Source organism: Streptomyces yerevanensis (genome assembly GCF_000716805.1).
GTDB classification, from domain to species: Bacteria; Actinomycetota; Actinomycetes; order Streptomycetales; family Streptomycetaceae; genus Streptomyces; species Streptomyces flaveus.
Genome location: NZ_JNWJ01000022.1, coordinates 57672 through 115342, shown reverse-complemented (window position 1 = coordinate 115342; position 57671 = coordinate 57672). Strand labels below are relative to the sequence as shown.

Annotated in this window: 43 protein-coding genes (2 of these 43 cut by a window edge); 22 read left to right on the top strand and 21 right to left on the bottom strand. The window is 72.0% G+C overall.

Going from position 1 to position 57671, the window contains the following annotated elements; translation table 11 throughout:
* On the top strand, positions 1-70 hold the final stretch of the coding sequence (locus OP79_RS23760) for a S8 family peptidase (RefSeq protein ID WP_033322622.1). The gene continues 1139 nt to the left of window position 1, outside the view; the window shows 70 of its 1209 coding nt (coding positions 1140-1209); the start codon falls outside the window, past its left edge; it ends in the stop codon at positions 68-70.
* Positions 71-157: 87 nt separating this feature from the next.
* The gene (locus OP79_RS23755) at positions 158-703 is read left to right on the top strand and encodes a DUF1697 domain-containing protein (protein WP_033322621.1); all 546 of its coding nucleotides are present in this window, start codon (positions 158-160) and stop codon (positions 701-703) included.
* Here the strand turns inward: OP79_RS23755 and mgt are convergent.
* Positions 675-1910, bottom strand: coding sequence for a macrolide-inactivating glycosyltransferase (gene mgt / locus OP79_RS23750; protein WP_033322620.1), 1236 nt, complete (start codon positions 1908-1910; stop codon positions 675-677). The two genes, OP79_RS23755 and mgt, sit on opposite strands and share 29 nt — an antisense overlap.
* Positions 1911-2110: 200 nt before the next feature.
* Between mgt and OP79_RS23745 the strand changes: the two genes are divergently transcribed.
* Positions 2111-2965, top strand: coding sequence for a phosphotransferase enzyme family protein (locus tag OP79_RS23745; RefSeq protein WP_033322618.1), 855 nt, complete (start codon positions 2111-2113; stop codon positions 2963-2965).
* A gap of 14 nt (positions 2966-2979) precedes the next feature.
* Here OP79_RS23745 and OP79_RS23740 read toward each other — a convergent pair whose 3' ends face one another.
* The gene (locus OP79_RS23740; protein WP_033322617.1) at positions 2980-3885 is read right to left on the bottom strand and encodes a LysR family transcriptional regulator; all 906 of its coding nucleotides are present in this window, start codon (positions 3883-3885) and stop codon (positions 2980-2982) included.
* 80 nt (positions 3886-3965) lie between these two features.
* On the opposite strand from OP79_RS23740, the gene OP79_RS23735 reads away from it, so the two are divergent.
* Both OP79_RS23735 and OP79_RS23730 read left to right on the top strand, forming a co-directional pair.
* Positions 3966-4994 (top strand): DMT family transporter, encoded by a 1029-nt coding sequence (locus tag OP79_RS23735; protein ID WP_051744867.1) that lies wholly within the window; start codon positions 3966-3968, stop codon positions 4992-4994.
* 88 nt (positions 4995-5082) lie between these two features.
* Positions 5083-6897: a serine/threonine-protein kinase gene (locus OP79_RS23730; protein WP_033322616.1), complete on the top strand. Its 1815-nt coding sequence runs from the start codon at positions 5083-5085 to the stop codon at positions 6895-6897.
* A gap of 141 nt (positions 6898-7038) precedes the next feature.
* On the opposite strand, the gene OP79_RS23725 is transcribed toward OP79_RS23730, so the two are convergent.
* The 4 genes from OP79_RS23725 to OP79_RS23710 form a co-directional block, all read right to left on the bottom strand.
* Positions 7039-7770 (bottom strand): 3'-5' exonuclease, encoded by a 732-nt coding sequence (locus OP79_RS23725; protein ID WP_033322614.1) that lies wholly within the window; start codon positions 7768-7770, stop codon positions 7039-7041.
* A 122-nt stretch (positions 7771-7892) separates the two neighbouring features.
* Positions 7893-9125 carry an SAV2148 family HEPN domain-containing protein gene (locus tag OP79_RS23720; protein ID WP_033322612.1) on the bottom strand — a complete coding sequence of 411 codons (1233 nt, stop codon included), beginning with the start codon at positions 9123-9125 and terminating at the stop codon, positions 7893-7895.
* Between the two features lie 102 nt (positions 9126-9227).
* On the bottom strand, positions 9228-10547 hold the full coding sequence (locus OP79_RS23715) for a copper amine oxidase (RefSeq protein ID WP_033322611.1): 1320 nt from the start codon (positions 10545-10547) through the stop codon (positions 9228-9230).
* Between the two features lie 56 nt (positions 10548-10603).
* Positions 10604-11428 (bottom strand): hypothetical protein, encoded by an 825-nt coding sequence (locus OP79_RS23710; protein WP_033322610.1) that lies wholly within the window; start codon positions 11426-11428, stop codon positions 10604-10606.
* A gap of 182 nt (positions 11429-11610) precedes the next feature.
* On the opposite strand from OP79_RS23710, the gene glgX reads away from it, so the two are divergent.
* From glgX to OP79_RS23695, 3 genes are all read left to right on the top strand, one after another.
* A complete protein-coding gene (gene glgX / locus OP79_RS23705; protein WP_033322609.1) occupies positions 11611-13728 on the top strand; it encodes a glycogen debranching protein GlgX in 2118 nt (705 codons plus the stop codon).
* A 163-nt stretch (positions 13729-13891) separates the two neighbouring features.
* Positions 13892-16282: a malto-oligosyltrehalose synthase gene (treY, locus tag OP79_RS23700; RefSeq protein ID WP_033322608.1), complete on the top strand. Its 2391-nt coding sequence runs from the start codon at positions 13892-13894 to the stop codon at positions 16280-16282.
* A 94-nt stretch (positions 16283-16376) separates the two neighbouring features.
* Positions 16377-17627 carry a M14 family zinc carboxypeptidase gene (locus OP79_RS23695; RefSeq protein ID WP_033322606.1) on the top strand — a complete coding sequence of 417 codons (1251 nt, stop codon included), beginning with the start codon at positions 16377-16379 and terminating at the stop codon, positions 17625-17627.
* Between the two features lie 25 nt (positions 17628-17652).
* On the opposite strand, the gene OP79_RS23690 is transcribed toward OP79_RS23695, so the two are convergent.
* Both OP79_RS23690 and OP79_RS23685 read right to left on the bottom strand, forming a co-directional pair.
* Complete coding sequence (locus tag OP79_RS23690; protein ID WP_051744866.1) at positions 17653-18981, bottom strand: M14 family zinc carboxypeptidase; 1329 nt, start codon at positions 18979-18981, stop codon at positions 17653-17655.
* Positions 18982-19175: 194 nt separating this feature from the next.
* On the bottom strand, positions 19176-19730 hold the full coding sequence (locus tag OP79_RS23685) for an FHA domain-containing protein (RefSeq protein WP_033322604.1): 555 nt from the start codon (positions 19728-19730) through the stop codon (positions 19176-19178).
* A 208-nt stretch (positions 19731-19938) separates the two neighbouring features.
* On the opposite strand from OP79_RS23685, the gene treZ reads away from it, so the two are divergent.
* Positions 19939-21684, top strand: coding sequence for a malto-oligosyltrehalose trehalohydrolase (gene treZ, locus OP79_RS23680; RefSeq protein WP_033322603.1), 1746 nt, complete (start codon positions 19939-19941; stop codon positions 21682-21684).
* Positions 21685-21790: 106 nt separating this feature from the next.
* On the opposite strand, the gene OP79_RS23675 is transcribed toward treZ, so the two are convergent.
* Together OP79_RS23675 and OP79_RS23670 are read right to left on the bottom strand one after the other, a co-directional pair.
* Entirely contained in the window at positions 21791-22708 is a 918-nt protein-coding gene (locus OP79_RS23675) for an aminoglycoside phosphotransferase family protein (protein ID WP_033322602.1), read from the bottom strand.
* A 140-nt stretch (positions 22709-22848) separates the two neighbouring features.
* The gene (locus OP79_RS23670) at positions 22849-23472 is read right to left on the bottom strand and encodes a LysE family translocator (protein WP_033322599.1); all 624 of its coding nucleotides are present in this window, start codon (positions 23470-23472) and stop codon (positions 22849-22851) included.
* A 200-nt stretch (positions 23473-23672) separates the two neighbouring features.
* Between OP79_RS23670 and OP79_RS23665 the strand changes: the two genes are divergently transcribed.
* The 11 genes from OP79_RS23665 to OP79_RS23615 all read left to right on the top strand — a co-directional run bounded on the left by OP79_RS23665 (position 23673) and on the right by OP79_RS23615 (position 42931).
* Positions 23673-24944, top strand: coding sequence for an endonuclease/exonuclease/phosphatase family protein (locus tag OP79_RS23665; protein WP_051744865.1), 1272 nt, complete (start codon positions 23673-23675; stop codon positions 24942-24944).
* Positions 24945-25082: 138 nt separating this feature from the next.
* Positions 25083-25556, top strand: a complete 474-nt coding sequence (locus OP79_RS23660) for a hypothetical protein (protein WP_033322598.1) — start codon at positions 25083-25085, stop codon at positions 25554-25556.
* Between the two features lie 53 nt (positions 25557-25609).
* Entirely contained in the window at positions 25610-28132 is a 2523-nt protein-coding gene (locus OP79_RS23655; protein ID WP_157857363.1) for a hypothetical protein, read from the top strand.
* Positions 28129-34131 (top strand): CHAT domain-containing protein, encoded by a 6003-nt coding sequence (locus tag OP79_RS23650; protein WP_033322595.1) that lies wholly within the window; start codon positions 28129-28131, stop codon positions 34129-34131. Before OP79_RS23655 ends, OP79_RS23650 begins: the two co-directional genes overlap by 4 nt.
* The gene (locus OP79_RS56060; protein WP_033322594.1) at positions 34128-34487 is read left to right on the top strand and encodes a hypothetical protein; all 360 of its coding nucleotides are present in this window, start codon (positions 34128-34130) and stop codon (positions 34485-34487) included. The genes OP79_RS23650 and OP79_RS56060 overlap by 4 nt, the downstream gene beginning before the upstream one ends.
* A 14-nt stretch (positions 34488-34501) precedes the next feature.
* On the top strand, positions 34502-34948 hold the full coding sequence (locus OP79_RS54065; protein WP_051744864.1) for a nucleotide exchange factor GrpE: 447 nt from the start codon (positions 34502-34504) through the stop codon (positions 34946-34948).
* Positions 34945-37086 carry an Hsp70 family protein gene (locus OP79_RS23635; protein ID WP_033322592.1) on the top strand — a complete coding sequence of 714 codons (2142 nt, stop codon included), beginning with the start codon at positions 34945-34947 and terminating at the stop codon, positions 37084-37086. Before OP79_RS54065 ends, OP79_RS23635 begins: the two co-directional genes overlap by 4 nt.
* Entirely contained in the window at positions 37083-38903 is a 1821-nt protein-coding gene (locus tag OP79_RS23630; RefSeq protein WP_033322590.1) for an Hsp70 family protein, read from the top strand. Before OP79_RS23635 ends, OP79_RS23630 begins: the two co-directional genes overlap by 4 nt.
* A 61-nt stretch (positions 38904-38964) precedes the next feature.
* On the top strand, positions 38965-40218 hold the full coding sequence (locus OP79_RS23625; protein WP_051744863.1) for a hypothetical protein: 1254 nt from the start codon (positions 38965-38967) through the stop codon (positions 40216-40218).
* Entirely contained in the window at positions 40215-40712 is a 498-nt protein-coding gene (locus tag OP79_RS23620; RefSeq protein ID WP_033322588.1) for a hypothetical protein, read from the top strand. The genes OP79_RS23625 and OP79_RS23620 overlap by 4 nt, the downstream gene beginning before the upstream one ends.
* A gap of 50 nt (positions 40713-40762) precedes the next feature.
* A complete protein-coding gene (locus OP79_RS23615; RefSeq protein ID WP_033322586.1) occupies positions 40763-42931 on the top strand; it encodes a hypothetical protein in 2169 nt (722 codons plus the stop codon).
* A gap of 24 nt (positions 42932-42955) precedes the next feature.
* Here the strand turns inward: OP79_RS23615 and OP79_RS23610 are convergent, their stop codons facing one another.
* The 9 genes from OP79_RS23610 to OP79_RS23570 all read right to left on the bottom strand — a co-directional run bounded on the left by OP79_RS23610 (position 42956) and on the right by OP79_RS23570 (position 53712).
* On the bottom strand, positions 42956-44308 hold the full coding sequence (locus tag OP79_RS23610; RefSeq protein ID WP_211270851.1) for a protein kinase domain-containing protein: 1353 nt from the start codon (positions 44306-44308) through the stop codon (positions 42956-42958).
* Between the two features lie 19 nt (positions 44309-44327).
* Positions 44328-45236, bottom strand: a complete 909-nt coding sequence (locus OP79_RS23605; protein WP_051744862.1) for a protein phosphatase 2C domain-containing protein — start codon at positions 45234-45236, stop codon at positions 44328-44330.
* Positions 45233-45898, bottom strand: a complete 666-nt coding sequence (locus OP79_RS23600; RefSeq protein ID WP_033322673.1) for a vWA domain-containing protein — start codon at positions 45896-45898, stop codon at positions 45233-45235. The genes OP79_RS23605 and OP79_RS23600 overlap by 4 nt, the downstream gene beginning before the upstream one ends.
* A 174-nt stretch (positions 45899-46072) precedes the next feature.
* Positions 46073-48511, bottom strand: coding sequence for a GTPase-associated protein 1-related protein (locus OP79_RS23595; RefSeq protein WP_157857361.1), 2439 nt, complete (start codon positions 48509-48511; stop codon positions 46073-46075).
* A gap of 189 nt (positions 48512-48700) precedes the next feature.
* Positions 48701-49447 carry an ABC transporter ATP-binding protein gene (locus OP79_RS23590; protein ID WP_033322583.1) on the bottom strand — a complete coding sequence of 249 codons (747 nt, stop codon included), beginning with the start codon at positions 49445-49447 and terminating at the stop codon, positions 48701-48703.
* Between the two features lie 9 nt (positions 49448-49456).
* Entirely contained in the window at positions 49457-51121 is a 1665-nt protein-coding gene (gene mdlC, locus OP79_RS23585) for a benzoylformate decarboxylase (protein ID WP_078491969.1), read from the bottom strand.
* Positions 51118-51930, bottom strand: a complete 813-nt coding sequence (locus tag OP79_RS23580) for an ABC transporter permease (protein ID WP_051744861.1) — start codon at positions 51928-51930, stop codon at positions 51118-51120. The genes mdlC and OP79_RS23580 overlap by 4 nt, the downstream gene beginning before the upstream one ends.
* Entirely contained in the window at positions 51900-52676 is a 777-nt protein-coding gene (locus OP79_RS23575) for an ABC transporter permease (protein ID WP_051744860.1), read from the bottom strand. Before OP79_RS23575 ends, OP79_RS23580 begins: the two co-directional genes overlap by 31 nt.
* Before the next feature lie 37 nt (positions 52677-52713).
* Positions 52714-53712, bottom strand: coding sequence for an ABC transporter substrate-binding protein (locus OP79_RS23570; protein WP_245685429.1), 999 nt, complete (start codon positions 53710-53712; stop codon positions 52714-52716).
* Positions 53713-53941: 229 nt separating this feature from the next.
* Here OP79_RS23570 and OP79_RS23565 point away from each other — a divergent pair, with 229 nt between their 5' ends.
* Both OP79_RS23565 and OP79_RS23560 read left to right on the top strand, forming a co-directional pair.
* On the top strand, positions 53942-54499 hold the full coding sequence (locus OP79_RS23565; RefSeq protein WP_033322580.1) for a hypothetical protein: 558 nt from the start codon (positions 53942-53944) through the stop codon (positions 54497-54499).
* Positions 54496-56049, top strand: coding sequence for a hypothetical protein (locus OP79_RS23560; protein ID WP_157857360.1), 1554 nt, complete (start codon positions 54496-54498; stop codon positions 56047-56049). Before OP79_RS23565 ends, OP79_RS23560 begins: the two co-directional genes overlap by 4 nt.
* Positions 56050-56163: 114 nt before the next feature.
* On the opposite strand, the gene OP79_RS23555 is transcribed toward OP79_RS23560, so the two are convergent.
* Together OP79_RS23555 and OP79_RS23550 are read right to left on the bottom strand one after the other, a co-directional pair.
* The gene (locus OP79_RS23555) at positions 56164-56841 is read right to left on the bottom strand and encodes an AIM24 family protein (RefSeq protein ID WP_033322579.1); all 678 of its coding nucleotides are present in this window, start codon (positions 56839-56841) and stop codon (positions 56164-56166) included.
* A 206-nt stretch (positions 56842-57047) separates the two neighbouring features.
* Positions 57048-57671: the 3' end of a S8 family peptidase gene (locus tag OP79_RS23550; RefSeq protein WP_033322578.1), read on the bottom strand. It continues 1179 nt past the right edge of the window; only the last 624 of its 1803 coding nucleotides appear in the window; its start codon lies off the right edge, out of view; it ends in the stop codon at positions 57048-57050.

Genomic DNA, 57671 nt, shown 5'->3' with positions numbered 1-57671 from the left:
CGCGACCGCGGACACGATCTCCAACGCGTCCCCGGGCACGCCGAACAAGCTCCTGAAGATCGTCGAATAAGCGAGTAACGTCACCGACCGCGGCCGTCGTGCTCGCCCCCACGGGGCACGGCGGCCGCTTTGTCGTGTGCGGACCTATTGTGAGCGGATGACGACGTATGCGGCGCTGTTGCGCGGGATCAACGTGGGCGGCAGCAAGAAGGTCCCGATGGCCGAACTGCGCACGCTGCTCGAGGGACTCGGTCTCGGCGGGGTGAGCACCTACCTCCAGAGCGGCAACGCGATCTTCACCGCGGACGGCGGCGACGAGGGCACTCTCGCTGCCGACATCACCGCGGCCATCGAGAAGCACTTCGGCTTCACCGTCGACGTCCTGGTCCGCGACCACGCGTACCTCCAGGCGGTGCTGGGGGCCTGCCCGTTCCCGGCCGCCGAACTCCAGCCCAAGCAGCTGCATATCACGTACTTCTCCGTGCCGGTCGCCCCGGAACGGTTCGCGCCCATCGACCAACAGGCCTTCCTCCCCGAGGAGTTCCGCCTCGGCGACCGCTGCCTCTACCTGTACGCGCCCGATGGCCTCGGCCGCTCCAAGCTGGCCGAGGCCCTGTCGAAGCCGCGGCTGGTGAAGGGCGTGATCGCCACCAGCCGCAACTGGAACACCGTGGTCAAGCTCGCGGAGCTGACCCGGACTTAGGGGTCCCCTGAACTGCCGCGAGCTCCGCCTCGATCAGGTCCGCCGCCCGCTGCGTACCGCCCTCGGCCGCCATCTGCTCCTGGATTTCTTTGAGCCGTCGCGCCACCTCCGGGTCCCCGGCCACGGCAAGTACGGCCTCGCGCAGGGTCTCAGCGGTCGCCTCCTCCGTCGGTACGTGGCGGGCGACGCCGAGTGCCTGGAGCATGTCTGCGTTCCCGAACTGGTCGACGGCCTGGGGTACGCAGACCATCGGCGTCCCGGTGGCCAGACCCTCCTGGCTGCCGCCCGCGCCCGCGTGCGTGATGAAGGCGTCGGCCTGCTTCAGGATCGCCAACTGCGGGACCCAGTCCCGTACTTCCACGTTGGCGGGGATCGTGCCGAGCTCGGCCGCATCGACGTGCTTGCCGATCTGGAGCACCATGTGCCAGCCCGGCAGGTCGCCGAAGGCCTTGACGCACTCGCGGTAGAAGGCGGGCTGCTTGGTGAAAGTCGATCCCAGGGATACGAGCAGTACGCGCTCGGCGTCGGCCGGGCGCTGCCAGTCGCCCTGCCCCGAGCGGTCGCCCTGGCAGGCTCCGACGAAGGTGTAGCGACTCCGGTCGACCCGGTCGGCGTTGGGCTGGAGTGCCTCGGGGATGAGGACCAGGCAGCGGTCGGGGCGGCCCATGAAGTCCTCGACGCTGAGCTCCATACCGCTGTCGGCGATCCATCGCGCGAAGGTCTCGTAGAAGGCCTTGCCGCGCGGTGTCTGCTTGAGCGGCTCGAACATCGGCTTGCCGACCTCCTCCTCGTACCCCTCCCAGGCCACGAGGTTCGGTGAGAACTGCACGATCGGTACGCCCCAGCGGTGGGCCAGGGTACGGGCCGGGTAGGCCGTGATGTCGTACAGCACCAGGTCCGGCTCGTCCCCCTCGTACGCGGCTGCGAGCTGCGGCTCCGCCTGGAGGGCGTCGCTGAGGAACGGCTCGACGTGGTCGATCAGCTTGGTCCCCCACGCGTCCGGGTCGTCGTCGGTGGGCAGCGTCGAGTTCCACAGCTTCGGCTCGGCGCCGGCCTCGGCGACCTTCTCGGCCAAGGCGGGCGGGATCGCGTACGTCACGCGGTGCCCGCGGGCCACGAGCTCCCGGATCACCTCGAGGCTCGGATTCACGTGCCCGTGAGCGGCGATGGAGAACATGGCGATGTGGGCGGGGCGGGGTGTGGTCATGACGGAGACGCTACGAGAGACGATACGTCTCGTGCAATCCGTTTTCGGACTCCCCTCCTGTCCGGTGGCGGGATCCGGGTGAGGGCTCCCACCTGGCCGAATGCGACACTGGGCGGCGTATGGCGCGATCTCGACGTCGTACGCGAGCACACGCCGCGTACGTGTCTGATGCCGGACTGGGCAGCCATGGGAGGCGAGTGATGGACGAGGCACGGGCGCGGGACGTGCTCGCCGAGGCGGGGCTCGGGCGGGGCGGTGCGGAGCTGCTCGCGCTGGGCGAGAACGCCGTGTTCGCCGCCGGTGACCTGGTCGTCAAGGTGGGGCGCGACGCCGAACTCCTCGACCGGGCGCGGCGGGAGCTGGCCGTCGCACTCTGGCTCGCGTCGGCGGGCGTCCCCGCGGTGCGGGCCGCCGAGCCCGAGGCGCGGCTCGTGGCCGGCCACCCGGTGACGGTGTGGCACCGGCTGCCCGACCCCGTACGCCCCGCCGAGCCCCGCGATCTGGCCGAACTGCTGCAAAGGGTGCACGCCCTGCCCACCCCCGCCTTCGACCTGCCGCGCCGCGAGCTGCTGGGCGGCGTCGAGCGCTGGCTGCGGCTCGCGGGCGACGCGATCGACCCGGCGGACGCCGCGTATCTGCGCGAGCGCCGCGACGGCTTCACGACGGCCGCCGCCGCGCTCACCCCGCAGCTGCCGCCGGGCCCGATCCACGGCGACGCGCTGCCGCGCAACGTCCACGTCGGCCCGGACGGCCCCGTCCTGGTCGACCTGGAGACCTTCTCCGCCGACCTGCGCGAGCACGACCTGGTGGTCATGGCCCTGTCCCGCGACCGCTACGGGCTGCCGGCCGAGGCGTACGACTCCTTCACGGCCGCCTACGGCTGGGACGTGCGCGAGTGGGACGGCTGCGACGTACTGCGCGGGGCACGTGAGACGGCCAGCTGTGCCTGGGTGGCCCAGCACGCGCCGAGCAACCCGAAGGCACGGGAGGAGTTCGAGCGGCGGGTGGCTTCGCTGCGGGAGGGGGACACGACCGTGCGGTGGTATCCGTTCTGAGGGCCGGCTGAGGTTCAGCGGTCCTGCCGTCGGATCGTGTCGGCGGCACGGTGCAGCTCGGTCAGGACCGTGCGGACGGCTTTCCGTGCCGTGCGTTCGGGGCGGTAGAGGGCGTCGATGTGGCGCCGGGCCCGTACGCCGCTGAGTGGCTTGAGGACCAGCTCGGGATGCGGGCGCGTGGTCCAGCGGGGCATCAGGGCGAGACCTCCGCCTGCGGCGACTGCCTCGGCGACGACGGCGAACTCGTTGATGCGGTGGGCGAGATGGAGCCTTTGGCCCGCGGCGGTGGCGATGGCCTCGATGGTGGCCATGAGCGGGAAGCCGTCGTGCACGGTGATCCACGGCTGGTCCGCCACATCGCGCGGCACGAGCCGCCGCTTCACGGCCAGCGGGTGATCGGCGGGCATGGCCACGTCGAGCGGTTCGCGCAGCAGCGTGGTCGCGGTCACCGTACGCGGCCACGAGGGCGCGTGCTCGAGGCGGTGGGCGAGTACGAGGTCGTACTGCCTGGTCAGCGGCGGGAAGTCGGTCTGCGGGACGTCCTCGTCGGCGAGGGCCAGTTGGGGCCTGCCGGGTACGGTGAGGCCACGCAGCAGCAGGGGGAAGAACGCCGAGCCCGCGCTGTGGAAGGCCGCCACCGACACCTCGCCGTCCGGCCGGTCGACGAACTCGGCGACGGTGTGCCGCGCCCGCTCCAGTGCCGTCTCCACCTCGATCGCCGCGTCGGCCAGGGCCTGCCCGGCGTCGGTGAGGACCAGCCGTCGCCCCTGCCGCTCGGTGAGCGGGACGGGCATCGCGCGTTGCAGCAGCCGCAGTTGCTGCGAGATCGCCGAGGGCGTCACCAGCAGCGCCTCGGCGACGGCGGTGACGCTGCCCAGTTCCCCGAGCTCCCGCAGGATCCTCAGCTGCCGTTCGTCCATTGCCTCAGTGTAGGGATGCTAAAGGGTTGCTTAAGAAGGTGGCCCTGGGCTTCATGGAGCGGGAAAGGCAAGGTGGGCGCGTGCCTGATGCCCGCCGTACCGATGCGGTACTTCTCCTTGTCGCGCTCGTCTGGGGCTCGAGTTATCTCTCCGCCCAGACAGCAGCTGCCGCGCTCCCGGTCCTGGTGGTGCTGTTCGCGCGGTACGCGCTGTCCGCGCTCGCCTGCCTCGGCCTGGTCGCCGCCGCCCGTCGAGGACCCCATGGGCGGACCCGTGGGTGGACCCGTGAGGAGATCCGGGCCGGTGTGCCGCTGGGAGTCACACAGGCGGCCGTCCTGCTGATCGAGACATACGGCGTCGCCCACACGAGCGCCGCCAACGCGGGGTTGATCATCAGCCTGACCATCGTGCTCACCCCTCTCCTGGACCGCTCGGGTCACCGTGGCGGTCTGCCTCCGGTCTTCTTCGTCGCCGCCGGGTTGTGCGTGCTGGCCGTCGGGCTCCTCATGGCCGGCAACGGGTTTCACGCACTCCGCCTCGGTGACCTGCTGATGCTCGGCGCCGCGGTGGTGCGGGCGGCGCACGTGGTCCTCGTCGGACGGCTCACCGCGGGCCGGACGATACGTCCGCTGCAGCTGACGGCGGTTCAGACCCTGGTCGGCTCGGCCCTGTTCCTGGCGCCCGCCGCCCGCGACCTTCCGGACCTGGCGCACGTCGGCCTCGCGGCCTGGGCGCAGCTGCTCTATCTCGCCCTGTTCTGCAGCGTGTTCGCGTTCCTCGCGCAGACCTGGGCCGTGCAGCGCACCTCGGCCAGCCGGGCCAGCCTCCTGCTCGGCACCGAACCGATCTGGGCCGCCGCGGTCGGCATCGGCCTCGCGGGCGAGCACTTCACCGTGCTCACCGCGCTGGGAGCGGCCCTGATGGTCACCGGCACGTACTGGGGGCAGGCCGTGGAACGCGCCCATCGCGGCACCGCGCCACGCGCAAAAGACCCGAAGATCCCGCACCACATCGAAGAGGACCCCCCCGCATGTCCGCCTGGCCCGGCACACCGAAGCCGAGCATCAGAACAAGCCATCCCTGGTGGCCCGCGTGACAGAAGTGGTTGAAAAGGCTGACCGCAGGTCCGGGCGGAGGTTAGCCTCGTCATCCCAATGGGGCGAACTGACGTACGCATGAAAGCACTTCGGGGGGTACGTGTCACAACAGCGGCCGGCGCCACCGGACTCACCGACGAACGAGGCTGCCGCACTGCGGGAAACCGGTGCCGCACCCCTGCGACCCGGCGACCCGGGCCGTGTCGGCCCCTATGTGCCGCTGGGGACGCTCGGCAGCGGTGGCATGGGGCGGGTCTATCTGGCTCGTCCCGCGGACGACGGCCCGGGCCTGGTCGCGGTGAAGGTGATCAGGCCGGAGTACGCGGAGGACGCGCAGTTCCGGCGCCGGTTCAAGCATGAGGCGTCGGTGCACGCCCGGGTCCGTACGCCGCGCACGCCGCGGTTATGCGGTACGGGCTTCCAGGACGAACTGCTGTGGATAGCCACCGAGTACGTCCCGGGACTCGATCTGGCCGATGCCATACGCGAGGACGGCGCCCTGGAGACGGCCACGGTCTGGCGTCTGGTGAAGGAACTGGGGCAGGCGCTTTCCGACCTCGCCGCCACGGGGATCGTGCACCGGGACCTGAAGCCGTCCAACGTTCTGCTGTCCGTCCAGGGCGCACATGTGATCGACTTCGGCCTTTCGAAGGCCGCGGACGCGAGCGCGATCACCGGCACGGGCAACCGGGTGGGAACTCCGGCCTACATGTCGCCGGAGCACCTGCGGACGGGCCTGTGCGACACCGCGTCGGATGTCTTTTCGCTGGCCGGAACGCTGATCTACGCGACGACGGGGCGTGGTCCGTTCGGTGACGGCACGGGTGTGGATGTGATGCACCGGGTGGCGTTCGAGGAGCCGAATTCGGAGCTGATGGCCAAGGTCTCGGCGGCGGACGCGGCGCTCGGTTCGCTGCTGTCCGACTGTCTGGCGAAGGAACCTGCGATGCGGCCCGCCCCGCAGGACCTGATCGACGCGGCGGCCGGGGCGCACTCCGGGACGTCGACCTGGCCCGAGCCGCTGCGCGGCAAAGTGCTGGCCCGGCAGCGGGCGTACGAGGCGCTGCACCGCCTCCCCGTCGAACAGACGACTCGTCTGCGGTCCTCGGGCGACCGGCCGGTGGCGGGGCCGCAGATCCCTTCCGAGCCGGTGCCCCAGCCCCAGCCCGCTCCGCCCGGTTCCGGACCATCGGTACAGGCGGCAGCTCCTTCCGACGTCACACCGCCGGGGCAGTCCACGGGGCAGTCACGCCCGGTGAGGGCTCGTCCTTGGGTACGGAGAAAGCCGGTGCTGGCCGTCGCCGCGGGCATCACCCTCTGCGCGGTGGCCGCCGGGGTCTTCATGCTCACTCGTCCGGACACCGACACAAGTGCTTCGGCTCCGGAAGCCGGTGCGCCGACCGCCGTCGGCACCGTGCCCGGCGATGCCGGCGTCTCGCCGGTGCCGGAGGTCTCGGAGGGGACGTCTGCCCCGGATGCGCCCGGCAACGGCGCGTCCGGCAACGGTGCCAACGGCGTCGGCGGCGTCGACGCCTCGCGTCCTGAGGTCTCCGGCACCGCCGACGACGTCCGGCGAAACGATCCGCCTGCTCCCGGCACCGAGACCAGCGCCCCCACTGACGCCACTCCGTCCCCGAGCAGCCCGCCTCCCGAGCCCGCAACTCCACCCTGGATCTCCGACTGCACGCACTACTCCGGCAACGGCCGCACACGCCCGGGGGACAGCGGCAAACGCGTGCGGCAGGTGCAGTGCATGCTGACGAAGCGCGGATACAGCGTGGGGAACACCGGCGTGGACGGCGACTTCGGCCCCGGCACGGAGTCCGCGGTGCGAAGCTTCCAGAGCGGCAAGGAACTGGCCGCCGACGGCGTCGTGGGCCGCGAGACCTGGGTCGCGCTGCGCAGCACGGAGTGACGTCCCCGATCCCGTGACCCGTCGCGCCGCCGCAGCGGCGGCGACAGCCGAGACAGCCGACGCCGGGCATGACGGCCACGCCGGGGCTGCGGTGTCACCGCGTCCCGTGCGTGGCCTTGCGATCGACCGGTCGGCGCGCCCTCAGACCCGTTCGTCCGTCACGTCCGCCAGATCCCGCAGCGGCCATATCCCGTCGACCACCGCCGTCGCGTCCCCCTTGCGGCGCAGGAAGCTCTGGAAGTCGGCCGCCCACTCGGCGTACCACTCGATCTGGCGACGGTGCAGCTCCGCCGGGCCGAGGGCCGCGACCTTGGGGTGGCGGCCGGCTATGGCGCGGGCGAGGCGGGCCGCGGCCAGGGCGTCCGCCGAGGCGTCGTGGGCGGAGTCCAGTGCGACTCCGTACTCCGCACAGACCGCTTCGAGGTTGCGCTTGCCGCGGCGGTAGCGGTCCACGGAGCGGTCGATGGTGTAGGGGTCGATGACCGGCGCCGGGGCCCGGCCGTCGAGCCGCTCGCGCAGTGACGGCAGGTCGTGGCGGCGCAGTTCGGCGGAGAGCAGGGTCAGGTCGAAGGCCGCGTTGTACGCCACGACCGGTACGCCCGTCTTCCAGTACGAGACGAGTACCGAGGCGATGGCGTCGGCCACTTCGTCGGCCGGGCGGCCCTCCGCGGCCGCCCGTTCGTTGCTGATGCCGTGTACCGCCACCGCGTCCGCCGGGATCTCGACTCCCGGATCGGCCAGCCACTCGCGGTGCCCTATCGGCTCTCCGCCCCTGACCTCGATCACCGCTCCCGTGACGATGCGCGCCTCGCGCGGATCCGTCCCGGTCGTCTCCAGGTCGAAGCCGATCAGCAGCTCGCCGTGCCAGCCCATGCCGGGCCCCCTTCTTCGTGGTGCGTTCCCCCAGTGAGCTCCACGATCCCATGCGCCACTGACAATCAGAGGACCGCGTTCCGCTTACCGCTGCCCGTTCTGCCTGCCGGTAACGGGAGCTGTCAGGACACAGGCCGCGAATCCACCCAAGCCAGCTCGAACTCCTCCCGATACGTACCGAAGAGCCCCTCTTCGCCGGTGTCCTCCGCTTTGACCACGCGTCCGCCACCGCGCAGTACGAGCACCGGCGCCTCCATCCCCCGCGTCCGGCGCAGATACGACTGGACGACCGCTATGCCGTCCGAGCCGTCCCCGTCGACGAGGTACGCGGTGAAGCGGGGCGTCTCGTCGTAGACCTGGATCTGGAAGGCGCCGGGATCGCGCAGCCGGGCCCTCACGCGCCGCATATGGAGGATGTTCATCTCGACGGAGCGGCTCAACTCGCCGCGCTTGATGCCGAGTTCGCGCTCGCGTCGCTTCACGGCGCTGGAGGCGGGGTTCAGGAACAGCAGCCGCACCCTGCAGCCGGACTCGGCAAGGCGTACCAGCCGTCGTCCGGAGAAGTTCTGCACCAGGAGGTTCAGGCCGATGCCGATGGCGTCGAGGCGGCGGGCGCTGCCGAAGAGGTCCTCGGCGGGGAACTGCCGCATCAGCCGCACCCGGTCGGGGTGTACGGCCACCACGTCCGCGTAGCGGTCGCCGACGAGGTTCTCTACGGCGTCGACGGGCAGCCGCCGCGCGGACGGCACATCGCTGCCCGCCCCGAGTATCTCCAGGAGTTTCGCCGAGGCGCGCTCGGCCTGGGCCAGGACCGCCTCGGACAGGGCGCGGTTGCGGGAGACGACGTTCCGGGTGACTTCCAGTTCGTCCAGGGCGAGTTCGACGTCCCGGCGCTCGTCGAAGTACGGCTCGAAGCACGGCCAGTGCTGCACCATCAGCTCGCGCAACTGCGGCAGTGTGAGGAAGCTGAGGACGTTGTCGTCGGCGGGGTCGAGCAGATAGCCCTTGCGCCGGCTGACCTCGCGTACCGCGACCGCGCGGTTCACCCATTCCTGGCCCGCGGGTCCGGCGGCGGCGACCACCCAGTCGTCCTCGCCGTGCACGGGTTCGTAGATGGGGCGCAGAACAGCGGCCACGACCGCGCGCAGCCGCTGTTCCACCAGGTTCAGCCAGATGTAGGCGCGCCCGGCCCGCTGGGCGCGCGTACGCACCTCGCCCCAGGCGTCGGCGCCCCAGTCCAGCTCCGCACCGATCTCCATCGGTCGCGCCAGAGACACCGCCCCGGGTGGGACGTCCGTGGAGTTCCCCTCGTGACCGTTGTCACCAGAAGGCAACTCCCGCCCTCCCGAGCCCACCCGCGCACCGCCTTCCGCTCCCCCGAGTACTCCCCCAGCCAACGATCAAGGAAGGGTACTCCGTACGCGGTCAACGGTGCAGCCGGATGGACAGGTCGATTCTCAACGGCCGTTGTCCGGCTGCCCGTTCTGATCGGCGAGGGCGGGCGGAGTGAGCGGATTCATAGCGGTGACGTCGCGCGGGGCGATCGAGAAGCCCTGCCAGTGGACCGGCATGGGCTGCTGGTCCTCGTCCCGGGCGACGTGGTGGAAGCCGACGTTCATCCAGACGATCGGCTGCGTGAGGGTCTGTTCGTTGACCCACTTGTCGACGGACTTACCGGCTCCGGTACCGCAGTTGCGCGGGTTGTGGCTGGCGAACTGCTCGCACTTCTTGTACTCGGTGAAGTAGATGTCGTGCTTGGTGTAGCTGCGACCGGGGTACCTGGAGGTCGCTCCCGGGACGATCTCGTACGAGCGTGCGTGGTCGTCCTTGTTCTTGCCGGTGTTGCTGACGACCCGCCACCAGCGCATGTTCTTGGCGTCACCGGCGAGCTCCTTGGTGACCTTGGTACGCGTCGTCTTGGTGCGCGGCGCCTCGCCGCCCTGGGCGGGCGCGCTGACCACCGAGTCGTACTGCTCGACCTTGTTCTTGGTGGAGCCGTCCAGGCCGAAGTTGAGCCGCCAGAAGACGTTGTGGTTGTGGCTGGTGGCGTACGCCTTGGCGCCCTTGCCTATCGGCCAGCCGCGGCCGTCACCCGCGTCGTAGTCGCCGGGCGAGAGGCTGCCGGTGGCGCCGACGTTCATGTTGATCGTGCCGTCGTCCTGGAAGCGCCACTCGGTCATGTACTCGTACCAGCCGACCTGGTTGACGGTGTAGACGAGCAGGTCCTTGCCCTGGGCCTGGTAGACCTGGTTCCCCGTGTCGGCCTGCATGCGGTAGGCGTGGCCACGGGAACGGGTCGTGGTGCACAGGCCCTTGACGTTCGGGTTCTCCGGGTCCCAGGCGTCCGGGACCTTCACGGTCTTGATGGTGCCGCCGGGGCACTCGGCCGGCGCCAGGTTCATCAGGCCCTGGGCGAAACCGAAGCCCGTCAGGTCGTCGTACTCGACCGAGCCGTCGTCGTAGGGGACGTGGATCTGGGCGAGCTTGGCGCTGGTGAGGACCCTGATCGGCTGGGCCTCGCCCTTGGGCTGGTACGAGATCTTCTCCAGGACGAGCCCGGCGTTGGTGTCGTAGCGCCAGCACATCCGCCAGGTGGTGCCGGTGGAGAGCTTCTGCTCGATCCTGTACGCCGCACTGCAGTCGGCGGCCGCTGCCGGGGCCGCCTTGGGCTGGGCGGCAGCGGGTCCCGCGGCCGACGTCACGCCGACGGCGAGTGCGGCCACGGAGAGGCCCACCGCCGCCCGGTTGCCGGCACGGCTGATTCTGTTCACACGCATGAAGAAGTGACTCCTTGCGGAAAGCACGAAAGTTTGGAAAGTGAACGGACGACGGCTCAGCCGAGCTTGCCGACCTTGCGGGTACTCAGGTCGATCACCACGTCACGGGCGTCGATCCAGGGCCCGTTCTTGACCTTCGGGAACAGCCGTACGCAGCGTTCGTCCCCGCAGGCGGCGAGCGCGGCGGACTGGGCGCCCGAGGTCCCGCGGTAGACCATGCCGTTGAGCATCAGCTGGTCGGGCGAGGTGAGTTCCTTGCCGGTGGCGTCCTTGTAGTCGGCCTTCAGGCCGGAGCCGAGCGGGTCGGCGATCAGGAGCTCAGCGGCCTCGATCATCTCGGCGCGGCTGATGGACGGCTGGACACCTCGCTGGGTGTCCGTACGCTCGACCTTCCCGGTGTCGAGGTTGACGGTCTTGGTGACGAGCGTGTCGTCCTCGTAGTCGTAGAACGTCACGTCGGCGCGGCGGGGCGCGTTCGCGTCGTCCAGCTCGTCCGCCTCGGGCTCGGCGAGGTCGACGCTGAGCCGCTGCGGGCCACGCTCGCCCTCGACGTTCTCGCTGGAGCGCTGCAGCTGCCGGTCCAGGGCGAGCTGCTCGACCCGCTCGGTCTCGTCCTCGGTCAGCGGATCGCGCCCCTCACCCGTGTCACCCTCCGCCGCCGGGGCTTCCTCGACGACACCCGGCTGCACGGCGGCCTGGCCCTGCTCCTGGCTTCCCTGGCCCGCCTGCTGGGCGCTCTGGCCGGCCCCCGACCCGCTGTCGGAGTCGTCGGCTCCCGCCGAGCCCGGCAGTGTGACGGCGACCATCACGGCGGTCGTGGCGACCGCGATGCCCGCCCCCGCGACCACCTTGCCCAGATGGCGGTGCACTATGTTGCGCACATTTCCCCCTGCTCCCCTGCTATCCCTAGGAGTCCCATGAGCCCCACTGATCGGCATACGTATCGCGTATGCACTGGTCGACAGGTAAGAGGGACGTAAGTCATAGGTGGTTCCATCACTTTCGGGGAGACTCAGGCCGGAGTCGCCCCACGCGACGTCGCACAACTGGAAGAGTCGTATCCATGCAGGTCTGGCCTGGACAGGCGTACCCACTCGGTGCCACGTATGACGGCGCCGGCACCAACTTCGCGGTCTTCTCGGAGGCCGCCGACCGAATCGAGCTGTGTCTGCTCCATGACGACGGCTCGGAGACAGCGATAGAGCTGCGGGAGTCGGACGCGTTTGTGCGGCACGCGTACCTGCCCGGCATCATGCCGGGACAGCGGTACGGCTTCCGTGCGCACGGTCCGCACGCGCCCGAGCGCGGACAGCGCTGCAATTCCGCGAAGCTGCTGCTCGATCCGTACGCGCGTGCCATCAGCGGCAGCATCGACTGGGGCGAGGAGGTGTACGGCTACCACTTCGGCTCGCCGAACAAGCGCAATGATCTCGACTCGGCTCCCCACACGATGTCCTCGGTGGTGGTCAACCCGTACTTCGACTGGGGCGACGACCGGCTCCCGCGCACCGAATACCACGAAACGGTGCTCTACGAGGCCCATGTGAAGGGCCTGACCATGCGCCATCCGGCACTGCCGGACGAGCTGCGCGGCACGTACGCGGCGCTGGCGCATCCCGCGATCATCGAGCACCTCACGGAGCTGGGGGTCACGGCCCTTGAGCTGATGCCGGTCCACCAGTTCGTGAACGACCACCGTCTGGTCGACATGGGCCTGAACAACTACTGGGGCTACAACACGATCGGTTTCTTCGCCCCCCACAACGCGTACGCCTCCTGGGGCGACCGCGGGCAGCAGGTCCTGGAGTTCAAGTCCGCCGTACGCGCACTGCACGAAGCGGGCATCGAGGTCATTCTGGACGTCGTCTACAACCACACGGCGGAGGGCAACCACCTGGGGCCGACGCTGTCCTTCAGGGGCCTCGACAACGCCTCGTACTACCGGCTGACGGACGATCCCCGCTACTACATGGACACCACGGGCACAGGCAACTCCCTGCTGATGCGCTCCCCGCACGTGCTCCAGCTGATCATGGACTCGCTGCGCTACTGGGTCACCGAGATGCACGTCGACGGTTTCCGCTTCGACCTCGCGGCGACGCTCGCCCGGCAGTTCCACGAGGTGGACCGGCTGTCGTCGTTCTTCGACCTGGTGCAGCAGGACCCGGTGGTCTCCCAGGTGAAGCTGATCGCCGAGCCCTGGGACGTCGGCGAGGGCGGCTACCAGGTGGGCAATTTCCCGCCGCTGTGGACCGAGTGGAACGGCAAGTACCGCGACACCGTACGGGACCTGTGGCGGGGCGAGCCTCGCACGCTCGCGGAGTTCGCGTCCCGGCTGACGGGGTCCTCCGACCTCTACCAGGACGACGGGCGGCGCCCGCTCGCCTCGATCAACTTCGTGACCTGCCACGACGGCTTCACCCTGCACGACATGGTGTCGTACAACGACAAGCACAACGCGGCCAACGGCGAGGACAACCGCGACGGCGAGAGCCACAACCGGTCCTGGAACTGCGGGGTCGAGGGCGAGACCGACGACCCGGCGATCCTGGAACTGCGGGCGCGGCAGATGCGGAACTTCATCGCGACGCTGATGCTCTCCCAGGGCGTGCCGATGCTCAGCCACGGCGACGAGTTCGCGCGCACGCAGCGCGGCAACAACAACGCGTACTGCCAGGACAACGAGCTGGCCTGGGTGCCATGGCCGGAGGACCCGGAGGACGGCGGCGAGCTGCTCGCGTTCACCCGCGCGATGGTGTGGCTGCGTCGTGAGCACCCCGTCTTCCGGCGGCGCCGGTTCTTCCACGGGCGGCCCGTGCAAGGCACCCACGACGAGCTGTCGGACATCGTCTGGTTCACCCCGTCCGGCGAGGAGATGACCCAGCACGACTGGAACTCCACGCAGGCACGGGCGCTGTCCGTCTTCCTCAACGGCAACGCGATCTCCGAGCCGGGGCCGCGCGGGGAGCGGATCGCCGACGACTCGTTCCTGCTGATGTTCAACGCCTCGCCGAAGACCATGGAGTTCGTGGTGCCGATCGACCACGGGAAGCAGTGGCAGGTCGTCGTCGACACGGCGCGGGCTGAGGCGGTGCCTCCGGGAACGGGGGCGAAGGTGCAGGCGGGGGATCGCCTGACGCTCGTCGACCGGAGCGTGATGGTGCTGCAGCGGCCGGCATGATGTCGCAGCCCCGCGCCCCTGAAGGAGGCCGCAGGCCCTCCTTCAGGGGCGCGGGGAACTGCGCGCCCAGCCACAACGGACCCGCAGCGTCAAAACTGCCCACCCAGCGGAGCGCAAGCGTGTCGATGACACGAAAGGCTGTCTTGCGGGTACGTAGGTTGCCATGACACCTGAGCGCCAAGAACCGGCCCCGACCGCCACGTACCGGCTTCAGCTGCAACCGGAGTTCCCGTTCGGGGCCGCCGCGGCGGCCGTGCCGTATCTGGCCTCGCTCGGCGTCTCGCATCTGCATCTGTCGCCGGTGCTGGAGGCCGTGCCGGGGTCGCCCCACGGCTATGACGTGGTGGACCACGCGCGCGTGCGGGACGAACTGGGCGGCGAGGAGGGCCTGCGCTCCCTGTCGCGCACCGCCCGGGAGCACGGCCTGGGACTCGTGGTGGACATCGTGCCGAACCACATGGCGATGGTTCCGCGGCACAACCGCGCCCTGTGGGAGGTGCTGCGGGAGGGCCCGGGCTCGCCCTACGCGCGCTGGTTCGACATCGACTGGGAGGCGCAGGACGGCCGGGTGCTGCTGCCGGTGCTCGGTGGGCGGCTCGGCACAGAGCTCGGCCATCTGGAGGTCGACGGCGAGGTGCTGCGCTATCACGAACACGCGTTCCCCCTGCGTGCCGGCACCGAGGACCTGCCGCTGCCTCAGCTTCTGGAGGCGCAGTGGTACCGCCTTGCGTGGTGGCGGCTGGCCCGTACGGAGCTCAACTACCGCCGTTTCTTCAGCATTTCGGAGCTCATCGGGGTACGGGTCGAGGACCCGGAGGTGTTCGGGGCCACCCACGCGAAGATCCTCCAGCTGCTGGACGACGGCGTGGTCGACGGACTGCGGATCGACCACCCCGACGGCCTCGCGGACCCGGACGCGTACCTCCAGCGGCTCCACGAGGCGACCGGCGGGCGCTGGACGGTGGTCGAGAAGATCCTCGCGGAGGGCGAACCGCTGCCCGCCGCCTGGCCGGTCGCGGGCACCACCGGCTACGACGCGCTGCGGCACATCGACGGCCTCTTCACGGACCCGGCGGGCGCGGGCGAGCTCCTCGGCCAGTACCGGCGGTTCGCGGCGCCCCAGGCCGACCGTGGCGGCGTCTGGGAGGCGACGGTGCGGCGGGCCGCGTACAAGGTGGTCCATCACGAGCTCGCCACCGAGATCGACCGCCTGACCCGCGAGGCCGACCGCCTGTGCCGTACGTCCCCGGATCCCGCGCTGCGCGACCACGCCCCCTGGGCCCTGCGCACCGCACTGCGCGAGCTCCTCGTACGCCTCCAGGTCTACCGGCCGTACGCCTCCGGGGACGCCGCGGCGGTCGTCACCGAGGAGGCCGCACACGAGGCGCGGGGGGCCTTCACGGTGCCCGAAGAGGCCCATGCGGTGGACGTCGTACGGGACCTGGTGCTCGGCCGGACCGGGGAGGGGCCCGAGCGCGAGGGGTTCCGGGCGCGGTTCGCGCAGACCGCGTCGGCGCTGCGGGCCAAGTCCATGGAGGACACGGCGTTCTACCGATACGTACCCGTCCTCTCGGCGAACGAGGTGGGCGGCGAGCCGGAGTTCCCTGCCGTGACCCCGGAGGACTTCCACACGTACTGCGCGCGCGTGCAGCGCGACTGGCCCGCCACCGGCACCGTGCTGTCCACCCACGACACCAAGCGCAGCGCCGACGTGCGGGCGGCGATCTCCGTGCTCACCCAGTGCCCCCTGCGCTGGGCCGACCTGCTGGCCGAGGTGACCGGGCAGACGGCCGTCGACGGGGTGGGCGCGCCGGATCCCCAGGTGGCGTGGGCCGCCTGGCAGACCGCGGTCGGCCTCGGGCCCGCGGCCGAGGAACGGCTTCAGGGCGCCTTGTTGAAGCACGTCCGGGAGGCCGGCCTGTTCACCTCGTGGACGGAGCAGGATCCCGCGTACGAGGCCTCCGTCGCCGCGTTCCTGAAGGCGGGGCCCTGCGGGGCGCCCGGGCGGCGTGCCGCCGAGTTCAGGGCATCCCTCGAGCCCCATGTGCGGGCGAACGTCCTCGGGGCCGCCCTCGTCCAGCTGACGATGCCGGGTGTGCCGGACGTCTACCAGGGCACGGAGGTCGAGTACCGGGCACTCGTGGACCCGGACAACCGGCGCTCGGCCCACTTCCCGCCGAAGGACTCGGGTGACCTGTCCGTCGAGAAGGCCGCCCTCACCGCGACCGCGCTGCGACTACGCAGACAGCGCCCCACCGTCTTCGGCGAGTCGGCGACGTACACCCCGCTCGAAGCGGAGGGCCCGGCCGCTGCGCACTGCGTGGCCTTCGTACGCTCCTCAGAGGTGATCACCGCGGCCACACGGCTGTCGCTGCGCCTGGAGGAGGCGGACGGCTGGCGCGACACGGTGCTGCCACTGCCCGCGGGCCGGTGGGCCGATCTGCTCACTCCAGGACGGGAGTTCACGGGGCACGCGCGCGTGGAGGTGCTTTTCGAGCGGTTGCCGGTGGTGCTCCTGGAGCGGGTGGGCGATCCCGAGGGCTCGCGTGCCTGACTTCAGCGCCGTTCACGCACCCATACGCCTCCTTGACAGTTCATCCAGTCCGTGGAGTACTGCGGATTGCGGCGCAGGGCGGACCTAGACGGGGGTGAGTCTCCTGCCGGAGAGGCACTACCCCAGTGTGACCGAAATCGTCACGTCCGCCCGGGCGTTGGCGGCTCAGCAGCCATGGCTGTGCTCGCTCGAGCAGGTCGGGGTCTCGCGGGCGGGGCGACCGCTGCATCTGCTGTCCCTTGGGCATGCCGAGCGGGCCGTGCTGGTGGTCGCGGGGGCTCACGCCAATGAGCCCACCGGGGGTTCCACTCTCCTCGCGCTGGCTGAACGGGTGTTGCACGAGCGGCAGTTGAGGGCCGATACGTCATGGCACTTTCTGCTGTGTGCGGACCCGGACGGGGCGAGTCTTCATATGACTCCCGCGCCACGGACCCTGTTCGACTATCACCGCGGGTTCTTCCGCCCCGCCGGACCCGAGCAGCCGGAGTGGTCGCCCTCCGTGCTGCCGCCCGACCGGCTGCCGCCCGAGACGCGTGCCCTCACCAGGGTCATCGACGAGCTGCGTCCCTACCTCCAGGCGACGCTCCACGGGACCGATCTGGGCGGCAGCTGGGTGCAGTTGACGAAGGATGTGCCGGGATTGGCGGAGCCGTTCGCCAAGTCCGCGGCGGAGCTGCACATTCCGGTGGAGACGGGGGCCTCGGACGCGGCGGGCTGGCCTGCCTCCGGGCCCGGGGTGCATGTGATGCCCGAGCCGGGCTCGGACGCGCCGTATCCGAGCATGCCGGACGATGCCCGGCACAGCACCTGGTACCACGCCCACCGGTACGGCGGTCTGACCGCGGTCGTGGAAGTGCCGATGTGGGCCAGCGACCTGGTCGACGACCCGGCGCCGCATCCCGCGCCGGCGGCGGCGATGCGGCGACTGGCGCGTCGGCTGCTGCGGCACTCGCTCGAGGTGGAGGGCATCCTCACCGAGGCGCTGCCCCGCCTTCCGGGCCCCGACGGACCGCTGCTGCGTGCCACGAAGTGGGCCCTGGAGCTGGTACCGGGGCTGGCCGGCGACTGGGCCCACCATCCTCCGGCGGACACGACGATGGCGTACGTCGGCAGCGTGGACGCGTTCGGCCGCCGGCTCCCGCTGCGGGCCGCCGCGATGCTGCTGCGGGTCCTCCAGGAAACCGACGACCGCGCGGCACCGCACCTGGAGCACCTCGTCGCCTCCTGGAGCGAGTCCTTCGCCGAACGTTTCCGCGCACGCTGGGTGCCGCTGGAGCACCAGGTCGAGCATCAGAGCCGTACGGTGGTCGCGGCGGCGCGCCACGCACGGGACTACGCGGAGTAGGCCCTTGATCCGAGCCCCCTCAGGCTTACTCGAACGGCACTTCGGCCTTGGTCGGGGGCCTGCCGACCGCACTGGCGCCGGGGCGCGACACGGGCGCCCGGCGGCCCGCCAGTTCGAAGGCGTGGAGCACCACCCGCGCCTGGTACTCGACCTGCCGCGCGACCGGGATCCAGCGCGCCTGGTGCCCGTCGTGGTAGTCCGCGCACCACGCGTCGATCAGCCGGTCGAGGTCCGGCAGCGCGCCGGACGGGTCGCATCCGGCGCGTGTCACGAGCTGGTGCAGCAGCCCCGCCGTACGCAGCGCTATCCGCCGCGCGGAGATGCGCAGCGCGGTCAGCCGGGCGGTGTCCAGCGGCGGCAGGGGATGCGTGCCGTCGCCGACTTCCGTGTCGGGGTCCCAGGAGTCGGCGAGGCCGGGGCCGACCAGTAAATAGTCGTCGACCGGTGCGAGAAGGGAGGCCGTGTCCGCTGCCGTGCCGAGGCCGGGGCGGATCCGTGTCAGCAGCGCCTCCAGAATCCGTGTGTCGCGGCGCAGCGTACGGCTCACGGCCCTCAGTGCCTCGTCGGCGTCGGCGGGCGGCGAGGCGTCCCCCACGGCCCGTACGCCCCACATGGGGGCCTCGACGACCGCGGTCACCGTGCCGTACCGGTGCGGGTGGAACCATGTGGACTCGACCGCCGCCTCCGTGATGGCGGCGGCCAGGTCCGCGCGCCGTGGGGGCGGGATGCGGTAGACGGCGGGCCCCAGGGTGGGCCAGTACAGCGTGTCGTACGGCCCGAGTTCGAGAGGGATGCCCAGGCGGGCCGCGGTGTGGGCCAGGCGCGGGGCGAGGCCGGGCAGTTCGCGGGTCAGCTCGACGAAGCCGCCGCCCACGTCGACGCCGTGCAGGGAGCACTGGAAGAAGGGCCGCAGTTCGTCCTGGAGGTCGAGCAGGGCACGGGTCTCCGGCAGGGCGGCGCAGTCCGCGCCGTCGGGCAGCCACTCGGGCTGCTCACGGAAGCCGGGCCTGAAGAAGTGCCGGAAGTAGTGGCCGAGAGTGTAAGGCCCGGACAGCCAGCCCTCGTTGCGGCGCGCGCCGTCCGGGTCGAGGCACAGCAGCAGGTTCCAGGTCGCGTCGGCGCCCTCGCACAGCCGGGGGTCGGCCAGCGCCCGTTCGGCGAGGCGCAGGGCGGTGGCGCCGCCCACGGGCTCGTTGGCGTGCGGTCCCGCGACGACGAGGGCCTGACGGCTGCCGTGTCCGACGGACAGCAGCCACAGCGGGAGCCCGGCGCGTGAGGTGCCCACCCGGCGCAGCCGGGCGTCCTTCGGGTGACGCTGGACGAGCGCCGCCGCCCGGACGCGCAGCTCGTCCACGGACGGGTAGCGGAGGAGTTGCGGCAGGGTCTTACCTCCGCTGCGAGTAGCTGTTCGGTTCACTTGCTGTGGGTGGTGTAAGCACAGTGAGTCACGATCACGCGGGTACGTCAACACCGCCGTGTGTGCGGGATGTTCGGCCTTCGCGGGCCGTTTACGCGGAGGCGGCAGTTCCGCTCACCGGGCAGGAAGCGTCAGTCCGTGGCGAGCCGGAACGACATCCGCCCGAAGCTGACCTGATCGCCGGCCTGGACCACGGCTGCGCCGATCACCCGCCGCCCGTTCACGGAGGTGCCGTTGGTCGAGCCGAGGTCGCGCAGCACCCACAGGCCGCCCTGGCGGGTGAGTTCGGCGTGCACGCGGGAGACCGTCTCGTGGCTGAGCCTGAGTCCACTGGCCGGGTCGCGGCCTATACGCAGCGGGTACGGGCTCTCGGGGCGGGGCAGCAGCAACTTGGGGAGCTTCTCGGCCTGCCAGGCCCTGCTCAGCCGTACGGTGAAGCCGGAGACCGCCTCCACGGTGCCGAACAGCAGCCGCGAGAAACGGCTCTCCTTGCGCAGATCGGCGGTGAGCGCGGCGAGTTCGTCGGAGGTGCGGGCGGCGAGCGCGAGTTCCATCCGGTGGATGAACGTGTTGTGCGAGATCCTGCCCACGGCGGCGCCTTCTCGGAGCACACTCAACGCCCTGTCCCGCTCGGCGTCCGACAGCCGAGGGGCGGGATAGGTGTGGAACTCGAAAGACGACGTCACGCTGGTGATTGTCGGTCAGCGGCGCCGAGGTGTCCAGAAAACGAGGAACTAGCGAGGAACTTGGTACACCTCTGGTTCGGCTCTGGTTCGATACTGCGACCGACGCGGGTTCAATCCTTCGTTCGAGCGGTTTCAGCCACGCATTGATCTCGTGTGGCGCACCATGGGACCGGCGAGATCACGGTGAGCAGACGAGGGAGAACCGTCCGTGCAGTTCGAGGTGTGGGCACCACAGGCCGGCCGTATGACGCTCCACTGCGCGGGCGGCACACAGGCGATGGAGCGCGATCCGGACCGCGCGGGGTGGTGGACGGGCGAGGCGGAGGCCGAGGACGGCACGCGGTACGGCTTCGCGGTGGACGACGGTCCCGTACTGCCCGATCCGCGCTCGCGGCGACAGCCCGACGGGCCCGACGGGCTGAGCGCGGTGGTCGACCACGAGCGGTACGCGTGGCGCGCCGAGTGGGCCGGACGCGGGCTGCCGGGCGCGGTGCTGTACGAACTGCACGTGGGCACGTACACGCGCGAGGGCACCCTGGACGCGGCTGCCGAGCGGCTCGGGCATCTCGCGGAACTGGGCGTCACACACGTCGAGTTGATGCCGCTGTGCCCGTTCCCGGGGCGGCACGGCTGGGGGTACGAGGGGGTCTCGCTGTGGGCGGTGCACGAGCCGTACGGCGGTCCCGAGGCGCTGAAACGGTTCGCCGACCGGGCGCACGAACTCGGTCTCGGTGTCGTCCTGGACGTCGTGCACAACCACTTCGGCCCGTCCGGCAACCATCTGCCCGCGTTCGGCCCGTACTTGACGGACGCGCATCACACACCCTGGGGCGCGGCCGTCAACCTGGACGCGCCCGGCTCGGACGAGGTGCGCGCGTATCTGCTGGGCAGCGCCCTGGCCTGGCTGCGCGACTACCGGCTCGACGGGCTGCGCCTCGACGCCGTGCACGCGCTGCGTGACACCCGCGCGTACCACTTCCTCGAGGAACTGTCGGCCTCCGTGGACGCGCTCTCCGCCGACCTGGACCGGCCGCTGTTCCTCGTCGCCGAGTCCGATCTGGCCGATCCGCGGCTGATCACGGCCCGCAAGGAGAACGGGCTCGGCCTGCACGCGCAGTGGAACGACGACTTCCACCACGCCCTGCACACCACGCTGACCGGTGAATCGCAGGGCTACTACGAGGACTTCGCCCGGGCCCCGCTCGCGGCCGTCGCGAAAACGCTCACAGGTGGCTTCTTCCACGACGGCACGTACTCCAGCTTCCGCGGCCGACGTCACGGCCGCCCTCTGGACCGTACGCGCGTCTCCTCACACCGCCTGCTCGGCTACTCACAGACCCATGACCAGGTCGGCAACCGCGCCCAGGGCGACCGGCTCTCGGCCACCCTCTCCCCCGGCCTGCTGGCCTGCGCGGCGGCGCTGACGCTCACCGGGCCGTTCACGCCGATGCTGTTCATGGGCGAGGAGTGGGCGGCGGGCACGCCCTGGCAGTTCTTCACCGACCACACCGATCCCGAGCTGGCCGAGGCCGTACGCCGGGGCAGGCGCCGGGAGTTCGCGGCGCACGGCTGGGCCGAGGAGGACGTCCCGGACCCGCAGGATCCGGCGACCCGGGACCGCTCCTGCCTGAACTGGTCCGAGCCGGAGAACGAGCCCCACGCGCGCGTGCTCGCCTGGTACCGCGAACTCATCGCCCTCCGGCACGACCAGGCGGACCTCACGGACCCCGACCTCTCGGACGTCAAGGTCGCCTACGACGAGGAGGGCCGCTGGCTGGCGTTCCGCCGCGGTGACGTCCGGGTGGCCGTGAACCTCGGCAAGGAGACCGCGTCGATCCCGCTCGGCACTGCTCGCGTGCGCGTGCTCGCGGCGTGGGAGCCGGTCGAAGTGCCGGGCGCGAACGGGTTGTTGAGCCTGCCGGGGGAGTCTTGCGTGGTGCTGACTCAGGAGTGAACAGTGGCGCTGACGCGGAGTAGATGCTGACGCGGGAATGGCCAGTGGCGCTGGCGCGGGACTGACCAGTGAGCTGACACGGGAGTTGGTGCTGACGCGGGAGCGATCAGTCGTCGTCCCGCAGCTCCGTGACCCGTTCCAGGAGGATCGCCTCCCACGCGCGCTCCAGCTGGGAGCGCAGTGGGGGCAGCGGGTCGTTGCCGTGCCCCCGGAGGCGGTCGGCGAGGTGGATCAGGGCGTCGCAGCGAGCCAGCCACAAGCCGCGCAGGCACGGGCGGGCACCGTATCCGGCGAGGGTCGCCGCGCGGACGGCCGCGGGGGCACCGACCGCGCGGGCGAGACCGGCGATGTCCTCGGCGGGATCGCCGACCAGGGCGTCGGTCCAGCCGAGGACGCCGCGTACACGCCCGTCGGCGCTCAACACGAGGTGCTCGCCCGTGAGGCCGTGGTGGACGAGAACGGCGGCCCCGGGCTGCGCCCCGAGCTGGACGGCAGCAGGCGCGCCGAGCTGGTGGAGCCGCGCGGCGTCGAACTCGTCGGCCGCACCGAGCCGTTCGGCGGCACGCGCGGCGGCGACCCGCAGCGCCTCCAGGGACCGTGGCGCGGCTCGTGGCACACCGAGCGCCTCGGCCTGGCGTACGGGCACTTCGCGCAGCCCGGTGAGCAGCCCCGCCAGATCGGCCTCCCCCACGGCCGAGACATCGTGCCGCTCGCCGGAGCCGCCGGGAATCAGGGTGTCGAGCGTGTACGTCAGGCCGCTCGCCCACTCGCCGTGCGCGATGCCCACCGGGACGGCGACCGGAAGGTACGGGCGCACCACGTCCCGCAGGCGCAGCTCGCGCCGCTGACGTACGGAGGCCTCGCGGTCCGGGGCGAGGCGCAGCACATGACGCGTGCCGACGTACCAGGTGAAGGGCTCCGCACCCGTGCCGACGGGCCGGATGTCGGATCTGCCGCCGTCCGGGAGCAGGGAGCGGACGAGGCGTCGCACGGTGTCCGCGGTGGGTGTCATTGCCTGGGTCATGGTCGCGCCGTCGCCGTTCGGTGTCCCGGTCTCCGTAGGTCAAAAGGGCTACGGTCAGCATCCTGCCCGGACAGCGGGGGCGGCGCGAGCCCGTGAACAGCACTTTCCGGGGCTCTGCGAGCGGGCGCCCGGCGGCGGAATCAGCTCTCGAGCGCCAGGCGTGCGCCCAGGAGCAGCAGTACGCCCCCGGACACCTGCTCCAGCCGACGCCGCACCCCGGCCCGGGACAGCACCGCCTTCATCCGGCCCACGAACCACACGTACAGGCCGTAGTAGCCAACCTCGAAGACCGCCCAGAGTGTGGCAAGCCCCACCATGGCGGGCAGATGCGGCGCTCCCTCGGGCACAAACTGTGGCAAGAAGGACATGGCGAAGATCGCCGCTTTCGGGTTGGCGAGATTGAGCAGCAGCCCGCCCCGGTAGGAGGCCCATCTGCTCTTCCCGACGGTTTCCTCCCCGCCCGCGTCCGCCGCGCCCTTGGCGTGCCGCGCCTGCCACAGCGTCTGCACGCCGAAGACGACGAGTACGACGGCGCCGACGATGCGCATCACGTCGTACGCCACTTCCGATGCCGCCAGCAGTGCCGTCAACCCGAACGCCGCGAGGATCCCCCAGACGAAGACACCGGTTTCGTTGCCCAGCACGGTCAGGAAGCCGGAACGTCTGCTGCGGATCGACTCCTTGATGATCAGTACGGTGCTCGGGCCGGGCGAGGCGGCGATGAGCAGGCAGGCGCCGAGGAAGGCGAGCAGGGTGCTGAGCATGGGGCCATCGTCGTCTGCGGGCGGGGGCGGGGCCAGTTGTTTTCCGGGGCCTGGTTTGACTGACGTACACCGTGGTGTCGGCGGCCCGACAGACCTGCTTCACCGTCGGCCGCGATTCCCCCCAACCCCCTTGTGGCAGCGGCATCTACGCGCAGAGACTACGGAAGTTCACGTGTTCCCCTTCCTCCTCCGGAGCCCCGATGAACCACCCCAGACCGCAACATCCACCGTTCTCGCGCCGTGTCGCGCTCGCCGGTCTCGCCGGAGCGGCGTTGGCCGGCACGACGGCGTTCAGTGCGGACGCGTCCGCCGCGTCCGGGAGCACGTACCGACGGGCCGTCCGTTTCGCCACCTTCAACGCCTCGCTGAACCGTGGCACCCAGGGCGCCCTCGTCACGGACCTGTCCACGTCGGGCAACCAGCAGGCGCGGAACGCCGCCGAGACGATTCAGCGCGTCGACCCGGACGTCCTCGTGATCAACGAGTTCGACTACGACGAGGACGGCGCGGCGGTCCGGCTGTTCCTGCGCAACTACCTGGCTGTCAGTCAGAACGGGGCGAAGCCGGTCCGTTATCCGTTCCGCTTCACCGCGCCCGTGAACACGGGTGTGGCCTCCGGGGTGGATCTCGACGGCAAGAATGGTGCCGTCACCATTCCGGGGTCCGATGCGTACGGGCAGGACGCGTTCGGGTACGGCTGGTTTCCCGGGCAGTACGGGATGCTCGTCCTCTCCAAGTACCCGATCGATGTCCGGGCGGCCCGTACGTTCCAGCACTTCCTTTGGAAGGACATGCCGGGGAACGTCATGCCGCCGGGGTACTACAGCGAGGCGGCCCGGGCGATCTTCCGGCTCTCCTCCAAGAGCCACTGGGATCTGCCGGTCCGGCTCGGCCCCGGCCGGTCCTCCACCGTCCACTTCCTCGTCTCGCATCCGACTCCGCCCAGCTTCGACGGCCCCGAGGACCGCAACGGCCGCCGCAACCACGACGAGATCCGCCTCTGGGCGGACTACATCAGTGGTCGCCGCCGCAGCGCGTACCTCTACGACGACAAGGGCGTACGGGGCGGTCTGCGGCCCGGGGCACGGTTTGTGATTGCGGGTGATCTGAACGCCGACCCGCACGACGGCGACAGCTATGACCACGCCATCCTGCAGCTCCTCGACCACGAGGCGGTCAACCTGCCCGCCACACCTCCGGCCGCTCGCGGCGGCGTCGAGGCGGCCCGCATCCAGGGCGGCGCCAACGCCACCCACACCGGCAACCCGGCTTACGACACCTCCGACTTCAACGACAACGCCCCCGGCAACCTCCGCGTCGACCACGTGATCCCGTCGCGCGGTCTCGTCCCGGCCGGGAACGGCATCTTCTGGCCGACGTCGGACGATCCGCTGTACCGGCTGGTGGGCGGCGGGGCCGACGTCCCGACCTCGGACCACCGGCTGGTGTGGCAGGACGTGCGGGTGGTCTGACCGTACGGCGCGCGCCCTCGAAATCCCAACTACGGGTGACAGCAGAGGCGTTCAGGTGGCGCCCGGCGATCCGCCGGCTCTAGGCTCGGGCGCCACACATCCCGTTGGGCTGTGTCGGTTCGGGGGAGGTAGGCCGTCATGACCGAGGCGCCGCTGCGCGCGGAACTACTGTTGGCCCAGGACGTGTCCGAGGGCCTGGAACAGGAACTGACCACACGGTTCCGGGAATTGGGAGTGCTCTCGGTCCGCGTCCGGCGGGCCCTCGGCCATCGCGGCCCGAACGAGCTCCAGTGGCTGGTCCTGGCCGCCCTTCCGCTCCAGGCCTTCCTCAGCGGGCTGGGCAGTGAGGCCGTCAAGGACGGCTATCGCCTGCTCAAGGAGCTGGTGGGCCGCGTCGTCCGGCGCAGGAGTACGGCGGCGGATGCGGCACCTTCTCTGCTCGTGCTGCAGGACGAGCGCAGCGGACTGCGGATCGTGCTGGAACCGGATCTGCCTCGGGAGGCGTACGAGGAGTTGACGGCTCTCGATCTCACCCGGTTCTCCGTCGGGCCGCTCCACTACGACCGTGCCCGCGCCCGGTGGCGGTCCGAGTTGGACGAGGCGGCGGGCTGAGGCGGGAGACGACCGGCGTGCGGCGACATGCACCACGGATCGGGGCTGGGAACGTGACGCAGCCCAGTGAGCTGGACCGGGCCCGGCATGACTGCGCGGAGGGCGAGGCCCTCCTGGCCGCTGGGCACCCGGCAGAAGCGGCACGGGCTTTCCGGTCGGCGCTGACGGGTGTCGGGGCGTTCGCGTCCGCCGCGTCCCTCGGGGGCGGCGACTCGGACGGGACGGCGGACGGCGGTACTTCTGGCAGGTCGGCGAGCAGGGCGACCGGGGCTTCGGACGGGGCAGCCGACTCCTCTGGCCGGGCGGTCGATGCCTCCCGCACGGCCGACTCCCCCGAGCGAATCGTCGCCCGGGCCTGTGTCGGGCTCGGGCGGGCGCTGCTCACGGCCGGGAAACCAGTGCGGGCGGCGGAGGAGTTCCGGCAGGCCGCACGGCTGGACCCGGCAGGCCTCGACCCGCTGTACTGGCTCGGCTGTGCCGCCGCGCACCAAGGCGCGTACGCGACGGCCGAGCAGCGGTTCAGCAGAGTTCTGGAACTGTCCGCCGGGCACGGGCCCAGCCTCGTGCAGCGAGGCTATGTCCGGGTGCGGCTGGGCCGGACCGCCGACGCGCTGGCCGACTTGCGGTCCGCCGAGCGCACTGGCGCCCTGGACGCCGAGGCCCGCTGGGTACTGGCCGCGCTCTCGGGCGCCACGGCACGTGACGTCGCCCGACTGCTGGGTGCGGCCGCACGGGCGACGATGGCACAGGCGCAGGACGCCGGGCCAGGAGGCCGGTCCCGCTCGTGGGACGGCTGGAGTCGGGCCGTGGACCTGCTCGACCGGGCCCGTCAACTCGACCCGGACGAACGCGAGTTCGTTCTCCCTCACGCCGTTGCCCTCTGTCTGAGCGGCCGTCGCGACGACGGTCTCGCCGTGCTCACCGTGGCGTCCCGCTCCGCCCCCGCCGACCGGCATATCGCCCACGCCCTGGCCGTGATGGCCTGGCACGCGCTCCCGCCCTCCGACACCACCAGCAGGGAAGCGGCCCGCGCCTGGGCGCGCTGCGTCTCGCTGTGGGCCGGGCTGCTGCACGACACCGCCTTCTGGGAGCGGCTGCGCGCCGATGCGGTCGAGCGCTACGGCACGCCGGTCGACGACGGGGCCCTCGCCACGCTGCGCACCGATCTCCAGGCCCGGCTCGAAGCACTCATGCCCGAGGGCAGCAGCGTTGGCCTGCCGTCTCCGGAGGTGGTGCTGAGCCGCGAGAGCGAGGCGGCACGGCTGCTGGCGGAGGCCGGCGGGCTACCCGTGGCCGTCGGTGCGGCGCCCCTGGTCTGCGGTCCGTTGCGGATCGTGGAGCTCGGCAGGGAAAGGGAGTTGGGCGCGTTCGTCGCCGAGGCGGGTGCGGCGGCTTCGGCGCTGCGCCAGGCCTTCTCACGCCTCGGCTTCGCCCAGGCTCTGCTCCGCCTCGACCAGCCCCAAGAAGCGCTCAGGGCCCTGTCCGGACTCCGCTGTCCCAGCTGCCGCGCCCGCGGCACCGGTGGCGACGAGGTCCCGCGCCGCGACCGCCCCCCGGCCGCGGGGGCTCCGGGCCACCACCCGGCGGACGGCGCGCAGGAGACCGTACGACCGTCGGACCGGCCGAAAGAGACAGCCGCACAGGCGCCACCACAGCCACCGGCACCAGCACCAGCACCAGCACCAGCACCAGCACCAGCACCAGCCGATGACACCACCCCCCGGAGCGAGGCGGCACCCGTTCCCGGCTCGGGGCACCAGCCGGTCCCCGACCAGGGCGACACCGCGCGTTCCCTTCCCACGGGGCACCAGCCTGGACACCACCCGCCCCGCGACCGCGGCGACCACGACCGGGCCGCCGTATGCGACATCGGTTGCCTCCGCTTCGATGTGCGGAATCCGGCGTACGCCGGGCAGGACGGCAAGCGGGGGATGTTGCTGCGGGACGGGCGGGTGCTCGCCTTGGAGGCGCGGCTGGCGTTGGGGCGGGCGGCGTTGTCGCCGACGGCGCCCGACGTCCGTGCGGCGGCCGTCAGTTGGCGGCGGGCGCTCGCGCACGGGCGGGCGCTGGAGCGGGTGGCGAAGGTCGAGGACGCGATCGCGGGCACGGCGCTCGCCGCGGCCAAGGCCCTGCACCGGGCCGGTGACATCGACTCCGCGGGCACGACACTGGAAGCTGCCTACGCGCTCCTCGGCGAGGGACAGCACGAGCGGCTCAAGGGGCAGTTGGCGCGGGTCCTGGCTGACCGGGGCATCACGCGGGCCAACCGTGATCCGGAGCGGCTGGAGTCCCCGGCCGCCGATCTCCGGCGCGCCGTCGAACTGAACCCGCATCTGCTGCGCGCACAGGTCAATCTGGGCCTCGTGCTCCGTGTGCTCGCGGCCCGACTGCGGTGGTCGGGCAGCCTCGTCGGCTGCCGGGTCCGGCTGCAGGAGGCGGTCGACCGGCTCACGGCCGCGTTGGGACACTTTCCCGAGGACCCCGAACTGACCGAGCTGCGTGAGCAGGCCGACGGCGATCTCGCGCGGGTCCGTGCGGAGTTGGAAGAGGGGCGGATCGGGGGTCTGCCGGGGTGACGGAGTACGAGGAGCTGCGCTTCAGAGTGCGCCCGGTCGGCGTCGACCGCCATGTGGTGACCGTGAGCGGTCCCGGCGGCGCCGCCGACGTCATGACGGTGGGCGGGCAGCCCGAGGCGTACCGCGAGCGGTGGGAACAGCTGATCGAGTCGGAGCTGGGCCACGCCCCGACGGGCGGTGAGCACGCCGCAGCCCGGCTGCGCGACCTCGGCCGGGACGTGTTCGGTCTGCTGTTCGGCAAGAGGGCCGAGGAGTACCTGCGAGCCGCGCACGCGCACGTGCGGCGCATGCAGCCGCCGCGCGGTCTGCGGCTGCGCTTCGATCTGCCGCCCGAGCTGCGCTGCCTCCCGCTGGAGGCGTTGTGTGCGCCCCCCACCGAGCCGGGTCAGGCGCCCGCGTTGCACGACGGCCTGTCGCTGGTCCGGTCGCTGCCGGGCGGGCCGCTCGGCGGCCGGCTGCCGGAGCCGTACGAGGAGCCGAGCCGGATCCGGCTCCTCGTCGCGCACGCCTCGCCCAGCGGCGAGGGGCAGCTGCACGCCGAGGCCGAAGTCGAGGCGCTGTTCAGGGAGTTGCCCCAGGTCGCGGTGGAGATCACGGTGGTGGCACGGGCCACGCGCGAGCGCCTGGAGCTCGCGCTGGGCGACCACTCCGACCTGCCCACGGCCGTCCTGCTCATCGCCCACGGTTCGTACGACGGTGAGTACGGCAAGGGCGTGGTGCACCTGGAGACACCGGGCGGCGGCACCGACCGTGTGCCCGCCGACCTGCTGAGCGGGATGCTGCTCAGGGCGCCACGGCTGCGGCTGGCCGTGCTCAACCTCTGTTCGGGGGCGGAGAGTTCGCGCACGGAGCCGTTCTCGGGGCTCGCCCAGGCGCTGATCGAGGGCGGAGTGCCGGCCGTGGTGGCCATGCACGGCAAGGTGAGCGACCGGTCCGCGGGCCTGTTCGGGCCCGGCCTGCTGAAGGGGATCGCGACCAACCAGACCATCGACGCGGCGATGGCGTCGGCCCGGCGGCGCATCTCCTATCAGCCCGGGCTGACCGCGGCCGAGTGGGCGACGCCGGTGCTGTTCCTGCACGAGGAGTGCCGGCACGGCTGGCTGTTCAAGGCGCGCGAGGTGCGCGACGACGAGCGTGCCGCGCATGATCCCCTGCGGCAGGGCGCCGAGGCTCTGCAGGCCGTCCGCAGCTTCACCGGGCATGTCGAGGCGGCCCAGCTGATCGAGGCGGCCCGCTTCCACCGACTGGGCCGGGACTGGCAACAGGTGTTGGGCATCCTGGGCACCGATACCAAGAAGTTCCGGGACGAGCAACGGCTGCTGCTGGCGGAGGCCGCGTACGAGCTGGTCTGGCCGAAGGTGCAGGAGCTGTGCGAGCTGCTGGCCTCGGAGCGGGCGGAACCGGCCGCGCAGGCGCTCACGCAGATACGGGAGACGCTGCCGGACGAGGAGAGCGCGTGGCTGCCCGTCCTGGACAAGGAAGTCCGAGACCTGGGCCGGCTCAGCGGGCTGCTCGACGCGGCGTACTCGGCCGGGCGGAACTCGGACTGGGCCGCAGCCCTGGGCCACTGCGAGAAGATCCTCGCCGAGCGGCCGGGCGGCTTCGGTGACACGGTGCGGCTGCGCGACACCGCCTGCGAGGAGCTGGCCGTCGCCGAGGCCTGCGCGAGCGCGGCCGCAGCCTCGGCCGCCGGCGACTGGGCCGCCGCGTCCGCCGCCTACGCGCAGGCTCTCGGCCGACGGTCCGATCACGCCCCGGCCCTCGCGGGCACCGCCTACGCGCAGGGCCGCGCCGCCGAGGAGGCCGGAGACTGGCCCGCGGCCGCCACCGCGTACGGCCGCTGCCCGGCCCTGCATGACGCGTCCGCCCGCGCGGCCTACGCCCGTGGCCGCGCCGCCGCCCGCACCGACGACTGGCCCACGGCCCACGACGCCTTCACGAAGGCGTCGGCACTGTACGGGCGCGGCGACTTGAGTGCGCCGGACACGACACCGCCCGGCGTGCGCAACGACGTGTCCGCCGCGAGCGGGCGCACCGGCATGCCGACTTCGGGTGCGGCGAGCGACGCGACCGGCGGCGACACACGACTCGGCACGACCGACCTCGACGTACGACCCCACACACGAGCCCCAGACGCGAAATCCCACGCGGCCGACGGCGACGGACGATCCGGTGAGACCGACCTCGACGTACGGCCCGAGGCGATGTCGCCGGACGAAGGGCCCGACGCGGCCGCCGGTGGCGCACGCTACGACACGCATTTCCGGTGTCCCCGATCCCTCCACCTCCCCGCCTGGTCCGCCTACGCCGCCGGGCGTGTGGCCGAGGCCGAACAGCGGTGGGGGGACGCGGCCGGGCGGTTCGTTCTGGCCGACGGCTTCCCGGACGGGGCGTTGCGGACGCAGTACGCCCGTGGCAGGGCGGCCACCGAGGCCGGCGCGTGGCCCGACGCGCTGGCCGCGATGGAGGCGGCGGCCGCGTTGCGCGGGACGGAGACCGACGGAGCGCTCCCGGCGCCTGCCGACGCGGACCGGCACGCCGGGTCCGTCTGCGCCACCGACAAGCCCCGGTCCGCCCTCGACGCGCCGGAACCCGGCCCGGCCTCCCTCCCCGACCTCGACGCCTGGCTCGGCGTACTCCGGCAGCGGGTGCACGAGAGCGCGGTGACCGCCGCCGAGGCCGGTGACTGGAACCGGGCCCTCGAATCCCTGCTGCTGCTTCCCGACGCGTACGAAGACACCCTGGCGCAACGCCGGTTCGCCGAAGGGCGGGTCGCGGAGGCCGCCGGGGACTGGGCGGTGGCCGCCGCGGCGTACGCGGAGGCGGGACACACGGACGCTCCGGCGCGCCGGCACTACGCCCTCGGGCGGAGGTGCGCACTGCACGAGAAGTGGGACGCGGCCAAGGCGCACTTCGCCGCCGTACCCGCGCGGATCCACGACTTCCCGGAGCCGCCCGCCGGGCTGCTGCTGTACGCCCAGGGCCGGGCCGCCGCCGCGCGAAGGGACTGGAAGGCCGTCGTGGAGGACTTCGGCGGGCTGCCGGACAGTCACGCGGACGGGGATGTCGGGCATCGCCGCAAGTACGCGCGTGCCCGGCTCGCCGAGCAGCAGGAGGAGGCGAGGCCGGACACCTGGACCTCGGTGCTCGGGCATCTGGACGACGTACCGGACGAGGCCCTGGACGGAGCGGTGGGGTTGCTGCGGCGCAAGGCCGCGGGGCTGCACGCGCAGAGTGTCGGCGACTGGGAGCGGGCACTTGAGCTGTACGAACCGTTCGTCGCCGACGAGGAGTTCGCACGGCTGCATCGTTACGCGCTGGCCCGGCTGCACGAGCGGGCGGACCGGTGGGCCGAGGCGCTCGCCGCGTACCAGGACCTTCCCGACACCCACGGCGACACGGCTCCGCGGGCCCGGTACGCCGAAGCCCGGGTCGCCGAGGCGGATGCCGTGGGCGCCGGGCCGTGGCGTGCCGTGCGGGAGGCCTACGAGGAGTTGGCGGACGCCTTCGCCGACGACGCCGGTTTCGCGGACGCCGCACTGCGTGCGCAGTACGCGCGGGCCAGGGTCGCGGAGGCCGAGGGCGACTGGGAGGAGACCTGCCGTGCGGCCGACACGCTGCGCGCCCACTCTGACGCATCCCGCCTCGCCGCCTACGCGCGCGGACGACTGACGGAGAGTCAGCGGGACTGGCACCGAGCCGTGGAGGCCTTCCGGAGCTGTGCCCCGTACCGCGACGCCGGGCCGCGGCTCGCCCACTGCGAGGGTCGGCTGCTGGAGGAGCGGGGTCGGTTCGCGGCTGCGGCGGAGGCGTACGAGCGAGCCGGGGCCGGCCACGAGGACGCCCGGGCGCAGGCCGTGCGGCTGCGCGGGGTGCTGCGGGCGCTGCCCTGGGTGGACGGCACGGTCGGCGAGCCGCTGGTGGCCGACCCGTTCGCGCTGCGCGACACGACGTTCCCGTATCTGGCGCTGCGGGACGCGGGCGTCGGCCCCGGTACGTCCATGGACGCGGTCGGCGAGATGTCGTTCACGCTGATGGAACGGGACGGCACCTCCTGGACCTGGCCGGAGCGGATGGCCTGGGACCGGCTGCGGGTGCCCGCCCGACGGCTCGAACTGGACGCCCTGCTGTACCGCTGGAACGCCCCGTCGGCGGTCCGGGAGGCGGTCGCGCATCTCGTGCCGGACGACGGGCCCGACCCGCTGGACGCGCTGTGCGAGCGGTTCCCGCGTGACGCCCCGCTGCTGCTCCTGCTCGCCCGGGGCCGGGAGGCGGCCGTCGCGGCATGGGAGCAGCGGCTCGCGTCGGCACCCGGGGACATGGCGGTGGCGCAGGGGCTCGCGGTCGCGTGGCTGTGGCAGGCGTGGGAGCTGGAGCACAGCGGCGCCTGGGAGCACGCGGTACGGGCCTGGGAGGCGGCGCTCGCCCACTGGGCGGCGCTGCTGAGCGACGAGGACTACTGGGACGGCTGGCGTGCCGAACGGGCAGGCTGCTACCAGCGGAACGTGACGCCCGACGAACTGGCCCGGCTGCGCTACGACCTCAGCCGGCACCTCTTCGAGCGGCTGGCCGCGGGCGAGCAGAGCCACACTGAGCAGGGCCGGCCGGAACAGGCGGAGGCCTACCGGGCGCTGACCGCCCTGTTCGAGGCGGAGCTGGGCGGGGCCCGGGTACTCAAGGAGGTCGGTGGACTGCCGTCGGTGGCGGGCACGGGCGGCGCGCTGGCCTGCGGCCCCCGCTATCTGCGCCTGCTGCGGCTGGAGACGGTACTGGCCGAGCGGGCCGCCGAGCTGAGTGTGTCCGCACAACAGGGCCAGGATCCAGGCAAATTGGTGGTGCGTCAGCTGCGCTGGGCGTTCTCGGAACTGTCCCACGCCTACGCCCTGTCCGAGACGCACCGGTTCGAGCAGGCGCTGGACGCGCTGCCCGAGCCGGCCACGCTCACCGAGCTGCCCGAGGACTGCGCGGGCCCCGCTGCCACGGCCGATCCCAAGGAGCACATCCGGGAGTGCGGCCACTGCCAGGACTTCGTACGCCGCAATCCGGCATACCTCGGGCTGCGGCGGCGTCGCGCCCGGTTCGTGCAGGACCGGGCCGCGCTCGCGGTGCACGCCCGGCTTTCGCTGGCGCAGGCGGCGCTCACCAGCGGCTCCGGCGGGCTCGACCTGGCGCTGGCGCACTGGACGCAGGCGGTGCGGGTCTCGACGAGCGCCGGGATGGCGGCCCGTACCAAGTGGTCCGTGGTGCAGATGGTGCTCGGGCGGATCGAGGCGCTCATCAGCACTCTCACCGAGCAGCGGGGCGCGGCCCTGGACGCGGCGGTGACGCTGATCGAGCAGGTCAAGCCGGTGTTGCAGCCGCTCGCCCGCGATCTGGCGGGCCAGTTGGACGCCCAGCTGTCGCAGGCCCTGTCGATGCGCGGGGTGTGGCGGGCCTCCTCGCGCAGACGCTTCGGGCTGCCGCTGGACGTGCCGGCGGGGGAGGCCGATCTGCGCCAGGCCCTGAAGCTGAACCCCGAGTCGGGCCACGCGCGCGACAACCTCGTACGGGTCCTGGTGTTCACGCTCGACGAGCGCACCGCCGACCCCGTGGAGCAGCTGCTGATCCTTGAGGAGGCACTCGGTCTGCTGCACACCGGTCTGCGCCGGCAGCTGGCGCATCGCTACCGGGAGACGCTCGCCGAGACGCTGAACGCGCTGGAGCGGATCGTGTCCGCGCGGATCGGCATCGGCGGCCTGGCCGACCTGATGCGGGCGATGGCCCAGGAGCAGCCCCCTGACGAGTCCGATCTCGCCGCGCTCGCCCGGCAGTTGGCGGACCGGGCACGACGGGAGCTCGCGGACGGCGGCAGCGTCCCGGTGGCCCTGCACCTGCTGATCCGCGCCGTCCGCGCGGACACGTCGGCGGCGGAGCTGCGCAGTCTCCTGCTGGATGTCGTCGCCCGCTTGCGCGACACCCTGCGCGGCACCGGCGAGGTGGAGGAGGGAAACCGCAGATGATGATCGAGGACCCGGCCGACGGGCCGGGCAGGACGTCGCCGTACACGGTGCTGGCCGCGGTGGGCGTCACGCCGCGGACGACGCATGCCGAGATGCAGGACGTGTCCTTCGAGCTGCAGGCCCGGCGACTGATGTCGCCACAGACCCAGCAGGCGTGGAACGACCTGCGCGACACCCGCCGCCGGCTGCTGCTCGACCTGCTGATGTACGACGTCGGCGACGGGCCCGACGACGAAGTGCCGGAGGCCGCGGACGGGCTCGACCACGACCGTCCGGAGGCCGCCGACCGGCCCGCCGGGCCGCCCGCGCCGTGGGCGGCCCGGCTGCTGGACGACCTGATCCGGTTCGACCGGTGAGCGCGAGGAGTCCGATGACCGAACACGACACGTCGGCCGCCCGGCTCGGCTACGACCACGCCCGGGAGCTGGCCGCCCGCGAGGTCGCGCACCGGGCGCGCCTGGAGCGGCTGCTGCTGGTGTGCGCGGACGCCCTCGACGACTTCGACCGGTTGCTGGCCGACGGCCCGGTGCGGGACGGGCAGGCCTACCTGGGCAGCCTCCGGCTGATCGCCGACCGGTTCGAGACCGCGCTGCGCGGCGAGGGCCTCGAACCGATAGGGGCGGTGGGCGAGACGGCGGATCCGGACACCCATCACGTGGTCGGGGTACGGCCGTCGGCGATGGCCGGTGAGGACGAGGTCGTCGAGGTGGTGCAGCGCGGGTACCGCTTCGCGGACCGGGTGCTGCGGGCGGCGCGGGTGGCGGTCGCCGTACCGGCCGGCGAGCAGAGTACGCGGGAGAAGGGGGAGCAGGGATGACAGCGATCGGAATCGACCTCGGCACCACCAACAGCGTGGTGGCGCACTACGACCCCGACCGCGGCGAGCCCCGGGTCGTCCGCAACGGCGAGAGCGACAACCTGACCCCGTCGGTGGTCGGCCTGCTCCGCCGCGACGGCTCGGAGTCGCTGCTGGTCGGCCGGAACGCGCTCAACTGGGCGGACCGGCAGCCCAGGGAAACGGTGGTGTCGGTGAAGCGGCTGATGGGCCGCGACTTCACGGACGCCAAGGTCGCGCGGGCCCGAGATCACCTGGCCTACCAGATCGTCCCGGGACCGGACGACGATCCACGTGCGCACGTGATGTTCGGCGGACGCACCACCACGCCGGCCGAGGTGTCCAGCGCGATCCTGGGCAAGCTGGTCAAGGACGCCACGCGGAACCTGAACGAGGACGTGACGCACGCGGTGATCACTGTCCCCGCGTACTTCGGCGACGCCCAGCGGGCGGCCACGCGGGAGGCGGCGGAGCGCGCCGGGATCACCGTCAAGAAGATCATCGACGAACCGACGGCGGCCGCGATCGCCTTCGGCCTGGACAAGCCGGGTGGAGAACGAAGCCGCATCCTCGTCTACGACCTGGGCGGCGGGACGTTCGACATCTCGATCCTGGATTCGGTCAAGGGCCATGACGGCAACGCCCAGTTCGCCGTGCGCAAGTTCTCGGGCGACGACTGGCTGGGCGGGGACGATTTCGACCAGGCCGTCGTCGCCCGGATCGCCCGATGGGTCCAGAAGGAGTGCGGGGTGGACCCGTCCGGGGACGAGCAGTTCAAGTTCACCGCGAAGAAGTACGCGGAACAGGCGAAACGGGAACTCAACGACTCGCCCGAGGCCGTCATCATCATCCCGGCCGGATACAGCCGCGACGGCGTGGTCGTCGACGTCGACATGACGCTGACCCGGGCCGAGTTCAAGGAGCTGACGGATCCGCTGGTGCAGCGCACCATGGACCTGGTCCGCGAGACCCTCGAGAGCGACGGGCTGACCCCGGCGCAGATCACCGACGTGCTCCTGGTCGGCGGCGGCACACTGACCCGGTCGGTGTACGAGGCCGTGGAGGCCCTCTTCGGCCGGGAGAAGGTCCGCCGGGACATCAACCCCATGGAGTGCGTGGCGCTCGGCGCGGGCATCCTCGCCGGGACCCTGGACGGGGTGGAGTGCCCGGCGCATCGCTGCGGCACCGTCAACGACGAGTCGGCGACCGCGTGTTCGGCCTGTGGCACGAGCCTGGCCAACGCCCGTGCGGTCGGCACGACCGGCCTGTACGAGGTGACGGGCGTCGCGATGGGCATCGGCGCGGTCCGCGGTTCGCAGCGGGATGTGTTCGTACCGATCATCGAGAGCGGCACCGCGTATCCGCTTCCCGAGCCGTGCAGGAAGATGTTCCAGGCAACGGACAGCCGGCTGATCCGGGTCCCGGTGTACGAGGGGAACAGCCCGGTGGCCAGCAAGAACGACGAGCAGGGCGTCGTCGAGTTCGAACTCCCGCAGGAGATCGACGTCAACCAGCGCGTCGAGGTGTCGTTCAACTACGACGCGAACCGGACCATCACGGTGACGATCACCGTGCCCGGCACGGACATGCGGACCACGGCCCGGCCCAAGCGCGAGAAGCCCCGCACCCCGCCGCCCGCCCCCGTGTACGAACCGGACAGTGCCACGCTGCGCCAGCGCCTGGAGTACGCCAGGCGGGACGCCGAGAGGTTCCTCCAGAGGTACGGCGGTTACATCGAGGACCTGCAGGAGATGAAGGTCCGCCGGGATCTGCAGCAGGCGGAGCTGGCGCTCAGGCAGGGCGAGAGCGGGGAGTACAAGCGGCTCACCGAACTGCTGATCGACGACATGTACCACAACTGCGGATACGCCAGTCAGTTCCTGCACGCGGAGGAGGCCACGGATGGCGCGCCCCCGGAGACGGCGGGCCTGATCAACGAGGCGGTCGGCTATGTGAAGCAGGCCCACGCCGAGGGAAACCGTCTGCTGGCCGCGCAGCAGGCCCGCAATCTCGCCAACCTCGTGGCGCAGGCGTACGACGCGCGCCGGGTGTCCGCCCTGCGGGACACGGAGCGCTTCGACGGGATCCTGCGGGTACCGGACGACGCGGGGGACACATGACGGCGCCGACCGGACCGGACGGGCACGGGTCCGAGCCCGGTCTCGGCCTCGGTCTCGACTTCGGCAGTACGGGGCTGCGGGCGGCGTACGGACACCCTGGTGGCCCGGTGCGGCGGCTGGTGCTGTCCGGTGCGCGATGGCCGTGGCTGCTGTGCGAGCCCGCGGTCGCCGGGGCACTTCCGGTCACGTTCCCCAGCCTCAAGAGCCGTTTGGGCAGCGGTCGTCCGGTGGCCGTCGGCGGAGTGCCGAGGACCGCGGACGAGTTGGTTACCGGTCTGCTGCGCGAGGTGCGGGAGCAGGTCGAGGCGGCGGCCGGCAGCCGGGTCTCGCTCACTGTCATCAGCGTCCCGGTCGGCTACCGCTCGGCGCAGCGCACGGCCCTGCTGGAGGCGGCGCGCGCGGCCGGGCTGTCCGAGGTGCGGCTGATCGGTGACGCGATGGCCGCGGTCATCGGGCACACGGAGGGGCGGGGCAGCGCGACGTGCCTCGTCTACGGCCTCGGGTACGGCGGGTTCGAGCTCGGGCTGGTGCGCGGTGTCCGGGACAGCTACCGGGCGCTCGGGCACGAGACGGCGGCGAGCACCGGGGGCCGGACGTTCGACGACGCGGCACTGACCGCCGCGATACGGGCCGTGCGGGGCCGGTCCCATCAGGTCGGCCTCGACGGGACGGGCTGGCTGCGGCTGCGCGCGCGGGTGGAGCGGATCCGGGAGGAGTTGGGCGGCACCGCACTGCCGGAGGGCGACGACGCCGCGCTGCTCGAACTGGACCTCGGCGACGGCCACACGGAGCAACTGCGCTTCGACCGCGATCAGTTGGCCGCGTATCTGGAACGCCATGTGCGGCGGACCCTCGACCGGGCGCAGACGCTGCTCGACCAGTCCGGGATGGCGTCGCGGGACGTGGACATGCTGCTGTTGGTGGGCGGCGGGACCCGGCTCGAGGCTGTCCGTTCCGGGGTGCGCGGGCTCGGCCGGGACACGGTGCACGCCCCCGGCCACCTGCTCGCCACGGGCGCCCTGATGCATGCCTCCCAACTCGCGGGCGTATCGCCGGCCAGGCTCGACACGATGGTCCCGCAGCCCGCCGACGTACTCGACGACACTCTGTCGGACGCGCCGCGGCTGTCGGTGACGCTGCTGTCGCCGCCGGCCGGGGCCGGACCTCTCGACGCAGGCCCCTCCTCCCCGCCCCCGCCCCCGCCCGACGCTCTCGACGTGGGCCGGGCACGGCAGTTGGCGGAGCAGGGGCACACTGCTCAGGCCCGCGTGCTCCTTGAGACGATCGTGGCCGAGGCACAGGCCCTGCTCGGTTCCCTCGACGCGGCCCCGGTCGTCCCGGATGAAGAGCCGGAGGACACGGACGACTGGGCCGACCGCAAGGCGGCGCGGCGACTGTCGGCCGCGCGGGACCTGCTGACGGAGCGCCGGTTCGAGGAGGCGGTACGGGCCTCGCACGCCGCCTGGCAGGTCGCGCGGGACGGCTCGTCCGGGCCCGTCGTGCTGGACGCGATGATCGGCGTGCACTGCGCGGCGGCGATGGCCGACTCCTCGCCCGAGCACTTCACCGACGCCGAGCGCTGGCTACGCTGTGCCTACGGCCACGATCCCACCAACGCACGGGTGCGCGAGCTGCTCGCCGAGCGCACCTACCGGCACGCCGAGCGGCTGGACGGGCGCGGGCGGCGCGACGAGGCCGTCGAGGCGCTGCACCAGTGCCTGTCCTGGAATCCCGAACACACGGACGCCCAGACCCTGTTGGAGCAGTTGACCCGCCGCGGCAGGAACCAGCGGGACAGGGGCGGCGTCCCCCGCTGAGGAGTGACCGGCAGATCGCCAGGAGCACCGGCCACCCGGTGCTGAGTCAGGAGAGTCGCGCTTGCCCACCGCACCCACACCCCCCGGATCGCCCTTCCTGGACCGCAAGGTTCTGGGCAAGGAGTTGGAGGAGCTCCTCAACCAGCACTCCTCCCGGCTTGCCGTGCGCAAGGACGAACTGACCGCCCTGGCCGACGACTTGACGAACGGTAACCGGCTCGACCGGTGGGCCGAGGTCGACCTCGTCCATTCCTACGTACGCCCCGAGACCGTCACGGCCCCGCCGCCCGCGGCCCCCGCCCCGCCCTGGTGGCAGTGGAGGCCGGGGTACGGCGCGCTGGAGGCCGTGCTCGGCGTACTCGTGTTCATCCCGCTGCTGGTGACCTGGTTCGGGCTGCGGGAAGCGGTGCGCGCCTACGGGGAGTTGAGCAAGGAGAGCCCCGGGCAGGCGACCCGTCCCTTTCTCCAGCTGTGGCAGACCGGCTTCGGCGGGCATCTGTCGACGGTCGGTCGCTTCGAGAACGTGGCGCTCATGGCCGTCGTACTGATCACGCTGCTGGTCCTGCTGTCGGTGTGGCACGCCCGTGTCCGGGCCCTGGCGGAGGGGGAGGAGCAGGCTCGGGAGGCCGAGGACGAGCGGCTCCTCGGGTCGCTGGCCGGACTGCTGACCCGGGTGCAGATGTGTCTGACTCCGCACCGGGCCGCGTCTCCGGACCAGTTCACGAAGGAACTCGCCCGCGCGGTACGGCAGTTGCAGAACCTGTTCAAGCAGGCCGACGGCAGCCATCAGAAGCTGGTGGACAGCGCGACGGCCGTCGGCGACGCCACCGACGCCCTGCAGAAGGCGGCCGGTGCGCTGTCGTCCGAGGTGCCCGGCATCGCCAAGGCGGCCGACCGGGTGGAGGCGGCGGTCAAGGCGAGCATGTCCGCCTCGGACCAGGTGCGGCAGGACAGCAAGGACGCGGCCCGTACCGTCGCGGACCGGGTGCAGGCCGCCGGTGACGCCATGCAGTCGGCGGTCACCTCGCTGGTCACCGCCCAGCAGGCGCTCGCGGCGAAGTCCGACGCGGTGGCACAGTCCGCCGAGCGGGCCGCGCAGGCCGTCGCGGCGGGCGCGGGCCGTACGAACGACGCCGTCGACGGCATGCGTGAGGCCACCGAGCGCTGGGACGCGGCGGCGGCCCACTGGCAGGACGCCGCGGCGCGCCTTGACCAGGGCATCCGTGTCCTGTCCAACGGACAGTTGCCGCCCGGGCAGGTCAACGGCGCCCGCGTACCGGCGCCCTCGAGCGGTACGGACGGCGGTGAGGTGTGAGCGCTCGCCCCCGGCGCCGTACGCGCGGTCTCAGCGTCGTCGTGCTGGCGGGCTGGCTCTTCGCCGACCTGCTGCTGGTACTGGCGCTGGTGTCGATGGCCGACCGACCGGACCCGATGGCCGACGACCGGCCCAAACCCACGGGCAGCCCTTCCCCCTCCCCCACCGCGTCCCCGAGTCCCACGCCTACCGGACCGCAGGGTGTGTCCCGGACACCGGAGCAGTTCCGGGTGAAGGGCAACGACACCGACAGCCTCCTGCGCCAGATCCGGTCGGGCACCGAGAAGTGGCGCGGGCGCACCGCGGCCATGGTGCTGACGTTCGGCGGCAGCTCGGGCGGTACGGCGTACGCGCACCGGGTCAACGGGCTGCTCTCCAAGGCCCGGCCGGAGATGTTCGGCGGCCGGACGGCGACGGACGACTTCCACGACTTGAGTGAGTCACCGCAGAGCGCGGTGGTCCGGGTGTACTTCTTCACCCGGCCGGGCGAGTGACGTCCGGTCCTGCGGCGGCCGGTTCACGACGAGGGAAAGGACCGTACTCAGTGGCACAGCGGCAGTGGCGTCCCGGCGAGCGGGTGTCTTCGGACGAGGGGGCGCCCCGGCCTCCGCTGCCGGACCTGCCGTGTCTGCCCGCGATGCGCGGCTACGGTCGGCTGTGCGAGGGCCTCGACGCGTTCGGCTTCCGGCATGTGGCGGATGCGCTGCGGCCGCCGGCGGCGGCCCGGCACGCCTCGTTCGGCTCACTGCCGCAGGCCGAGACCGACCGTGGCTTCCGCGTCCTGGACGGTCTGTGGTTCACCGGCCGGGGCAATCTGTGGCAGCGCGTGGACCTGGACCACGTCCAGAAGGTACGCGCCGACTGGCTGGCCTCCGGCGATGCGCGGGCCAACGGGGCGGCGGGCGTCCTGAGCACGCTGGAGGCGTACGTCCGGCAAGAGCCGATGGGGCTGCGCCGGCTGCTGCTGTGGCAGCTGGGCTGTCTGCTGCGGGACGGCTCCGACGGGCCCACCGAGGAGGCGGCCGTCGCGCTCGGCGTGCACCGGGACGAGGCACGCCATCTGGCGGCGGCCGTCGCGGCCGGTTTCCCGGCTGCCGGGGCCGCCCGGCAGGCCGCCGAGCGGCTGGGTGACCTGTGGCCGGGCGGCCGGCTGCGCGAGACCGAGCGGCTTGTCGCGCAGGTGCACGACACCGGACGAGACCCCGCCCTCACCCGACTCCTGGAGTCACTGCACGCCCGCTCCACCGAGGTGGCCCGCCTGACGGCCGGGGCGACCCGGCTGACGGCGGGCGGTTCCGCCCGCGCCGCGGCCTCCGCCTGGCTCGGCGCCGCCCGCCGGGCCGGTGACGACGCGGGCATCGAGGCGGCGCTCCTGGCCGCCGCGGCCCACTCGGCGGACACCGGCTCGGCGGACACGGGGGCCCGTCTGGAAGCGACGGTCCACGAGCGCACGGTGACCCTCACGTGGCCGCCGGCCCGGTCCCGGGCGAGCGGGGTGACGTACCGCTTGCTGCGCTTCCCGGACGGCTCACCGGGTGCCGCGACGGAGTTGAGCGAACCGGTGGCGACGGACGCTGCCGGCACGGCGGATGCGGTCACGCCGGAGAGCGCGGATGTCCTCGTGGACGCGGACAGCGCCGGGTCGGCGGGGCGGCCTCTGCGTCGTACCGACGCGGACGTCCCCGTGGGTCACCCCCTGCGCTATGCCGTGGTCCCCTTGCGGCGGGGGCTGATCGCTGCCGTGCCGTTGGTGTCGGCGCCCGTCGTCATCGCGCCCGATGTGGCCAGCGTGATCGTGACGCTGGTGCCGGACGGTGTGCGGCTGCGCTGGGGTGCCCCCGATCCGGCCTGTACGGAGGTGTCGGTGCACCGCATCGCGGACGGCGGTCCTGTCGTGTCCATGACGTGCGGGCGGGACGAGTTGCTGGATGTGCCGCTCGCCCCGGGCGACTACACGTACGAGGTCCGCTGTGGCTATCCAGGGCCCGGCGAGCAGACGGAGTGGTCCCCCGGTGTGCGGGTGGGGGCCCATGCCGAGGAGTGGCCCGGGCAGGTGGAGGACCTGACGGCGCGGTTCGTCGGGGACGGCGGCCGGGTGGCGCTGACCTGGCGTCCGCCCGGTCGGGGGCGGAGCACGGTGCTGCCCTGGCGGAGCGTTCCCCTGGGGCCGGGCGCGGATGTGTCGGGGCGGGCGGGGCTCGCCGTGCCGGAGTCGCCCGCGGGGCCGGAGCCGTCCGTCGAGGTCGCCGTGCCCGAACGGTCGCGACTGCGGATGACGTCGGTGAGCGTGCTGGGCGAGCGGACGGTGACCGGGCCTGACGTGGTCGTCGAACGCCTGGGAGTGGTGAGGGATCTGACGGCTCATCGCATCACCGCCGACCGTGCCGCCGTGCGGTTCGAATGGCCGGAGCCCGCCGTGCTGGTGGTGGTCACGTGGGAGGGCGGCGGGCGCCGGGAGGAGCGCCGGGTGGCCCGCAGCCGCTATCTCGCCGACCAGCAGGTGTCGTTCGACGTGACGCCGGACGCCTACCGGTTCACGGTCGCGGCCCTGCCCCGTCCCGACGCGCTCGCCGTTCCGGCCGACGCGGCGGTCGTGGACCTTCCCGAAGTCCCGGCGCCGCCGCGTCTGCTGCTGCCGGCCTTGTCGGGCTGGTCTCCCTCGTCGTTCGGCTGGCGGGCGCGCCGGCGCCGCTGGTGGCCGTTTTGGAGGTGAGAGGCTGCGGGACCGGGATGGATCTCAGTCCTGCACGACCGCCTCTGCCCCGCCCCCGAATTCCAGCTGCAGTCCGGTGCTCAGGCCGATGGTCTTGCCGGGGTCGACGTCATGGACGGAGCTGTCCGCCCGCCGTGCCGTCCAGCGGTGCCCGGTCCGGTTGGTGATCCCGAACCGCCCGCGCTGCTTGGGGTGTTCGGTCACCTCGGCGACCACGGCGGTGAAGTCGTGCCGCTCCGGGTCGACGTCCAGGTGGTGGGCGTACATCCGGGCCTGGGCGCCGAGCCGGATCGACCGAGGCTTGCTGCGCGAGGTCGCCGTGCCGGTGGTCAGACGCAGGCGCGGTGGCAGGCTCAGGGGGCGCCCGCAGCTCCAGCAGACGGGGGCGGGCCCGTCCGGTTCCGTGAGGTTCTGCCGGCCGCAGCCCGCGCAGAGGCAGATGGTGTCGAGGACCTCGCTGAGCGCGTCCCGCCACTGCCCTTCGCGCACCCGCCGGGCGGGGTTCTTCAGTCCGTCGGTGAAGGTCTGCTCGAACAGGGCGCGCAGTACGGGCGGGAGGGCTCCCCAGGTGGCGACGACGGTCTGCTGCTCCTCGGGCACCGGCCGGTTGCGCGTGTCGGACGGGTCGTAGACGAAGACCGGATCGGTCCCGTACAGCTTGCGCCGGGCCGGTTCGTCCAGGCAGCGGATCTGCAAGGCCAGTGCGCCCTCGAGCGGGTGATGGTTCATCAGCAGCAGGAAGAGCAGGACGGCGAGGGAGTGGAGGTCGCTCTGGATGCCGGGCTGGGCGCCCTTGTCGCCGCGTACGAGTTCCGGCGCCATGAAGTCCATGGTGCCGGCGACGCCCGCACTCTCGCCCTCGACGACCGCGTTGTCGTTGTCGCACACCAGGACGTCGCCGGTGCGCGGGTCGAAGAAGATGTTGCCCCAGTTGATGTCGCGGTAGGCGATGCCCTTGGCGTGCAGGGCGCGGTAGGCCTCGACGGTGTGCAGGGCCGCCATGACGAGGGTGCGGATGGTGGTGGCGGCGAGCGCGGGATCGCGGCGGAACAGCGCGGGCAGGTCGTGGAAGCGGGAGGGGCGTACGTCCATGAGGTAGCCGAAGCCGGGCCGTCGGCCGTCCGCGTCGACGACGACGGTCTGCGGCCACAGGAAGCGGTCGTCGCCCCAGCCGCGCCCGATGAGTCCTTCGAGGATCTGCCGCTGGCGGCCGTCGGCGAGTTGGGGGTAGTACCACTTCACGGCACGGTCGCCCTTGCGGGTCTTCACCCGGTAGACCTCGCCCTGGCCGCCGGAGCCGAACATCTCGGCGACCTTGACCTTCTCCCCCTCCTCGGTCACCAGGGTCTGCCCGGCGGCGAGCATGCCGTTCACCATGCGCGGTTCCTCTCGTGGCTCACGTGTGTGGCGCGTCGTTCTGCTGGGGCGCGAGTTGGTCGGTGGCCTCGAACGCGCCCACGAGTGTCGTGTCGTCCCCGGAGTACTGGGCGGCCCGCCCGAGCCAGTCCGGCAGCCGGGTCCGTAGGGCGGGCATCCCGAGTTCGGTGGCGTGGCCCTGCACGCCGGCCGCGAAGTCGAGGAAGCCCTGGTGGTCGGTGAAGCTCTTGGACAGTCCGTCGGTGGAGAGCAGGATGCCCGACGGAGTCTCGTTGGTGAGGGGCTGCCAGTGGCAGCGTGCGCGATGCCAGGACTCGGCGGCACACAGGGAGTCCGTCTCGTCGCCGAGGTCGGGACCGGTGTACAGGGGCGTGTACGGCGTGCCGACGGCGTCGAGGACGACGATGTCGCCGTCGCCCAGCTGCCAGCACACCAGCAGCCGCCGGGTGAGGACGGCGCCGACGAGGGTGGCGCCGTACGCGGTGAGATCGCGGCCCTTCGGGTTCTGTACGGAGGGGTCGGCGGGCAGGCCGCCGTGGGCCGGGGAGTTGTAGTCGTGCAGTGTCGCGCGCTCGTACCAGCGGTGAGCCACTTGTTCGGGCAACCGCCGGGCCTGGGCGCGCAGCTCGGTCAAGCCGGCGTACCAGCGGCCCTCGTCACCGTTCTTCTCGGCCTCGTTGTCGTACTCCACTGCCGTGCCCGCGAACTCCCGTGCGCACGCGACGAATTCGTCGACGGCCCAGTACGCGCCCAGGTCGCTGCGGAAGTGGGGTGCCGAGCCATGGCCGTCGGCCACGGCGAGGACGACGGCCTCTCCGTCGGCGACGTGCCGTGCGGCGAAGCGGTCCTGGCTGTACTTCTTGCCCGCGCCCTTCACCATGCCCTCGAGCAGTTCCCACCGCCCGGGCGGTGTCGCACCGCCGTTCACCAGACGGGGTCTTCGTCCTCGTCCTTGCCCAGCGCCACGGGCGGTGGGGCCTGCATGGGACCGGCACCGTCGCCGTCGGTCCTGGGGGTGGAGGCCTGCTTCACGGCTGTGGACATCCAGCGGATCGCGGCGGCGAGCTGGCGCGGGTTCTTGGCGTGCAGCGGCTCCAGCTCCGGGTTGGCCAGGAACTCCTTGAGCATGCTCTTGTCGGCGTCGTCGCCGATGGCGAGGGCCACCCGCACCGCACGCTTGCCCCAGGGCGTGTCGTCGATGGCGCGCAGCCCGGAGCGCCAGTCGTCGGTCGGCTGGCCGTCGGAGACGAGGGCCAGCACCGGCGGCAGGGCGCGCTGCGGCATGGGCGGCGTCTGCAGGGCGCCGGCCGCGAGCCGGAACGCGGCGCCCATGTCGGTGCCGCCGTAGGTGTGCAGGTCCTCCCAGGTGAACTGGTCCACCGGGGTCGGGTCGTTGATGTGCCAGCTGGCGCCGCTGGCGAAGGAGACGGCCCGGATCAGGAGGGTGGCTCCGGGGTTGGAGCGGGCGGCCTCCTGCATCTCCGGGATGGCCTCGCGGATGGCGAAGTTCAGCTCGGCGATCTTTCCGTTGATGCTCATCGAACCGGAGCAGTCCAGCAGCCAGATGAAATGGACGGGACGGCTGGCCATACTGCCGCCGGGCAGGTCGAAAGTGTCGCTCACGCTGGTCCTCTCCCCCGAGACCGGGCGTGCGTCCGCCCAGGAGTTGCGTCGTCAAACTCTTCGCGAGCAAGCGTAGTTGAGAACCGGGCAGAAGATCAGGTGTGAGGAAGTATTGCCCGGGAAGCGGGACGCTTTGTGGGATCATCCGTGCTCGCGCGCGCCCCCGTGACCCTTCATCTGATGGCTCCACTTGTTCCAGGCCTGCACCCACTTCTGGCCGCCCGGGCGCTGGGACAGCAGGGTGGCCACCTCGTTGACTCCGTGCTCGCCCAGCTGCGCCAGCGCAGGGCCGATGACGTCCTCGGTCAGCTGGTCGGCGGCGTTCTTCCAGGCGCCCCGGGCACCGTCCCGGCGTTCGCGCCAGAGGGTGAACAGGATTGCCACGCGCCGCGGTTCACGCAGCGACGCCGGGTCCAGGGCGCCGCCCGAGCGGTGGGCGTCGGCCACGGCCCGCTGGTAGTGGCCGATCAGCTTCATGTTGTCGGCGACGTAGTCCAGCGCTCTGGTGTCGCGCACCGTTTCGGGGTCGGTCCTGGCGATGCCGTGGGCGATCCCTCGGTCGACCGCATCCCGCAGCGCATCGGGCAGGCGCCCTGCGTCGTACTCCAGGGCGGGCAGGCGCTCCATGGCCGGCGCAAGCCGTTCCCGCCCGTGCGCGAAGTCGTGGGCGAGGACCAGGAGCCGGGCGACGGCCCGCTCCTGCGAGTTGAACTTCCGCGAAGCAACGGTCTCGCGTGCGAATTCGATGAGCGCGGGAGTGACTTGGTCCGGGCGTTTGAGCCAGTGGGAGAGGCGGAGTTCCAGCCCCTCCTCGACGATCAGCCGGGGGGAGCAGACCTCGGTGACCCTGCTCTGGTCGGGACGGGCCGGCTGGCCGTTCGGCGGCCAGACCAACGCCCACATGATCCGCAGGGTGGCGCCGTCGGGCACCTTTCCGTCCAGATGCCGTCGGGCCAGCTCGACCCAGATCTCGGCGCCCGTCAGGCGGTACGGTTCGCGGCTCAGGTCCGCCGCCGACACGGCGAGGCGTACGGCGAGCGGGGCCCCGTCGAGGTGGGCGCGCAGCCAGCCGCCGTGCACGGAGCGGACCAGGTCCCGCAGTCCGCGGATACGACGCTCGCTGGGGTCCTGGACGAGCCGTTCGAGGACGCGCCGGACCAGCCCGCGGTCCTGCAGCGAGATGAGCAGCGCGACGGCCTCGCCGCAGTTCCGCCGCTTGTCGGGGCAGCTGAGGGCCTCGGCGAGCTGCGCCACGGCCGCGTCCAGTACGGGACCCCCGCCGACGCCGGAGGCGAGCAGGGCGCGCAGCGGCTTCTCCCAGGTGTCGAAGGAGTACCGCAGCAGCTTGCGCAGTTCCTCCTCCGGCGGCGGGCCGTACTCGCCGCGCAGGGTGTGCCAGGCCGCCTCGTCGAGCGGCAGGTCGCGGCAGGACTTCAGCACCTCGTCGGTGTCCTGTCGGCCCGCCGCCTTCAGGCGCCGCCTGGCCAGTGCCAGGGAGAGCTGCTGCACCGCGTCCGGCTGGTGTCCGCCGATCCACTTGCAGATCTCGGTGAGGAATTCCTCGTCGTCGGCGTCCGGTTGGTCGCGCTCGGCCGCGTCCGTGGCGGCGGCCGCGATCTCCCGCAGTACGTCGCTCCGGAGGGCGGCGAGTTCGTCCCAGGAGCCGATGGCCAGGGCGTGGCGGGCGAGCGGGAGCAGGACGAAGGGTTCGTCGCCGGGCCGCGGGGACGCCCCCTGGCGCCAGAGCCATGCCGTCAGCTCGGCCCAGGCATCGGTCAGGGGCGGGCTGCCCGGGCCGCCGAGGCCGTCGTGGACCCGGTAGTGGTGGGTGACGGTCAGGACGTCGTACCGGTCGAAGACCTGCGAGTCCGTGCCCGGGCCGATCCCGAGGATCTGCTGTGGGGCACCGCCGGGGTCGGCGGTGGCGGTCATGAAGGTCAGTGACCGTGCGTGTGCCTCGGGCAGCGAGGCACAGGCCAGGGCGATCCAGCGGGCGACGGTCTCCTGGTCGGGCTCGGCCACCACGATCTGGCGGCCCGCGGGGTCGGCGAACAGCCTGCGCACGTCGGCGAGAAAGGGGGCCACGCGCGGGGCGTGTTCGCGCGCGTGTTTCACCAGCAGCGCCTCGTCCCAGCGCCTGCCGGGTTCCGCGAACGGTTCGTCGTCCGGCCGACGCAGAGTGGCCGGGCGCCAGGCGTCGACGGGCAGGTGCGGCCAGGTGGCGTCGTCGCCCGCCGCGTACTGCGCGTCGACGCGCAGTCCGGCCGACTTCTCGTCCGGGCGGGCGCTGCACAGCAGTCCGCCGCCGTCGCGGTGGGGCAGGCGGGTGTAGCTGAGCGCGGCTCCCACGGCGGGCTCCGCTCGGTGCGTGGCGGCGATGACCCGTTCCATCAGGTGGCCCGGCACGCCGTCGGGCACCGCGGTGACCGGGGTGAGCCGGTCGTCGCCGGTGCCGGGATCGCGGCGGAGCACGTAACTGAGTTCGCGGATGGCCATGCCCCCGATTCTGGCGATCTGCGCCCAACGGCGCAGGCGGACGCAGAAGTTGAGCGCGGGGCGCACGGTAGCGGAGCGCTCCACGTCAGGGACCGGCCCGCGCCCCCGACCTACGCTCAGGGACCGGCCGCCGCCCCGCCGCCCCTCTCTCGGCTTCTCCCCCAGTGCCTTAAGGGCCTGGGGGACCCCCAGAGCGGGGGACCCCCACGACGGGCTGATTTCAGCCCGTCCGGCGCTTGAGGGCCGGGGGTTCAGGGGGCGGAGCCCCCTGCATCAAGCCCGCACCGCCCGCCCCACCTCCGTCCGCAACGCCACGAACTCCGCCAGCCCTCGCGTGCCGATCTGCTCCCGCTCCCCCGGCAGCCCCACCGGCAGGTCGAGCACGACACGCGAACCGGGCCCCGCCGAGAGAACGACGACCCGGTCCCCCACGTACACGCTCTCGTCGATGTCATGCGTGACGAACACGATCGTCGTCCCCTCCGCCCGGTGCACGTCGAGCAGCAGATCCTCGAGGTCCTCGCGGGTCTGCGCGTCGAGGGAGCCGAAGGGCTCGTCCATGAGGAGGAGGGAGGGGCGGCAGACCAACGCGCGGGCGATGGCGACGCGTTGTTGCATGCCGCCCGACAGTTGCCAGGGATGGCGGCGGCCGGCTCCGCCGAGCCCGACGCGTTCCAGGATGCGTTCGGCCTCGTCCCGCCGTTCGGCACGTGCCATGCCCCGTCGACGCAACGGCAATGCGACGTTCTCCCGGACGGACAGCCAGGGGAACAGCGAACGCCCGTAGTCCTGGAAGACGACCGCGAGCCGGTCCGGCACCCCGACGACCGGGTCCCCGTCGATGCTGACGGCCCCCTCGTGCGCGGGTAGCAAGCCCGCGATCGTCCGCAGCAGCGTCGACTTCCCGCACCCGGACGGCCCGACCACGCACAGGAGTTGACCGTCGGGCACGGTGAGGCTGATGTCGTGCAGGACGCGGTGTTCGCCGTAGCGCTGACCGAGCGAGTCGAGGCGGAGCATACGGAGCGGTCACCTGTCCCGGGAGTCGAGCGCGCCATCGGTGCCGATGCCGATGCCGGTGCCGTTGTCGGTGCCGATACCGGTGACGCGGACGTGCAGCAGAAAGGGCCCGTCGCCGTCGCCGTGGGCCAGCGCCCGGTCGAGGGCGGCGGGGAGTTCGGCGGGCGATTCTACGTATGCCGCCGGGCAGCCGAAGCCGGCGGCCAGCGCGGTGAAGTCGATGTCGCCGATCTCCGTGCCGGGGACGGGCGCGATGTCGATGCGGTGACCGAGGGCGCGTACGGCGGCGTAACCGCCGTTGTCGAGGAGGACGTACGTCACCGGCACCCGATGGCGCGCGGCGGTCCACAGTCCCTGGACGGAGTAGAGGGCCGAGCCGTCGCCCAGCACGCACACCACCCGCCGCCGGTCGGCAAGCGCGCGCCCGACGGCCAGCGGCAGGCCCCAGCCGAGCGCCCCGCTGCCGGTGGTGAGGAAGCCACCCGCCAAGTCGACCCGCACGCGCGCGTGGAGAGCCTCACGGTGGCTCGGTGCCTCCTCGACGAGGACACGGTCGTGCCGCAGCCGCTCCTGAAGCAGGTCCAGGACCAGCTCCGGCGTGATGTGCGTGATGTGGTCGAGACGTGGCGCGGGGATGGGTGCCGGACGCGGGGGCGGCGGTTTACGGTTCGACCGGCCCGACTCCCCCACCAGCGCCGCCAGTTGGCCCAGGGCGGGCTTCAGCGTCGTCACGATGCTCGTTCCCGTGGGCAGCCACGCCGCCTGCCCGGGGTCGCAGTCGAGGTGGAACAGTTCGGTGCGGGCGGGCAGTGGCGGGCTCTCCGTATGGAAGTGGTACGTGAACAGGGGCGCGCCCAGGGCGACGACCACGTCGTATGCCTCCAGGCAGGCCGTCAGGCGGTCGGCGGCCGGTGGCAGGAAGCCCTGGAAGAGCGGATGGGACTCGGGGAAGCCGGAGCGGCCGGACAACGGGCTGATCCAGACGGCCGCGCGGGTGCGTTCGGCGAGGGTGCGGACCTCGGCGAGGGCGTCCTCGTCGTCGACTCCTGGGCCGACGACCAGGGCGGGCCGTTCGCAGGCGTCGAGGCGTGCGGCCAGGGCGGACAGCGCGCTCGCGTCGGCGGTGAACGCGCCGTGCACGGCGCGTGGTTCGACGGGCGGGGCGGGCTGGTCCCAGTCGTCCTCGGGGATCGAGACGAAGACGGGGCCGCGCGGGTGGGACATCGCGATGCGGTGGGCCTCGGCGAGCACCGCGGGCACGTCCGCCGCGCGGTCCGGCTGGCGGCTGAACTTCACGTACGGGCGCGGAAACTGGGCCGGTTCGTCGGCGCCGAGGAACGGCCGCAGCTGGAGCAGCGGGCGCGACTGCTGGCCGGCCATGACGACGAGGGGCACCCGGTCCCGGTACGCGTTGAAGACCGCGCCCAGCGCGTGTCCGGTGCCGCCCGCCGAGTGCAGGCTGACGAGGGCCGCGCGCCCGGTGCCGAGGGCGTGTCCCGCGGCCATGGCGACGGCGACGGACTCCTGTAGTCCGAGTACGTACGTGAAGTCCTCGGGCCAGTCGCGGAACATCCGCAGTTCCGTGGAGCCCGGGTTGCCGAAGACCGTGGTCATGCCGGTGTCGCGGCAGAACTGCACGACGGCGTCCAGAACTGTTCCCGTCGCAGGGGTCATACGGGCCTCCCTCTGCCGAGCAGTCGTTTCTCGACCGCCAACAGGCCGGTGTTGAGCAGATGTCCGAGCGCGCCGAGCAGGACCAACGCCGCCCATACGGTGAGCAGATCCGAGCGTGACTGGGCGTCGGTGAGGGTGAAGCCGATGCCGTTGGCCGTGCCCGGCAGCAGCTCCGAGAAGACCATGAGGATGAGGCAGAGCGAGAGGCTCAGCCGCAGCCCGGCGAAGATGCGCGGCAGCGCGGACGGCAGGAGCAGCAGCCACAGCCGCTCGGGCGCGGTCAGCCGCAGTACGGCGGCGACTTCGAGCCGTAGCGGGTCGGTGTTGCGCGCTCCGTCCGCCGTGTTGATCAGTACGGGCCATACGGCGCTGAAGACGATCGACGCGAGCTGCATCGGCGTACCGAAGTCGAAGACCACGACGAAGACGGGTACGAGGGCCGGGGGCGGGATCGCGCGCGCGAACTGGAGCACCGGGTTGCAGAGCGCGTACGTCCGGCGCGAGCGGCCGACCGCGATGCCGAAGGCGATCCCGGCGACGGCGGCGATCGCGAACCCGGCGGCCATGCGGCCGAGGCTGGGCAGGATGTTGTCGACGGCTGCGGCGGTGAGGAACGCATGCCCGACGGGCCCCGAGAACCACAGGTCGTAGGCGTGTCCGGCGATGTCGGCGGGCGGCGGGAAGTACACGCTGCCGTGCGCCCGAGCGACGATCTGCCACCCGGCGACGGCCACCACGAGCACGCCCCACCGCAGCAGCGCGCCGCGCACGACCCGGCTCACCGCCGCCCCCGATGCTCCGGTGTCCACGGGAACAGCTGCCGTTCGCCCCACACCAGCGCGCTGTTGATCAGCAGTCCGAGCGCTCCGGCCCACACCACTCCCGCCAGGGCATCCCGTGTGCCGTCCGTCGCGAGGCCCGCCTGGGCGATGAAGATGCCGAGGCCCTCGCCGAAGCCGGCGAGGATCTCGGTGGCGACGGCCAGGATGAGGGCGATGGCGGCGGAGATGCGGATGCCGGCGGCGATGAAGGGGGCGGTGGCGGGGAGTTCGACGCGGAGGAGGACCGCGAGGCGGCCGAAGCCGAAGGCGCGGAGGGTGTCCTTGGCCAGGGGGTCGGTCTCGCCGAGTCCGTAGACGGTGTTGAAGAGGATGGGCCAGACGGAGGCGTACGTGATCAGGGCGACCTTCGTCTCCGTGCCGGAGCCCAGCAGCAGGGACACCAGCGGGATCAGCGCCACGGAGGGCAACGGGCGCAGGAACTCGACGATGGCGCGTACGGCGTCGTCGACGACGGGCACGCTGCCGAGCAGCAGGCCCAGCGGGACGGCTATCGCGCAGGCGAGGCCCAGTCCGAGCGCCCAGGCAATCAGCGTGGCGCCCAGGCCGTCCAGGAAGACTTGATCACCCGCCAACTCCACGGCACGCGCGAGGACTTCGGAGGCGGGCGGCAGATAGGTGCGGCGGACGAGTCCGGCCCGGCTGACCGCCTCGCACACCCCGAACGCGAGCAGCACACCGAGCCCGCCGAGCAGCAACTCCTGCCTTCGTCGCACCGGGTGGCCCCCATTGAGTCGTCCCAACCGAGCGGCCCTACTTGACCAGGAGCGTGGCCGGATCGACCGGTTTCTTCAACAGGCCCTGTTTCTCCATGAGTTCGGTGAGACGGCTCAGTTGTCCGGGGTCCGTCGTCTCGGGGTACTCGGGCAGCCGTATCGCCTTGGCCTGATCCGGCGTCACCTTCGCGTACTTCGGCAGCTGTTCCCGTATCGCCGAAGGATCCTGCTTCGCGATCTTCGCGGCGGCGGCGATGGCCCGCTGAAAGGCCGCCGCCGTCTTGGGGTTCTTCTCGGCGAACGGCCCGGTCGTGACGTACCCGCTGATCGGTATGGACTCCACGGGCGCGGAGCCGCCGTCGATGAGCACCCGGGCGTTCAGGTCCTTCTGGAGGGCGCTGTTGAACGGTTCGGCCGCGTGCACGGCGTCGACCTGCCCCTTCTCCAGGGCGGGCCCCATCTGCGGGAAGGCGATCTGCCGGTAGACGGGGCGGCCCGCGCCCTCCTTGTCGAGGATGGCGTTCAGGGTCAGCGACTGGATGTTGTTGAGGATGTTGACGGCGAGCTTCTTGCCCTTGAGGTCGGCGAGGCTCTTGATGTCCGAGTCCTCGGGCACGAGGACGTCCATCATGTGCGGCGCGACGCGGGCACCCTCCGCGAGGACACGGACGTCGAGGGTGCCCTTCTCGTGAGCCTGCAGGAAGGTGACGTAGTTCGCGCTCGCGATCACGTCGACCTGGCCCTTCGACAGCGCGGGCAGCGCCTGGATGCTCTGCTGGACGGGCTGGATGCGTACGTCGAGGCCCTCTTTCTCGAACAGGCCCCGGTCCTGCGCGAGGTAGAGGGTCGCGTCGTCGGCCAGCGGGAGCGCGGCGACGGAGATGCTCGGTTTCTCAAGACCGTTGCCGCCCGAGCCGGCCTGGCCGGAGTCACCGCCGCAGGCGACGGCGGTCATCGCCAGGGCGACGGCCATGACGATCAACTGGCGCCTGTATAACCGGACTTGGCCTACCTGACGCATCTGACGTATCGACATGCGCGCATGCCTATCGCAATCCCGGGACGACCACAACATGCCTGCGCGCCGATCGTCACCCTTCGAGAAAAGCCGGTTCGCAACCTTTGCGAAAAGACCCACAGCGCTCCCCGCACGCTCCGGATCGGAGTCACAGAAGCGGCTCAAGTGACGAGGCTTGACGATTCATCAGGCGATACTTAGGTTTGCCTTACCTAAATAGCGGAAGCCTGCGAAAGGTCAACTGCCCATGAGATCCGCCCTGTTCGCCCGCGCCACCCGTACCGTCGCCGTCGGCGCGACCGCCGCCGCGCTGACGGTCGGGCTCGCCACCTCGGCCTCGGCCGCCACCGCCACGCGGACGGTGACGGTGAGCGGCACGACGTACCAACTGTCGTTGACGGCCCCCGAGGGCCTGTCGGCCGCGGGGCAGAACATCACCGTCTCCGGCAGCGGCTACAACACCATCCAGGGCATCTACATAGGCCTGTGCGTGATCCCCGACGGCGTCGAGGTCGGCAACCCCGCGACGTACACCTCCCGGCCGACCCCCTGCCTCGGCGGCGCGGACCAGGCGGGCACGACCGGCGCCTCGCACTGGGTGTCGAACTTCGGCGGCGGCATGGTCGCCAACAGTTCCATGTACGGCTCCGGCGGTTCCTTCAGCGTCAATGTGCACGTGAACCCGACGATCGCCGCCGGCCAGGTCTGCGGCACGGACGTCGACTGCGCGATCGTGACGCGCGCCGACCACACGGCGAGCGGCAACCGCTCGTACGACGTCTACGTCCCCGTCTCCTTCTCATGACCGCGCCCGACAGATCCCGGGGGCGGGGCAGCGGCCTGTCCCGCCCCCGGGCGGCGGGCGCCCTCGCCGGAATCACCGCCGTGGTCCTGGCAGTCGTCGTCGGCGCACCGGTCGTCGCGGGCGCCGACGACGCCGATCCGCCCGAGAGCGGCGGCGGATACGCGCAGACCGCGCGCAACACGGCCGTCGGCAAACCGCTGGACCTGCTGGTGCACCCCGAGTCGGGGAAGCTGTACGTCGGGTCCGACACCGTCGCCGGGACGACGGGAGCAAGCCTGGCGGGCCTCTACGCCGTCGACCCGGCCTCGGGACAGACCCTGAGCTGGGTGAAGGAATCCCCCGGCAGTACGGGGCAGCCCGCGCAGCTCCCGGCGAAGCGGTTCGCCGGGCCGCTGCCGGGCGACGGTGTGCACTACCTCGTCGGGCTGCGCGGTATCGCCGCCGCGAAGGACGGCGAGGCGGCGGGACGCGGCGGCTGGCTCACCGGTACGTCGATCACGCAGGCCAAGGCGAGTGCGAAGGACGGCACGATCGTGGTCCTGCGCGGCACCAGGCTCGAGGAGGTCACCGTCGCTGAGACATCGGTGACCGTGGAACGCTCCCTCACCCTGCCGGCCGGCGGACCGCTCGCCGTCGACCGGGCCGTCGGCCAGATCTGGGTCGCCGACAACACCAACAGCCTGCTGCGCAGGGTCGATTCGGCCGGCTTCGCACTGGACGGCACCGAGATCACGCTCGGCGCCGGCACCGCGGTGACCTTCCTGGAGTGGGACACCGAGCACGGTGTGCTGTGGGCGGGGCGCGGTGCCGTACTGGAGGCGTACGACATCTCCACGGGCAAGCTCGCCGCCTCCTTCACCTCGGACCCCGGGGACTCCGTCGCCGACGTCGCCGTCGACCCGGGCTCCGACCAGGCCTTCGCCGTATGGCAGGACTTCGGCAATCCGCCGGAGGAGGGGGACGGCGTCGGACGGCTCGCGGTCTACGACACGGCGGCGCTGAAGGACTCCGGCGAGGATGTCGAACTGCCGGGCGTCCACGGCCAGTTGGGCGCCTCCTCCGTTGCAGTGACGCCGGGCGGGGAGTCGGTGTTCGTAGGGAGCCCGGCCGATGGATCGGTCACCACGTTCCAGCGGCCGCAGACTCCGCCGTCCGAATCTCCGTCGCCGACCGAATCGCCCTCCCCGACCGACGGGCCCTCGGATCCGGAGCCGGAGCCGGACCCCAGCGGCACCGATCCGACCGGTGATCCGACGGCCGACCCGAGCGCCGGCCCGTCCGCCTCGGACGGCGTGGTCCCCATCGACATCCCCACGTCGTCCAACGGGAGCAGCGGGGGCAGCGGAAGCAACGGGGGCAGCGTCGGTGGCACCGGGGACGGAGGTTCGCTGACCACGTCCACCATCGGCGGCGGCTCTGCGGCCACGTCCGGCGAAGGCGTCCTCGCCTCCACCGGCACCACCGTGCTGCTGACCGCCGGCACCGCCGCCGCCCTGCTCGCCGGCGGCACCGCAGCGGTCCTGTGGCGCCGCAGAAGCCGGACGGGCTGATTTCAGCCCGTCCGGCGTTTGAGGACGAGGCCGTTCAGGCCGATACGGGGGTCTGGGGCGGAGTCCCCAGCGGGGTCCCAGGGGCGGAGCCCCTGGTGGTAGAGACCCTACGCATCAGTGCTGTTGCGGTTTCTGCGGCGTCGCCTCGCTCGGGCGTACGACGACGTATCCCTCACCCTGCAGCATCAGCTGCACCGCCTCCCCCGAGCCGCCGCGGATCATCGAGCCGATGGACTGCGAACGGTGCAGCGTGGTCTGGAGGTTGGCGGTCCAGCCGACGATCGCGTCCGTGTCGACGTACACCGGGTACTGCGGCGAGACCGGGATGACCAGCGGATTGCCCTCGCAGACGAGGCCGAGCCTGCCTTGCCCGGTGAAGACGCTGTTGAACAGGCCGCCGCCGGTCATGCCCGCGCCCTTCACGGTCTTGATCTCGTACTGCAGGGAGGCGTCGAAGCACAGGATGTTGCGGCCGTTGACGGTGAAGACGTCGCCGGGGTCGATGTCGACGATGAAGCAGTTCTGCGCCTCCTGCGCGAACCAGGCCTCTCCCTGCCCGCGGACCGCCATGAGCGGCAGCCCCTCCCCGGTGACGGCGCGCTTGAGCATGCCACCGACTCCCTGGCCCTTGCGCTCGAACTGCAGGTTTCCGCGATAGGCGATCATCGCGCCCTGCCGTGCGAGCATCTCGCCGTTGATCATGTATCGGATCGACTTGGCGTTCTGCACGCTCATGCCCACGGTGGTGGCGGGCTGCACCATGTACTCGCTGGAAAACAGGTCACCCTTCATGCGGGCATCGTGTCCCGGACGTGCACGTTCCGCCAACCGGCGACGGAATGAAAGGCACCGCCGAAAGTATCCGTCCGCGGAACGGAAGCGGGACGAAAGGCGGGGCGGCCGACGCCCGCTCGCGTCGGCCGCCCCTGTGGGGGGTGGCGGTCTGAAGTTGCAGGCCTGGTCAGTGGACCTGGCCGGCAGAGCTGCTCAGCAGGCCGTCAGAAGGTCAGCTTCCAGCTGTTGATGGTGCCGGTGTCCTGGGCGGCGACGTCCTGGACGCGGAGCTTCCACGTGCCGTTGGCGGTCTCGCTGGAGGCGTTGACGGTGTACGTGGTCTTGACGTCGTCGGCCGAGTCAGAGCCGGACGCCTTCAGGCGGTAGCTCGTACCGTCCGGGGCGATCAGGTCGACGACCAGGTCACCGCGGTAGGTGTGGGTGATGTCGACGCCGACCTGGAGGGCCGAGGGGGCGTTGCCCGTGCGGCCGGTGACGGCGATCGGGGACTCGACGGCCGAGCCGTTGTCCGGGATGGAGACGGCCGAGGCGCTGGTGAAGGTGGTGCCCCCCGTGGAACCGTCGGTCCCGCTCACCGCCTGCACCGTCTTGGCCGCGTCCGCCAGACCCGCACCGCAGCCGCCCGAGCAAGCACCGGGCAGAGCACGCGAGTTGGTCTTGATCGCGGACTCGATCTGGGCCGGGGTGAGCGAGGACTTCGCCGACTTGGCCAGCGCCGCGAGGCCCGCGATGTGCGGGGCGGCCATGCTGGTGCCCTGGTAGTAGGCGTACGACTCCGAAGCCGGGCCCTGTGCACCGGAGTTGAGCGTGGACAGGATGCCGTTGGC

What these genes read in the sequence shown, in the direction of transcription:
- OP79_RS23590 (WP_033322583.1), bottom strand. Translation starts at nt 49,447, where the DNA reads ATGCTCCGCCTCGACTCGCTCGGTCAGCGCTACGGCGAACACCGCGTC.
- OP79_RS23600 (WP_033322673.1), bottom strand. Translation starts at nt 45,898, where the DNA reads ATGGCCAGCCGTCCCGTCCATTTCATCTGGCTGCTGGACTGCTCCGGT.
- OP79_RS23675 (WP_033322602.1), bottom strand. Translation starts at nt 22,708, where the DNA reads ATGACCCAGGCAATGACACCCACCGCGGACACCGTGCGACGCCTCGTC.
- OP79_RS23635 (WP_033322592.1), top strand. Translation starts at nt 34,945, where the DNA reads ATGACAGCGATCGGAATCGACCTCGGCACCACCAACAGCGTGGTGGCG.
- OP79_RS23715 (WP_033322611.1), bottom strand. Translation starts at nt 10,547, where the DNA reads ATGCGTGTGAACAGAATCAGCCGTGCCGGCAACCGGGCGGCGGTGGGC.
- OP79_RS23565 (WP_033322580.1), top strand. Translation starts at nt 53,942, where the DNA reads ATGAGATCCGCCCTGTTCGCCCGCGCCACCCGTACCGTCGCCGTCGGC.
- OP79_RS23630 (WP_033322590.1), top strand. Translation starts at nt 37,083, where the DNA reads ATGACGGCGCCGACCGGACCGGACGGGCACGGGTCCGAGCCCGGTCTC.
- OP79_RS23670 (WP_033322599.1), bottom strand. Translation starts at nt 23,472, where the DNA reads ATGCTCAGCACCCTGCTCGCCTTCCTCGGCGCCTGCCTGCTCATCGCC.
- mgt (WP_033322620.1), bottom strand. Translation starts at nt 1,910, where the DNA reads ATGACCACACCCCGCCCCGCCCACATCGCCATGTTCTCCATCGCCGCT.
- OP79_RS23660 (WP_033322598.1), top strand. Translation starts at nt 25,083, where the DNA reads ATGACCGAGGCGCCGCTGCGCGCGGAACTACTGTTGGCCCAGGACGTG.
- mdlC (WP_078491969.1), bottom strand. Translation starts at nt 51,121, where the DNA reads ATGACCCCTGCGACGGGAACAGTTCTGGACGCCGTCGTGCAGTTCTGC.
- OP79_RS23725 (WP_033322614.1), bottom strand. Translation starts at nt 7,770, where the DNA reads ATGGGCTGGCACGGCGAGCTGCTGATCGGCTTCGACCTGGAGACGACC.
- OP79_RS56060 (WP_033322594.1), top strand. Translation starts at nt 34,128, where the DNA reads ATGATGATCGAGGACCCGGCCGACGGGCCGGGCAGGACGTCGCCGTAC.
- OP79_RS23665 (WP_051744865.1), top strand. Translation starts at nt 23,673, where the DNA reads ATGAACCACCCCAGACCGCAACATCCACCGTTCTCGCGCCGTGTCGCG.
- OP79_RS23570 (WP_245685429.1), bottom strand. Translation starts at nt 53,712, where the DNA reads ATGTCGATACGTCAGATGCGTCAGGTAGGCCAAGTCCGGTTATACAGG.
- OP79_RS23745 (WP_033322618.1), top strand. Translation starts at nt 2,111, where the DNA reads ATGGACGAGGCACGGGCGCGGGACGTGCTCGCCGAGGCGGGGCTCGGG.
- OP79_RS23740 (WP_033322617.1), bottom strand. Translation starts at nt 3,885, where the DNA reads ATGGACGAACGGCAGCTGAGGATCCTGCGGGAGCTCGGGGAACTGGGC.
- treY (WP_033322608.1), top strand. Translation starts at nt 13,892, where the DNA reads ATGACACCTGAGCGCCAAGAACCGGCCCCGACCGCCACGTACCGGCTT.
- OP79_RS54065 (WP_051744864.1), top strand. Translation starts at nt 34,502, where the DNA reads ATGACCGAACACGACACGTCGGCCGCCCGGCTCGGCTACGACCACGCC.
- OP79_RS23755 (WP_033322621.1), top strand. Translation starts at nt 158, where the DNA reads ATGACGACGTATGCGGCGCTGTTGCGCGGGATCAACGTGGGCGGCAGC.
- glgX (WP_033322609.1), top strand. Translation starts at nt 11,611, where the DNA reads ATGCAGGTCTGGCCTGGACAGGCGTACCCACTCGGTGCCACGTATGAC.
- OP79_RS23560 (WP_157857360.1), top strand. Translation starts at nt 54,496, where the DNA reads ATGACCGCGCCCGACAGATCCCGGGGGCGGGGCAGCGGCCTGTCCCGC.
- OP79_RS23610 (WP_211270851.1), bottom strand. Translation starts at nt 44,308, where the DNA reads ATGGTGAACGGCATGCTCGCCGCCGGGCAGACCCTGGTGACCGAGGAG.
- OP79_RS23555 (WP_033322579.1), bottom strand. Translation starts at nt 56,841, where the DNA reads ATGAAGGGTGACCTGTTTTCCAGCGAGTACATGGTGCAGCCCGCCACC.